This is a genomic window from Vibrio sp. SCSIO 43009, from assembly GCF_023716525.1.
Classification (GTDB): domain Bacteria; phylum Pseudomonadota; class Gammaproteobacteria; order Enterobacterales; family Vibrionaceae; genus Vibrio; species Vibrio alginolyticus.
On sequence record NZ_CP071843.1, the window covers coordinates 1727774 to 1785152 of the forward strand.

The window sequence follows — 57379 nt, forward strand, 5'->3', positions numbered from 1 at the left end:
TCTTTCTTTTCTTCAATTAGTACATTATGAGCGGTGCTCAGTAAGTTTAAACGATGCTGTGAGCTCGCATTCGCCTTGTTAAGGCACTGATAGTAATCTTCTTTTAAGCGCAGCGTTTTGGTCTGATGACGAAACTGCGCTATATCTATCTTCTGATAACGTATAAAGTCTACGGCCACTTGCTTATAAAAACCGAATTTATTCAAATACGTCGCGTGGGTACCATGTCCCATCCCGAAGACTCTTAAGTGAGTGAGCTCTGGGTAGCGTTTGGCGTGAAGGCGGTCGATTTCATTAGTTGGATCATAAATGATATAGCCTTTTGCATCGCCAAGGTCGAGGTCGTGATACTTTCCTTCCCAATCAAATTGTTGGGCAAGTTCAGTACTTGGCCTATCATCCCATGGCACCAAAACTTTGTTTTTTGTGCTGACCGGGTGAAACATCAATACTTGATCCAACTTTAATAGATTAGAAAAGGCACCAATAGCAAAACCACCGCGGCTAAGTCCATAGCCTAAACGACATTCAAAGGGCTCAAGTAAAGTCGACAGTTGCTCTAGAAAGAAAATCAAATTACGGCTGCGAAACCAGTTACTTTTCCCAAGATGCTGAAATGAAATAATATTTACTTTTTGTTTCTGGGCTAAGCGATAACCCCAAGGCGCAAAGTCTGAGTGTAAGTCCTGTACTTGTAGATTCGTACCAGCAGGGGAAAAGGTGAACAACAACGGTTTATTGCGGTCGACAAACTCATACTTAACAAATACATCATCAAGTAAGTCCTCCCCGGACATCGGTAGCCTGGTTTGCTGTTCTTCACGAGAAAGAGCCAGCCATTCATCCAACCAGTACAGTAACTTCATTAATCCTCCATCTAAATTGCGCCTAGCAATTGTGTTAAAAATCTAGTTTTTAGTGTGTGATCATCTCCCCCTGGTTACAGGGGACTCTGATATCAGTCCTCTTTTAAAACAAAGCGTGAATTTGCTTATTAAATTGGTCAATATCTAAGGTTTGATGGCGAACAAACTCCTGCGCCACCAGATTAAAAAATTCTAATTTATCTAATTGTGTGGATTGAGTGCCGTGTCCCATACCGACGACTTTTAAATGGGTAAGCTCTGGATAACGTTCAGCATGAAGACGATCAATGCGATTGGATGGGTCATAAATAATATAACCTTTGGCATTGCCCAAATCTCGATCATGGTAGCCGCTTTCCCAAGCAAACTGCTGAGCAAGCTCAGTACTCGGCCGATCATCCCAAGGCACTAACGCTTTATTTTTAGTGCTAACAGGATAAAACAACAAAAGATGTTCTAGTTTCAGCAAGTTAGCGAACGCGCCAATTGCAAAGCCACCTCGACTTTGCCCATAACCCAAACGACATTTGAAGGGATGAAGCAACTCAGATAGCTGCTCCAGAAAGAAAATCAAATTCCGACTACGGAACCAATTACTTTGTCCTAAATGTTGAAAGGCAATAATGTTTAATTGTTGTTGTATTCCGAGCTCGTAGCCCCAAGGAGAAAAATCCGGAGTTAAATCTTGTACCTGCACATCAGTACCGGAAGGAGAAAATGTAAACAACAATGGCTTGTTAAGATCGACGAGTTCATACTTCACAAACACATCATCAAGTAAATCGTAGCCAGAGATAGGTAAAGCCATCTCTTGTTCTTGTTGAGTAAGAGCTTGCCATTCATCTAACCAGTAAAGTAGCTTCATTTTTTCTCCAAGTGCATCCGCAGTATTTAGACTGGAACTCTATCAAAATGCGTTTAAGCATCCCACGTTGAGACTTAAGAAAGCTCTATTTGAAGCCCAAATGAGACGTATGGAAATGTCTTCGATTGAAGGTATTACTGCGTAAACTAAACCCAAAGTAGGTACGCAAAAACTTGGAGAAAGAGCTAGAGAAAAATCAATTAGAAGTTTCGATAACAGCGGTTAAAAAACAGCAGATACAAAAAAACCGCTGTAAGAACAGCGGTTTTTTTTTAAAAGTGGCGGAGAGATAGGGATTTGAACCCTAGATACGCTATTAACGTATGCCGGTTTTCAAGACCGGTGCTTTCAACCACTCAGCCATCTCTCCACAAATTGTCACTAAAACTTAGTCTTATACTATTGATGCTAATTTTTAGTTTTGCCTTCAGTTATCTCAATTAAAGAGAACTTGAAAGCGATGTTTAAAGCCTGGCGATGTTTCTACTCTCACATGGGGAAGCCCCACACTACCATCGACGCTATTTCGTTTCACTTCTGAGTTCGGCATGGAAATCAGGTGGGTCCAAAACGCTATGGTCGCCAAGCAAATTCTTTAATTCGGAAAGCTGTTTTTTTAATTCTCGTTCTTACACATTCAATGTTCTTTCATTGAGTCCATCAAAACCCCTTGGGTGTTGTATGGTTAAGCCTCACGGGCAATTAGTACAGGTTAGCTCAACGCCTCACAACGCTTACACACCCTGCCTATCAACGTCGTAGTCTACGACAACCCTTTAGGATACTTAAAGTATCAGGGAGAACTCATCTCAAGGCTCGCTTCCCGCTTAGATGCTTTCAGCGGTTATCGATCCCGAACTTAGCTACCGGGCAATGCGTCTGGCGACACAACCCGAACACCAGAGGTTCGTCCACTCCGGTCCTCTCGTACTAGGAGCAGCCCCTTTCAATTCTCCAACGCCCACGGCAGATAGGGACCGAACTGTCTCACGACGTTCTAAACCCAGCTCGCGTACCACTTTAAATGGCGAACAGCCATACCCTTGGGACCGACTTCAGCCCCAGGATGTGATGAGCCGACATCGAGGTGCCAAACACCGCCGTCGATATGAACTCTTGGGCGGTATCAGCCTGTTATCCCCGGAGTACCTTTTATCCGTTGAGCGATGGCCCTTCCATTCAGAACCACCGGATCACTATGACCTGCTTTCGCACCTGCTCGAATTGTCATTCTCGCAGTCAAGCGGGCTTATGCCATTGCACTAACCTCACGATGTCCAACCGTGATTAGCCCACCTTCGTGCTCCTCCGTTACGCTTTGGGAGGAGACCGCCCCAGTCAAACTACCCACCAGGCACTGTCCGCAACCCCGATAGGGGTCGACGTTAGAACATCAACACTACAAGGGTGGTATTTCAAGGACGGCTCCACGCAATCTAGCGACTGCGCTTCAAAGCCTCCCACCTATCCTACACATGTAGGGTCAATGTTCAGTGCCAAGCTGTAGTAAAGGTTCACGGGGTCTTTCCGTCTAGCCGCGGGTACACTGCATCTTCACAGCGATTTCAATTTCACTGAGTCTCGGGTGGAGACAGCGTGGCCATCATTACGCCATTCGTGCAGGTCGGAACTTACCCGACAAGGAATTTCGCTACCTTAGGACCGTTATAGTTACGGCCGCCGTTTACCGGGGCTTCGATCAAGAGCTTCGACCGAAGTCTAACCCCATCAATTAACCTTCCGGCACCGGGCAGGCGTCACACCGTATACGTCATCTTGCGATTTTGCACAGTGCTGTGTTTTTAATAAACAGTTGCAGCCACCTGGTATCTGCGACTCTCAATAGCTCCATCCGCGAGGGACTTCACCGTCGAGAGCGTACCTTCTCCCGAAGTTACGGTACCATTTTGCCTAGTTCCTTCACCCGAGTTCTCTCAAGCGCCTTGGTATTCTCTACCCGACCACCTGTGTCGGTTTGGGGTACGATTCCTTACAATCTGAAGCTTAGAGGCTTTTCCTGGAAGCATGGCATCAATGACTTCACACCCGTAGGTGCTCGACGTCGTGTCTCAGCCTTAGAAAGAGCCGGATTTACCTAACTCTTAAGCCTACGCACTTGAACCTGGACAACCGTCGCCAGGCCCACCTAGCCTTCTCCGTCCCCCCATCGCAATTGTAAGAAGTACGGGAATATTAACCCGTTTCCCATCGACTACGCCTTTCGGCCTCGCCTTAGGGGTCGACTTACCCTGCCCCGATTAACGTTGGACAGGAACCCTTGGTCTTCCGGCGAGGAGGTTTTTCACCCCCTTTATCGTTACTCATGTCAGCATTCGCACTTCTGATACGTCCAGCATGCGTTACCACACACCTTCAACCGCTTACAGAACGCTCCCCTACCCAATATACAAAAGTATATTGCCGCAGCTTCGGTTTACTACTTAGCCCCGTTACATCTTCCGCGCAGGCCGACTCGACCAGTGAGCTATTACGCTTTCTTTAAATGATGGCTGCTTCTAAGCCAACATCCTGGCTGTCTGAGCCTTCCCACATCGTTTCCCACTTAGTAGTAATTTGGGACCTTAGCTGGCGGTCTGGGTTGTTTCCCTCTCCACGACGGACGTTAGCACCCGCCGTGTGTCTCCCGGATAGTACTTACTGGTATTCGGAGTTTGCAAAGGGTTGGTAAGTCGGGATGACCCCCTAGCCTTAACAGTGCTCTACCCCCAGTAGTATTCGTCCGAGGCGCTACCTAAATAGCTTTCGGGGAGAACCAGCTATCTCCAGGTTTGATTGGCCTTTCACCCCTAGCCACAAGTCATCCGCTAATTTTTCAACATTAGTCGGTTCGGTCCTCCAGTTGATGTTACTCAACCTTCAACCTGCCCATGGCTAGATCACCTGGTTTCGGGTCTATATCCAGAGACTGAACGCCCAGTTAAGACTCGGTTTCCCTACGGCTCCCCTAGATGGTTAACCTTGCCACTGAATATAAGTCGCTGACCCATTATACAAAAGGTACGCAGTCACAGGACAAGCCTGCTCCTACTGCTTGTACGTACACGGTTTCAGGTTCTATTTCACTCCCCTCACAGGGGTTCTTTTCGCCTTTCCCTCACGGTACTGGTTCACTATCGGTCAGTCAGTAGTATTTAGCCTTGGAGGATGGTCCCCCCATATTCAGACAGGATATCACGTGTCCCGCCCTACTCGATTTCACTGAACACACGTCGTCAACTACGGGACTATCACCCTGTATCGTCGGCCTTTCCAGGCTGTTCGTCTAACGCGTGTAAAGCTTAAGGGCTAGTCCAATTTCGCTCGCCGCTACTTTCGGAATCTCGGTTGATTTCTTTTCCTCGGGGTACTTAGATGTTTCAGTTCCCCCGGTTCGCCCTGTTGAGCTATGTATTCACTCAACAGTAATACCTTATGGTATTGGGTTTCCCCATTCGGAAATCCCAGACTCAAATGGTTTTTACTACCTAATCTGGGCTTATCGCAAGTTAATACGTCCTTCATCGCCTCTGACTGCCAAGGCATCCACCGTGTACGCTTAGTCACTTAACCATACAACCCGAAGGAGTTTCGAGTTGATGTTCAAATCACCAAAGTTGTCTCTCATTATTTGAATGAGCGAGAGACATTCGATTTTGCCGGACTCATCTCTTTACCTTCATTTTTAAAAAAATGAAAACAAAAAGCCAAGAACACTTGAATGTGTTTTTTGGTGTTTATCTTTCGATAAACATTGAGAACTTTACAAACAACAATAAATTGTTGTTTTGTCAGCTTTCCAAATTGTTAAAGAGCTATGTTGCTTCACAAGGAAGTTACATTTTCTAAAGACTTTCAGAGTCAAAAAGACCAACCAGTATCAATTGCTTGTTCTGGTTTGGACGTTTTATTCCAAAAATACTTAGAGAATGGTGGGCGATACCGGGCTCGAACCAGTGACCCCCTGCTTGTAAGGCAGGTGCTCTCCCAACTGAGCTAATCGCCCACATTGTTTTGATTTCCGTGGAAGGAAATGGTGGGTCGTGCAGGATTCGAACCTGCGACCAATTGATTAAAAGTCAACTGCTCTACCAACTGAGCTAACGACCCAATGGTATCCCGTAGGGGAGTCGAACCCCTGTTACCGCCGTGAAAGGGCGGTGTCCTAGGCCTCTAGACGAACGGGACACTAAGTGAACATCTTGGGGGATGTTCTATCTCTTAAACTTCATAAACCGTATCAATCTGTGTGAACACTCATCGCAATAATCATCGTTTAAGGAGGTGATCCAGCGCCAGGTTCCCCTAGCGCTACCTTGTTACGACTTCACCCCAGTCATGAACCACAAAGTGGTAAGCGTCCCCCCGAAGGTTAAACTACCTACTTCTTTTGCAGCCCACTCCCATGGTGTGACGGGCGGTGTGTACAAGGCCCGGGAACGTATTCACCGTGGCATTCTGATCCACGATTACTAGCGATTCCGACTTCATGGAGTCGAGTTGCAGACTCCAATCCGGACTACGACGCACTTTTTGGGATTCGCTCACTTTCGCAAGTTGGCCGCCCTCTGTATGCGCCATTGTAGCACGTGTGTAGCCCTACTCGTAAGGGCCATGATGACTTGACGTCGTCCCCACCTTCCTCCGGTTTATCACCGGCAGTCTCCCTGGAGTTCCCGACATTACTCGCTGGCAAACAAGGATAAGGGTTGCGCTCGTTGCGGGACTTAACCCAACATTTCACAACACGAGCTGACGACAGCCATGCAGCACCTGTCTCAGAGTTCCCGAAGGCACCAATCCATCTCTGGAAAGTTCTCTGGATGTCAAGAGTAGGTAAGGTTCTTCGCGTTGCATCGAATTAAACCACATGCTCCACCGCTTGTGCGGGCCCCCGTCAATTCATTTGAGTTTTAATCTTGCGACCGTACTCCCCAGGCGGTCTACTTAACGCGTTAGCTCCGAAAGCCACGGCTCAAGGCCACAACCTCCAAGTAGACATCGTTTACGGCGTGGACTACCAGGGTATCTAATCCTGTTTGCTCCCCACGCTTTCGCATCTGAGTGTCAGTATCTGTCCAGGGGGCCGCCTTCGCCACCGGTATTCCTTCAGATCTCTACGCATTTCACCGCTACACCTGAAATTCTACCCCCCTCTACAGTACTCTAGTCTGCCAGTTTCAAATGCTATTCCGAGGTTGAGCCCCGGGCTTTCACATCTGACTTAACAAACCACCTGCATGCGCTTTACGCCCAGTAATTCCGATTAACGCTCGCACCCTCCGTATTACCGCGGCTGCTGGCACGGAGTTAGCCGGTGCTTCTTCTGTCGCTAACGTCAAATAATGCAGCTATTAACTACACTACCTTCCTCACGACTGAAAGTGCTTTACAACCCGAAGGCCTTCTTCACACACGCGGCATGGCTGCATCAGGCTTGCGCCCATTGTGCAATATTCCCCACTGCTGCCTCCCGTAGGAGTCTGGACCGTGTCTCAGTTCCAGTGTGGCTGATCATCCTCTCAGACCAGCTAGGGATCGTCGCCTTGGTGAGCCATTACCTCACCAACTAGCTAATCCCACCTAGGCATATCCTGACGCGAGAGGCCCGAAGGTCCCCCTCTTTGGCCCGTAGGCATCATGCGGTATTAGCCATCGTTTCCAATGGTTATCCCCCACATCAGGGCAATTTCCTAGGCATTACTCACCCGTCCGCCGCTCGACGCCGTTATCGTTCCCCGAAGGTTCAGATAACTCGTTTCCGCTCGACTTGCATGTGTTAGGCCTGCCGCCAGCGTTCAATCTGAGCCATGATCAAACTCTTCAATTTAAGATTTTGTCGGCTCAATGAATACTGAACATTACATAAGTAATGTTTGAATTGACTGTGCTGAATCTTTCGATTCAATGGTCACTTCGTTTCATTGAAACCTAATTTGATACCGCTTTCCGTTAAGAAAGAAATATCTAATTGGATTATCATCAACGAGTGCCCACACAGATTGATAGGTCTATATTGTTAAAGAGCTTGCTTCGTAAGCTTTGCTATCGAAGCGGAGGCGTATTCTAAGGAATTAATTTTCAGTGTCAAACACTTTTTTAAATTAATTTTTAGAAGTTTTCTTTCGCCTTCTTGCCAACCGCTTTTGCGTTTCCGCTTTGCCCTGACAACGGAGGCGCATTATAGGGAGATGATTTTTCTTGGCAACCCCTTTTCAGAAAAAAAATCAAAAAAAAGCGTCGAATGATTAAATCTCACTCAAACGCTTATTTTTAGCACTCAGTTGTTAACTTCAAGTAGCAAATAGGCAATCAATATGTGTCTAGCCAAGACTCTTCAAAGCCTGTGATATCGAGACTCATTGATTGCGCCGCTTCGATTTGCTCGAGAGCCTCCAATTCTTTATTTACACTGCTCATCGTCAGTGTGTTGTTGTCTAGCTCAAACACCTGACTTTGAGTCGTATAGTAGAACTTAAGGATCGTCAGCGCTTTTACATCGCCATTGTTCGCGGCTGCTTTAATGCTTTTTAGTTTACGAAAGATCTTGTTGTGCAGCTGCTTGAGTTTCCAAACGTACAGCACTTCTTCCATGTATGGTCGAGTTTTAATTTGATTCAATAAAGAGAGGGAAGTTGCAACTGCGAGAACGACACCAATCAAATTCCAATGGAAATTGCCCGTTGATTGTTCTGGTACGACTTCAGTGTTGCCAAACAAAACAATCAACAAGGTACTAAAGGCAAGAGAGGAGATGGCGAGCAACGCAACAAAACCGCCAATCACAAGGTTTACTTTCTTTTTATAAATGTCTTTATTTATCTGTTTGATTTCCATATACCACTCCTAACAGGGTTGCCTCCTATTCTAACCAGCACACCCAGCTCCACAATCGAAGCTTTGTAAGTAAGTTCACATTTGCTATTAAACTCGCATCCCTTCCCTGCTTGGGTATATACTTCCGCGCATTCACTCTTCCTATATAGAGGCTAAATTCATGCGCTCTTTTGTTTTACGAGCTCGCGCGGCGCCAACCACCAGCAAAGCACTGTTAGAAGGTGTTGGTAATGAAGCGCATACAGAGATTCTTGCTCATACCATGATGAACACGATGTTCGTTGCTCAATCACACCGTGAAGATGTGGTTGTTCACTTGGTTTTAGAAAGCACAAAAGATTTCTCACGCACCATTACTATTCGCTCCAACGACATCACCAACATTGGCGGCTTCCATGAGTCAACCTTGATTGCAGCAGTGGCTCGCGCTTTGGATGCTTCGGTTGGTATGGGTAAAGAGCAACTTCGTGAAGTCGAACCTGGTATTACCGTTCGTACAGTGAGCTTTGAACGCCTAGTACAAGAACTGGCAGAAGATCACCAACTATATATGCTGGATAAGAAAGGCGAATTTGTTCGTGATGCAGAAATTGGTGAAAATCCATGTTTCTTGCTAACTGACCATATACCGATGCCGAAAAAGTCTTTTAACAGCTTAAAGCGCCTTGGCACAGAGAAGATCAGCTTAGGTCCTAAGATGCTTTTCGCTTCTCAGTGTGTAGTATTGATCCACAATGAGTTGGACATACGCGAATTCTAGTTATTCGCGCACACGTTGCTAGATAATGAAAGAGGACTCTATTGAGTCCTCTTTTTGTTTCTATAGTAATGCTAAGTTTACTTACCACCAATGCTCAAACGAGCAAAACGAACGTCTGGCGAGAAGAAAGTTCGGCTATCGTTAATTAGCTGAGTATCACCTACTGCCTCAACTTCTTGCAGCATATTGTAGAAGTTACCCGCTACCGTGATCCCACGAACTGGTTGAATGCGCTTACCATCACGGCACAAGAAACCACTCGCGCCAAATGAGAAATCACCACTCACTGCATCCGCACCAGAATGGACACCTTGAAGTTCGACTAACTCTAGGTACTCACCCGCTTTTACTTCTGACGCACTGCTGTTACCCGTCGCAATCACTTTGTGATTCGCTGATACGTCTAGGCTCGATTTTGCACCGCGAGCGGCACTTGCTGTCGAGACTGCGCCCAAGTAACTTGCGGTCTGGCTGTTGTGTAGCAAGGTTTTCAACTCACCATTAGCAATCATGACATTATCTTGAGTAGCGAAGCCTTCACTATCAAAACTCGCGATTGCCATACCATTTGGCACGTAAGCCGTATCAGTAAAGGTAATTAAATCACTCGCAACACGTTGACCAAGCTTGTCACCCAGTGGCGTAATGCCTTTCATCGCGCTTACGCCAGAGAAAGCACTGCCGAAAGCACCGAATAAACTTGCTAGCGCATTGATGTGGAAAATAGCAGGGTAGTTACCTGTCGCAACCGGAGCGCCTTCCAGAAGATCACGAGCAAGGTTGTAGCCACCTTCTATACAGTAAGCTGGATTCAACTCATCAAAACGGCGACCAAGTGACATTCTACCCGCCATTGACTGTTTGCCGTCTTTTTCAAACAAGGTATACGCGTAACAAGTGAACGAGCGCTCGAAGTGTTGACACAATGTGCCTTGAGTATTGGCAATGATCAGTTGTGTTTCGCCATCGCTGTAACCATTGTAAGGTGCGCTAGAAGCGTGAGGCAGAGCCACTACGCCTTGCTCAAGTGCGAGAGACAGTTCAATTTTTTCATCAACCGAAGTTGTGTCTTCTTGAGCAATCTCAGCCACGTCAGTCGTGATTTGGCTGTTCACACAACTAATGGTCTGATGTTCATCTTGCTTGGAAAAACGAGCGCTTTGCAGTGCATTAGTCAGCATCAAATCTAAGCTTGGTTGTTCTAACGACTCAGAGTAGCTTGTCGCAACGCGCGCATCTTTCACAACACGAACACCCAGAACTTGGCTTGAGCTTACTTTGTACTCATCCAGCTTTCCTTGGTACGCTTTCAAAGAAAAGCTACTGTTGCGGTTTACAATGACGTCCGCTTCTGCACCTTGGCGTTTTGCTTCTGATAGGACGTAATCAACCGCATTGAGAAGTTGTTGTTCTTGGCTCATTAGTTACCGCCTCCTACCAGAATGTTATCGACTTTCAGCGTTGGCTGACCGACTGTTGTTGGTACTGAACCACTTACTGAACCACACATGCCCGGCGCAAGCGCCATGTCTCTGCCGACCATGCTGATTTCTTTCAACACTTTTGGACCCGTGCTGATCAGCGTTGCTGTTTTCAGAGGTTTGGTGATTTTGCCATTTTCAATGAGGTAAGCTTCACGAACAGCAAAGTTAAACTCACCCGTACCCGGTTGAACCGAACCACCACCCATCTTCTTCGCATAGATACCACGCTCGATGCCTGCCAGCATGTCATCAAGTGAATGCTCGCCTTCTTCGATAAAGGTGTTACGCATACGCGAGGTTGGTGCAAACTTGTAGTTTTGACGACGACCAGACCCCGTAGGTTCGTAACCTGTCTTCATGCCACCCATTTTATCGACCATAAAGCTGGTTAGCTTACCGTCTTTGATCAACTGAGTGCGCTGAGTCTTCATACCTTCATCATCAACGTGAATCGAGCCCCATTCGTTGGTCATGGTGCCATCATCGACTGCGTTCACCGCGGTGTGAGCAACCATTTCGCCCATCTTGTCGTGGAATACTGAAGCTTTCTTCGCAACTGAAGTGGTTTCTAGCAAGTGACCACACGCTTCGTGGAAGATTACGCCGCCAAAGCCGTTACCAATTACCACTGGCATTTCACCCGATGGACAAGCATCCGCGCCAAGTTTTACCAACGCTTGTTGCGCGATAGTTTGACCTAGCTCTTTGGCATCAAGCTGTTCACTGAATTCCCAACCAGCAAGAGCGCCAGGACCTTCCATACCAGAAGACTGCTCATTACCTTTTTGAGCGACGGTATTACCAGCAACTCGGATGTAATGACGAGTATCGTCAACGTGTAGACCTTCTGAGTTGAAGATAGACACTTGTTGTTCACGCTGAAGCACGCTGCCAATAAACTGGCTGATATGCTCACTCTCAGCACGTGCGGCTTGGTCAACTTTCAATAGAAACGCGATTTTTGAATCTAGGTTAGCATCCTTACTTAGTGGCATGCGGCAACCATGTTGGATTGGGTAGCGGTTCAAATTCAAAGAACCCGCTGACGCGATTTGCTCACGCTTGTCTTTTGCAGCAAGCAGCGAGGTTACGCGCTTTAGTTCGGCTTCATCTGTGCTGTTGGTGTAACCGTAAAGCACCTTATGACCGAAAAAAAGACGAATACCGATACCAAAATCGATACCCGAGTTAACCTTATCCACTTCACCAGATGCGATCTGGACAGTGTTGGTTTGGTGATGTTCAACGAATAGTTCAGCGAAATCAGCCCCCAAAAAGAGCGCATGATCGATCACTGACTTCGCTGTTACAGAATTAAGCATGAAGTCTCCTTGCTCGATGATCGTCTTAGCCATCCTAATTAACTGTGAAAAAGTTCAACAAAGTTAAATTGGCAACACGTTAAATTTTAACAGTTTTTTAACCTTGTTTTGTGCTAATCCTTGCTTAACGAGACCACGATTATTTATTAAATATTCCAGGTTCTGCTCATTCACCAGAGCGTTGCACTAGTAAATTCCACCCAGCAAACCATTTAGGTGCTTACTTTATCACTCACCTCGCATAATTGAATACTCATTATAATTACGCTCAAAAAACGTATCCCTTCCGCAATGGTCCTGCTATCATCCGAACGAAATAGTCGGGGGGCCACACGACAAGTGTTGGCTGAGATCGAAATTCGAGACCCGTTGAACCTGATTCAGTTAGCACTGACGTAGGGAACTATGCACACTTTGCCTTTCGTCGCCCCTCTTAGGTAAGCGATAGCGATCGAAAAATCGATCTATCTGCAACGGTCAAAGTCAGTTCCTATACGTCTTGTAGTAGGAGCGACCATGACGCAGCAATCACAACCTCATTCACATCACACGCCAGCCTTGCCTACCCCTATCGTATTGACCATCGCGGGCTCAGACAGTGGTGGCGGTGCAGGTATTCAAGCCGACATCAAAGCGATGTCCGCAACCGGCAGTTTTGCTTGCTCGGTAATCACGGCGATTACTTCGCAAAATACCCAAGGCGTTTCTGCGATTTTCCCCATTCCTCTCGACCATGTAGAGAGCCAACTTGATGCAGTATTTACCGACCTCAACATCGTTGCAGTCAAAGTGGGCATGCTGGCCGATTCCAACATCATCAAAGTCGTTGCAGACAAAATTAAGCAATACCAGCCAAGACACCTCGTGATTGACCCTGTAATGGTGGCCACTAGCGGTGATCTATTACTGGAACAGTCGGCAATCAGCACTTTAAAAGAAGAATTGATTCCGCTCGCAGACATCATTACCCCTAACCTACCCGAAGGCGCAGCATTGACGGGTAAGCCAATGCCTCAATCAGAATCTGAAATGAACGATATGATTACCGACCTTCGTGCGCTTGGCGCCAAAGCTATTCTGCTCAAAGGCGGTCACCTTGAAGAAAATGAAAACAGCAACGATCTGCTTATCATGCAAGACAGTGCCGAGTTAATCAGCGCTAAACGCTTTCCAACCAAAAACACTCATGGCACAGGCTGCACGCTGTCTTCTGCTATCGCGTCTTATCTTGGCCAAGGCAACAACCTACACAAAGCGGTGCACCTGGGTAAGCAGTACATCAGCCAAGCTATCGCACACGCTGATGAATTGGATGTAGGTAAAGGCCATGGCCCTGTGAACCACTTTTTTGCGGGTCATACTTATGTTCGCTAACGCGATTGGCATTCAGCTTTCCGATGCTAGTCTGCGATACAAAGATAGCCAAACACCGACTTTAGCAGGAATGAACATGACCATTCCCGTCGGTAAATGGACGGTATTACTCGGACGAAGTGGCTGCGGGAAAACCACAATATTGCGTTACTTAGCTGGCCTGCTGGATGACCAAGTTGACTGGCATGGCGAACTCATCACAACGGATGGCGCTGCACTGCATGACCGTATCGCTTACATGGCTCAGCAGGATTTATTGCTACCGTGGTTGAATGTGTTAGACAACGTCTGCCTCAGTTCTCGATTTTCTCAAGAGCAAGCACCAGAGAAAAATAGACAACGTGCACTGATTTTACTAAGCCAAGTGGGACTCGCCGATTACGCGGATGCTAAGCCAGCTCAGCTCTCTGGCGGCATGAGACAACGTGTTGCCCTTGCTCGCACTCTGATGCAAGACAAGCCTCTGGTTCTGATGGATGAGCCTTTCTCTGCACTGGACGCGGTTACTCGTCATAAGTTGCAAACCTTGTCTGCCGAATTGCTGAAAGATAAGACGGTTGTTCTGATTACCCACGACCCACAAGAAGCGGTGCGATTAGCTCACCAACTCTATGTGTTGCAAGGCACACCTGCGCAAGCTCAGCACTTGGTCGTTCCAGACTCCAAGCCGCCCCGAGTTCTCGATGGAGAGTGCGCCGCGCTTCAACAAGCGATTTTGGATCAATTGGAGAAAGACTATGAGTGATATGACTCAGTACAACTCCGTTTCGGCACGTATTAGTAAAAAAGAACGCGTGACCCATCCGGCTCTGCGCTTAGTTATCAGCACAGCGGTGATCTTGGGATTGTGGCAGTTGGTCGTGGTGATATTCGACATGCCAAGCTTCATCTTACCTTCACCAATTGAAGTGCTGGATAGATTGGTCACTCGTTACGATGTCCTGCTCAAACATACTTGGGTTACCGCGCAAGAGATCTTATTTGGCTTGGCGCTTGGATTATCGATGGGTTTGCTGTTCGCATTGCAAATGCTGATGTTCGAGCCGTTGAAGCGTTGGTTATTGCCTATTCTGATTGCTAGCCAAGCGATCCCTGTATTCGCTATCGCGCCAGTGCTCATGCTTTGGCTGGGTTACGGCATTGCATCGAAAGTAGTCATGGCGGCGATCATCATCTTTTTCCCCGTCACGACATGTTGCTATGACGGCTTGCGCAATACGCCAACAGGTTACCTCGACCTTGCCAAGACCATGGGCGCGTCTAAATGGCAGCTACTTCGTCATATTCAATTGCCAGCCGCACTACCAACTTTAGCCTCAGGTATTCGTGTTGCCGTCGTTATTGCGCCAATTGGAGCAGTGGTCGGTGAGTGGGTAGGTTCAAGTGAAGGCTTGGGTTATCTGATGCTCCAAGCCAACGCTCGCATGATCATTGATGAGATGTTTGCAGCGCTGTTTATCCTCGCTGTGCTGTCTATCTCACTCTACTTCATCACCGATAAATTATTGAAAAAAGCCATCCCTTGGGAAAGCAAATAATTACAGAAAATAACCAAAGAAAATTGGGAAAGAAAAGGAAGAACCCCGTGAATAAAAACAAACTTATGAGCGCTGCTGCTCTACTCGCTTCAGTGGTATCAACCAACGTGCTTGCCGCTGAAAAAGAGATGACACTGATGTTGGATTGGTTCGTCAATCCAAACCATGGTCCTATCGTGATTGCCAAAGAACGTGGTTACTTCAAAGAGCAAGGCTTGAAGGTCAACATTCAAGAGCCGGCAGATCCAAGTACACCACCTAAGTTGGTCGCGGCGGGTAAAGTCGACATGGCGATCTCTTACCAACCAAGCCTGACCATCGATGTCGCGGCTGGTTTGCCACTAATCCGCTCTGCGACTTTGATTGCTACGCCACTCAACACGTTGATGGTGTTGGACAACGGTAAGAATGAAAACCTTGGCGACTTGAAAGGCAAGAAGATCGGTATTGCGATCGCAGGCAACGAAGAAGCGACAATCGGCACCATGCTAGCGCAAGAAAACGTGAAGTTTTCTGACGTACAAATCATCAACGTAGGTTGGGCGCTGTCTTCGTCTCTTGCGTCTGGCAAGGTGGATGCGATTTGGGGCGGTCTACGTAACTTCGAAACCAACCAACTGGCACTAGAAGGTTATAAAGCTAAGGCCTTCTTCCCTGAAGAACACGGCGTGCCAGCGTATGACGAGTTAGTCTTCGTAGCCAATGCAAAAAACTACGACAAAGAAGCCATCAAGGCATTCAACAAAGCACTAGAGCAAGCGACCACTTACATCGTTAACCATCCAAAAGAGTCGTGGAAAGAGTTCGTGGCTTATTCACCAGACACGCTCAACAACGAGCTTAACCAACGCGCTTGGAACGACACGCTAACTCGTTTCGCTCTTCGTCCATCCGCAGTAGATCTGAAACGCTACGATGATTATGCGCAGTTCATGTATTCACAAAACATCATCGAAACACTGCCAAAAGCGAAAGATTACGTACCGAGCTTTGACTAATTCTACTGACCTTAGGATCTAAGCCTAGGGTCTTTTGATAACGAGATACTCATAATGAAATACCAAGATTTGATCGACGCTTGCCGCCAAGATTGGCAAGAATACACTGAGCATGCTTTCGTGCAGCAATTGGCGCAAGGCACTCTGGCTCAGCCTTGTTTTCTGCATTACCTAAAGCAGGATTTTCTTTTCCTAAAGCAGTACGCACGAGCTTACGCATTAGCGATCTACAAAGCACGTACTTTGGATGACATGCGCCGTGCCCTACCAAGCGTACACGCATTGCTCGATTCTGAAATCGCCCACCACGTGACTTACTGTGAGCAATGGGGACTGACAGAATCCGACTTAGAAAACGAGCCAGAAGATTTCGGCACTGTGGCTTACACCCGTTACGTATTAGATGCTGGCATGACGGGCGATCTTGTTGATCTATACGCGGCACTAGCACCATGCTCTATCGGTTATGCCGTAATCGGTAAGATGCTGATTGAAGACGAAAGCACTGTGCTCGAAGGTAACCCATACGCAAGTTGGATCAACCTCTACGGTGGTGAGGAATTCCAATCTGGTGTCGCAAAAGGTGCAGAACACTTTAATCAGTTATTGGCGGAAATCGATATCAATAGTCAGCGTGGTCAAAACCTGATTCAGGTATTCAAAACTGCAACGCGTATGGAAGTGGCATTCTGGCAACAAGGTCTAAACGCTCAGCAAGATTAATCGGAGAGTCTCATGTTAATTGAACAAATCACCCAAGCATTAACCGCAGTACGCCAGCAAAAGCCATTAGTCGTCAACATCACTAACTACGTGGTGATGAACAACACGGCAAACGCGCTATTGGCTATCGGCGCTTCTCCAATCATGGCGCACTCCAAACAAGAGATGACAGAGATAATGTCGTTCGCTGGCGCATTGGTTATCAACATCGGTACCCTAGACAGCGTTTGGACACCACGTATGAGCTATGCCGTAGAGCAAGCCAATGCCAACGGTAAAATCGTTGTACTCGACCCTGTCGGTTGCGGAGCAAGCTCACTACGTACCGAGACATCACGTGAGATCGCACGCCTTGCCGACAAGTTGATCATTCGTGGTAACGCCTCAGAAATCATCGGTCTCGCTGGCGAACAAGCACAAAGCAAAGGGGTCGATGCGTTAGACAGCAGCGACGCAGCACTTGGCGCAGCGAACTTCTTAGTTTCAGAGTATGGTGCAAGTGTGGTGATTTCTGGCGAGACTGATTACATCATCACGAAAGAGCAAACTGTGCAGCTAAACAACGGTCACGAGATGATGCCATACGTAACCGGAATGGGCTGCACACTAACGGCACTGACGGGTGCTTTCGCTGCTGTTGGTGATCACTCCGGACTTGCTGCCGCGGCGGTACTGGGCGTTGTGGGTGAAATTGCGGCTGAGCAAGCACGAGGGCCAGGCAGTCTGCAAATGAACCTGTTGGATGAGCTTTACCAACTGGATGAAGAAACACTGGCAAAACGCCTAAAACTCCAAGTGAGTTAAGCTTTCTCTAACAAATACCGGCCTCTCATTCCCTGTAGATGAGAGGCCCAAAGGAAACAAAATGAACGCCTATCGTTTATATTTGGTCACCGATGACCAACAAGATTTAGCCACACTAAAGCGTGTTGTGAGAAAAGCCGTGGAAGGTGGCGTGACCATGGTACAAGTCCGCGAAAAACACGGCGATGTGCGTGCGTTTATCGAACGTGCTCAAGCCGTGAAAGACATCCTTAAAGATACCAATGTGCCTTTGATCATCAATGACCGCGTTGATGTTGCACTGGCAGTTGATGCCGATGGGGTTCACCTCGGGCAATCAGACATGCCCGCAACTATCGCTCGTGAGTTGATTGGACCAAACAAAATCCTCGGCTTATCCATCGAAAATGAAGAGCAGCTTGCAGAAGCGGACTCTCTTCCGATTGATTACATCGGCTTGAGCGCAATCTTCGCGACGCCGACCAAAACCAACACCAAGAAGTTCTGGGGTATTGATGGCTTGAAGATGGCGTTAGAGACGACTTCACTGCCGATTGTTGCCATTGGCGGCATTAACGAAAGTAACATTCCGCAACTCAGCGCCACTGGTGTTCATGGCTTAGCTTTGGTTTCAGCGATTTGCCACGCAGAAGATCCAAAAGCCGCATCGGAATATTTATTAGGGTTGATGAGCTAACCTTGCTCACGCCTGAACAAAGCGCTTATGGATGAGCGCGTTTGCCTTTCAGTACTTTCAACAACCTCTCCTTTCACAACGAAGAGCTGCAATGTCACTTTCACGCTCGAATTGACAGAGCGTTGATAAGTTTTTCACGCCAGATAACGTAAGATAAGCCCCTTATTTTCACGTGGTTGAATAACCCTCAATAAAAACAAAACGCTCTCAATGAAAACCAAAAAATATGGATTGATGATGCTCGCCTTGTTTGTTCTTGGCATCATCCCAATGTCGCTATTTGGCTCTTATCACGATCTCACCTCACAGGTGCCAGAAAGTCTGGGTATTACTTTTACTTTGCTCACTGATTCTGCTGGCAGCAAAGGCTTTTTAATTACCTTAACACTGCTACTGCTTTCTTTATTTCACTTTAAACCAAATCGCACTGAGTGGATGCAAAAACTCTCAATGTTAGGGCTGTTACTTGTGATTGGCTTTGCCAGCAAAACGGGGCTAAAACTGATGACAGAAAGCCCGCGTCCCTACACGGAATTGCTCGCAGCAGAACAATTGATTGAAACACCAGAAACGTTTTATCAGTTGGATACAAAGCAGCAAGCCAACGTAATTAACCAGATTTCTGAACACGTCAGTGATTGGCGAACGCGCCATTGGCAAGGCGAGAAAGACTATTCTTTCCCATCCGGCCATACGATTTTCGTTTCGATTTGTTTGGCTTTCTTTGGTGGTTTGTTCTTACAGAACAAGTGCTATATCTCTGCACTGTCATTGTGGATGTGGGGAATGAGCGTCGCATATAGCCGCTTATGGCTGGGCATGCATCGCCCTGAAGATTTAATAGGCTCAGTCTTGTTTGTCGCGATTGTATTTACTTTACTCCCGACATTTCAGATTAAGAAACAGATGCCGTTTGTTTCTCTTGCTTCGCGCTAATGTGAACGATTACTAGATAAAAAAAGAAGCCAGCGATTCGCTGGCTTCTTGCTTTAAAGCGCTACTTTTTTCTAGCCATTTCTTGGTGGTTCAAACGCTGTTAGTTCTAATTCTGGGCCAGTGTATTTTTCAATACGAACCAGTGCCGAGTTCGCCGCACAGCCGTTTGCAAGTCGAGAGGTCGGAATATCCAACGTTAACACGTTACAACCGCCGTTTTTACAAATGCCGGTTTTCGGATCCAGATCCGGCCAGCCGCCTTCATGAATACACACTGAACCTTGCTTGATTCGGTCAGTCACTTCTGCACCAACCAATACTTGGCCACGGTTGTTAAACGCACGAACTAGATCGCCCGTTTTAATACCACGCGCTTTCGCATCTTCAGGGTGAATCCAAATAGGTTCACGGTTTGCAATTGCGTACTCTTCGCGAATCTTCGCGTAGTTGAATTGGCTGTGTAGACGATGCGCTGCGTGAGCGGTCATTAGCTGCAACTCGCCATCTTTCGCAGTACCCGTGTACTCGGTTGGTGCCATCCACGTTGGATGTGGAGGACAGTCTTCCAACTGATAACCTTCAATGGTTTTCGAGAAGATTTCGATCTTACCACTTGGTGTACCGAGTGGATTCATGATCGGGTCTTCACGGAAATCTGCGTAACGAACAAACTGTGCGTTCTTCTCGTTCCACTTCATCTCGATCAGTTGGTTATCTTCCCAGAACTTGCTGAAGTTCGGCATTGCTACGCGAGAGCCACGGCCACCTTGTTGCGCCGCCTTGTAGAAGCCGTACAGCCATTCCATTTCGGTTTTGCCTTCGGTGTATACGTCACGGCCACCCGGAGCTAGCATCTCTGCCATGTCCGCGAATACATCGAAGTCATTACGCGCTTCACCTTGCGGCTCAACCACTTGCTTCATTGGCACCAAGTGTTGGTTACTGTAGTCACCCGTCATCGTTAAGTCGTTACGCTCGAACGATGTGGTGATTGGCAGAACGATGTCCGCGTGCTTCGCAGCCGCCGTCCAGTAAGGCTCTGAAATTACGATCAGCTCAGGCTTTTGCCACGCTTTAATCAAACGGTTGGTGTCTTGGTGGTGAGTAAAGTTCGCACCACCTGCCCACCAAATCATCTTGATATCCGGAAACGTCAGTTCATGACCGTTATGATGGTAGGATTGACCTGGGTTTTCCAACGCCTCGACAATACGCGCTACAGGGAAGCTTTGCACCGCGCCAGACACCGCCCAGTCGTTCCCCGCAGAAGAGCCGCCACCCAGCGATGCCGAAATCGCAGGAAGTACGCCAGCATCACGAGCAGGGTTACCACCGTTTGAGTAGTGGTAAGAGAAACCAAAACCACCGCCCGGTAAACCGATTTGACCCAACATCGTTGCCAGTGTAACCAGCATCCAGTGACGCTGCTCACCGTATTGTTGGCGCTGCATGCCCCAACCCGCCATCAGCATGGTGCGGTTTTTACTGAAGATGTCAGCCAGTAGCTCAAGTTGCTTCGCAGGTACGCCACAGATTTGTGATGCCCATTCTGCTGATTTTTCTACGCCGTCTTCTTCGCCCATCAGGTACGCTTCAAACTTGTCGTAACCTGCGGTGTATTTATCGAGGAAGGCTTTATCGTGCTTACCTTGTTTCACTAAGGTGTGTGCGATGCCCATCATCATTGCCACGTCGGTCATTGGGTGAGGAGCAATCCACTCCGCATTCTCACCAAAGAACTCGATGGTTTCAGAACGAATAGGGTCAATCGCAATGACCGTCTTGCCTGATTTTTTCAATTGATGGAAGAACTCAAGACCAGCACAGTCTGTTGAGCTCCACGCGATTTTTAGAGTGTTGATCGGGTTTAAGCCCCAAAGCACAACCACATCGCTGTGCTCTAATACCACTGGGTACGTAGTTTGTTGCTCGTACACTTCGATAGAGCCCACAACGTGCGGCATGATGACCTGCGCAGCCCCCGTTGAGTAGTCACCCAAGTGGCCTGAATAGCCGCCCGCCATGCTCATGTAACGTTGCAGCAAGGTTTGTGCTTTGTGCAGCACGCCACTTGAACGCCAGCCGTAAGAGCCTGCAAACACAGAAGCCGGGCCGTATTCTTTGCGAATTCGCATGTGCTGTTCGTGGATCAGCTTGTAAGCCTCATCCCAAGACACACGCACAAACTCATCACTACCGCGCACACCTTCTGGCGACGATGGGTTTGCCAAGTAGCCTTTACGTACCATTGGGTACTTCACACGCGCCTTGGTATGCACTTGGTCAGGCCCAGTAGTTTGTAGACTATTTGGTACAGTTTGTGGAAGAGCATTAGTAGTCGAAACCAACTTACCATCTTTCACTTCACATAACATTGGGCCCATGCGGCCCGCTGTCAAAATGCCCTTGCCACGCTGGTTTGAAGACGCAACAGACATAGGTGCAAATGAAGTGAATGCCATTGCACCAGCCGCCATACCAGTGCCTTTTAGAAATCCGCGACGGGTCATATTAGTCATAATCTTATCCTTCTATTTATCGTTAGTGACCAACCACATCTTTCGCGTGGTGCTGGAAGAACTTGGTTAGAACTTCTAGGTTCTCGGCTGAAATATCAGTTCGATCACCCATACTTTTCGCTACCGGTCCCCATGCATTCACTGTGAAGTGATTTGAAGGAATTTTCGCGTGACAAGTTGCACAGTAAACGTTGTCCAACTCTTCTGCGTATGACCATACTGGTTCAAGCGTGTCAACAACTGGAGAATCAATAGCGCCAGTTAGAGAAACCGCGCGCCATTCGTTGCCGTAAACATCTGCCTCAAATTCACCAGTTTCAAGCGCTTGTTGGCCTTGCTCTGTTAGCGTTGCTACGATGGCACGTTGACCTTCTCCCATGTAAAGCACTTGCTCTGCGCCTTTCATTTGGAATGCGTTCAACTTAACAGTGCGGTTGTCGCCTTCAGAGCTGATTACTTCCAACTTCGTCGTTGGGTTAATTTTACCCATCTCACCCATTGCGATTTCAGTCACAGGGTAAACGACTTTGGCACCAGGTGATGTTTTTGTGGTGAAGCTCATCAACGTTTCAAATGCCTTGCTGTCTAGCTCTGCTTCTGGTGCAAAGTGCGCCACACCTTTATGACAATCGATACACGTTTGATCGTTTGCTTTCGCGTAAGCGTGCATCTTCGCCGCATCACGTGATTGCTCAAACTCTTCCATTGCATCGAAATCATGACACGAACGACACGTCGCTGAATCATTTTCACGGAACTGAGCCCATACCGTTTCAGCCATATCTTTACGATGTGCTTCATATTTCTCTGGCGTGTCGATCTTACCTGTCACAAATTCATGGTAGATGTCTTTCGACGCGCGAATTTTGGTGATCAGGTAATCCATTGGTTCTTGAGGAATATGACAGTCAGAACATTCCGCGCGAATGCCTTTCGCATTACTGAAGTGCACTGAGCCTTGGTACTCTTTGTAAGGGGTTTCCATAGAGTGGCACGAGAGACAAAATTCAGTATCTGAGGTGTAATGCATTACTGCCGCACTCCCCCCCAAAGTTAACCAGCCCACACCAATGCCGGCAGCAACCAGCAGTGCAACATATCGTTTTTTTATTGACATAATTAGCAACACTTCCAAATAAAATGTAATTATAGGTCGCAAATTACTACTTTATGGGTAGTCCTCTCTTGATCCACATCATTTCCGTGTTGCTCTGTATGCCTCAAGTATGAAATTTTGTTATTTGCATCTCAAAGATGAATATATGGCAATAATCCATTACCCAGCCAACTATTCACCACATAAATCACTTTTATGAATGCAACTATTTGATTAAACAGATAAGAGGATGAGAGACTGAATCTCCACATTGATGCAGTAAGGACACGCATGTCAGTTTATATCGAGACGCACAGAAGCCAATTAAGACCCATCAAAGCCAGTGACTGGGAACTCTTTCAACGATTACTCTCCGAACAAGAGGTTATTGCGCTCTGTTTCGATCGTCCCAGCGAAACAGAAATAAGAGAAAAATTTGCTTCGCGATTATTACCATGGACCCCAAATTGCCAGCATTGGCTTTGCCTTGTAATACTCGATAAGCAATCTGAACAACCCATCGGCATCACTGGCTTTGCTATTGAAAACGGTAAGGCAGAGGTAGGTTACTTACTTTTGCCGGAATTTCATGGCCAACAGTTTGGAACAGAAACTCTTCAAGCGCTTCTATACTGGGCAACCTCGACACATAACATCAACCACTTTTCCGCGACGGTCACTGAAGGCAATATTGCGTCAGAACGTGTCCTGATAAAATGTGGTTTCGAACTCATTGAGGTCATTCCAGACGCATACCAAATTGGTGGCAAACCCTACGCCGATAAAATCTACTCACTACAAAAATAAGGACGTATTTTGAATAAAGTAGTCATCATTACCGGCGCAAGCCGAGGCATTGGAGCCGCAGCGGCGAAAAAGCTGGCCGAGCAAGGCTATCGCGTTTGCGTTAATTACCGCACTCAGCAAGAGGCCGCCGACCAAGTTGTGGCAGAAATACAAGCAAACGGTGGCAAAGCGATTGCCATCGCCGCAGACGTAGCCGATGAGAAGCAAGTGCTCTCCTTGTTTGATGAAACAGAACGTGAATTTGGTGCAGTGACGCACTTGGTCAACAACGTTGGCATCCTATTTACTCAATCGCCTTTGTCAGAAATCAGCTTGGAACGCTTTCAGAAAGTAATGAACACCAATGTGAATAGCTGTTTTCTCTGCTGTCGAGAAGCGGCGAAGCGATTCAGTGCAGGCGGTGCAATTGTGAATGTCTCCTCTGGAGCGTCGCGCTCAGGCGCGCCATTTGAGTATGTCGATTACGCCACATCAAAAGGCGCGATGGATACCTTAACTAAAGGACTCTCGCTAGAGTTGGCAGAGCGCAATATTCGCGTCAATGGCGTTCGACCTGGTTTCATTTACACTGATATGCATGCCGACGGCGGAGAACCAAACCGAGTAGATAGACTCAGCCCTCAAATTCCTCTTAAACGCGGTGGCACGGTAGAAGAAGTAGCAAATGCGATCGCTTGGCTATTAAGTGACGAAGCCTCTTATGTCACGGGATCATTTATCGATATTGCAGGGGGCAGATAGAATGCAAGTCCATATCCGACAAGCAACTCCCGATGATTTAGACGAAATTTTTCAGCTTAATTTTCAAATTAATTCACTGCATTTTGCGAATGCGCCAGAAGCCTTTGTTGCGCCTTCAGAAGCTGACCGTAAATTTCTTGCACAAGCACTAGAGAACAAAGAGCGACTCTTTTTGATTGCCGAACGCGAACAGCAAATTCTCGGCTTCTTAACCGCGATGATCACCCAAAACGACACCGTCAGTTTTCTGATCAAAGACCCAATTTGTCGCGTGGGAACAATTGTTGTCGATGAAGCGCAAAAGCAGCAAGGAATCGGCCGCCAACTGCTCCAAACCTGTGAGCAATGGGCGCGCGATGCCAATGCCACACAAGTTCGATTGGAAGTGATGGAATTCAATCAGCCAGCACAGCGCTTTTACGATAATCAAGGTTTTAAAACTAACTCACGCATTATGCTGAAACATTTGTAACGATAACGACAATTAAGCGCTTTTCACGACTAAACCCACCTAAATCGCATTTATCGATGCAATTTACCCCCCTGATTTTAGAAAAAGACGATATGATGTGCGGATAAGGAGATTCGAACATGATTTATCTTTTCGATTGGGGGAACACCTTGATGGTAGATTTCCCTCACGCACAAGGAAAAATGTGCGATTGGGAACACGTAGAAGCTGTTCCTCAAGCCAGAGAAACACTGGCAATACTTTCCCAAAATCATCCCATCTACATTGCGACCAGTGCATCTGATTCCAACATGGAAGAGGTTCAGCGTGCATTTGTTCGCGTCGACTTAGACCAATACTTAAATGGCTATTTTTGTTTTGCCAACCTCGGCATCGCTAAAAACCAACCTGAGTTTTATCTCGCCATCGCAAAACAGTTAGGGGTTAACGTGAGTGGAATAACCATGGTTGGCGATTTACCTCACAAAGATATTTACCCTGCGATGAAAGCGGGCGTAAACACAATTTGGTTTAACCCAACGGGCGCTGATGCACCAGCCGAAGCCATTCCTAACCAAATTCGTTGTTTATCTGAGCTTATCCCCTAACCGTTACTAACCTGCACTAATCAAGGAAGATGAATGCAAATCAGATCCATCAAGGTGAGCGATATCGCGCGCTTCACCGCGCTGTGGAATCGAGTGTACTCCGAAGGGGAATTTTTGATTTCTCCTGCACCCGATAACGCAACGCTTCGCAGAATCCTGCAACGTGTGGAAAACGAGTCCATCCCTCAGTTTGTCGCGTTTGACCGCCAAAAACTTATCGGTAGTGTTGAAATCTACCCAGCTGAGATGTGCGGTTACGAAAGAGGGCAACGCCTTCGCGTCGGTATTCTTGGTATTCACATCGACAAAAACTACCGAGGCAAAGGATTGGGGCGGAAACTATTGGCAGTCGCGATCGCACGTGGTTGGGAATTTGGTTACGACCAAATCGCACTCTACGTATACACAACCAACACACCAGCGATTGCTTTGTATGAACGGTTTGGATTTGAACATCAGGGAGAACTTGGGGAAGTGACCTTGCCAAATGGTAAAGTCTTGATGAGTCAAAAAATGATATTGTATAAAGCGCAAAGCCGTTCGAAAAGCCCAGATTTGTAGAGTCACGATAACCGTTGTTCGCAACACTTATTCGGGGTTAACACCCTTGCGTCACATGCCCTCGAACAATTGAATCGTTAGAGGCTTGATTCACGTAGTAGAAATAGCATGCTTCTTCTGCCAGTGTGTAACCTTGCGGCCAAATGTACACCACGCGATCAACACCCGATTTATCTAAGAACTGATAATCAGGAATAGCGACAAAATGAGCACTGTTTGGGTGCTGCTGACCGATGATGCAAAAATCACTGCCTTTGCACGGCACGTCAATTTTCGAATAACCTCTGGCTGGTAGATCGATTTCTAACAAAGCTCGAATACTATCGGCACTCGCTTCTGGCATGCCTTTGCGTGTTTTGACATGTCGGTCAATGTAGTGAACGTGCTCTTGGCCGTAAGCGTTATCAATCACTGATTGAGCATGAAAGAATTTGAGAGCCGTACCCAAAGAAGACTGAGAACTGTGCAGCATCGCAGCGTATGCTTGGCGATGAATATCGAGTAGTACTGGTAAAGCAGCTAATGCGATGAAAGCCAAAGTGGTAAGCACTATGGTGATTTCCATCAGCGTAAATCCCTTTGATTTCACGTTTCTTATCTCAACTAGCCCAAGACAATAGCCCCACATCCATGTGAGACCGAGCCAATATATCGCCAATTTCTTACGATTAAAGGCTTAAGGGGTAAGAAGAGACAAACACCACTCAAACTTGAGAACAGCAGCCAAAGAGCAGTGTAACAAAACGACGCTATGTGTCAGATATTAGACGGTTTTTACTCTCTAGTTACTGAGTAAAGGCACATTATTTCGCACCAGACCACGACGAACATTCGTGCACATTTTGCCAAAACGACGAATCTCATCGAACTGCGGAACAATGCCGCGCTCCATGGCTGACTCCCAATAAGTGACTTCTGAATCGACCATTTCCAACAATTTCTTCGGACAGCCAATGCACTGCCCTTCTGGTCCACATACAAACGTTTCTGGTTCATAAATTGGTAGTTCCGCTTTTACTTGCTCTATGATGCTACGCATGGCGGTCATTCGATCTGGCTTTACCTTCATCATTCTGCTCCACGGATTAAGATGAAGCAGATTGTACCCACTGGTACGAAAATGTCCCTACCCAATTTAGGTATATTCTGTTTGAATCGATTTCTTTATCGTCAGATCCGGCTTTTTAACCACCAAATACACCGCCGTAGCTGCCAGTACGAAACCAGAAATCCCCATCCAATCAAATGACTCTCCAAACGCGAGCCAAGCCTGAATCGCCGTCGTTGGCGGCACCAGGTAGAATACAGAAGCTACGCTCGATGCAGCACCGTTCTTAACCATGTACAGCAGCAGTAGAATAGCTACACAAGAGAGCACGACGACCAACCACAACACAGTCAAAATAAACTCCAGTTCCCACTGCACTTGCATGGTTTCAAACTGCATCGCAACGGGCAGAAACATGACGAGCGCGGCCAAATATTGCACCGTCGCACCACCCACCATATCCACTTGTTGGCAATGTTTTTTCTGATACAGCGTCCCTAGCGTGATACCAACCAAAGCCAATAAACACAAACCAATGGCCAACACTTTATGCTGCTCGGATTGCCACTCCATTTTGCCCATCAACACCATAGCGATACCGACAAAACCAAGAGCCAAACCCAACCATTGCGAGGGTTTAAATTCCTCACGAACAAACGCCACCAGCAAAGCCGCGGTTAAAATCGGTTGAATACCCACCAGCAACGAACTCAACCCAGCAGGCATACCCAAGGCGATAGCGAAATAAGTACCGCCCAGATAGAAACCGTGGATCAACGCACCAACCACACAGCTGTGCCAAAAATCTTTTCCTGTCGGCAACCTTCTACGCAATACCGCCACAAGAACCAAAAACAATAAGACATTGAATGCCATACGGATAGAAAGTAGTGTCGCTGGCTCGGCATATTGCAAACCAAAACGCGCACCAACGAATCCAGAAGCCCAAAGGATGACAAATACAAAAGGGATGGCTCGGATTAACATGATCGCCTCACTCACGCTTGTTTTATGTTTTGAGATACTGCTAATGTAATTAGGTACAGTGTTTTCAAAAAGTGACAGATGGAAGTGTTTTTATGGGTACAGATTTATTGGGAAGCGGTGAAGGGAATAAGTACCTCGTGGTGGAAAAACACCTCAAACAAGCCATTAATGATGGCGTTTATCAGGCGGATGATCGACTGCCCTCCATTCGCTCGTTGAGCCAAGAATTAAGCGTCAGCAAAAACACCGTGATTCGTGCGTATCAAGAGTTGGAAGCGCAAAACTTGGTGTACTCGGTTCCCAAATCGGGTTATCGAGTTAAAATCGCCTTGCCGACCTCTCGCTCAATTCCGGATCCGACTCGTGTGGATTTGCTCTCGATCTGCAAAGAAATCCTTACTTATCCTGAATACCAAGAGCGTTTGCCTACCGGTTCTGCCCACCCAAACATTGACTCCCCCGCGATCAAAAGCTTGTACGCCGAGATCGGCCGCCACAGCCGCCAGCAAACGCATGTACCGAGCCATTACCAATTACCACCCGGTGATCACCTCTTAATCAAACAACTGGCGAAAATCACACAAGATTTGGGCACGCCAGCCAAGTTGGATGAGATCATGGTGACGCACGGCGCGCAACAAGCCATTAGCCTAGCGCTGCGCGCAACGACACAAAAAGGCGATATCGTCGCGGTGGAGTCCCCTTGCTATTTTGGCAACTTATTGATGCTAGAATCACTCGGCCTCAAAGTGGTGGAAATTCCGAGTTGCCCACGCGACGGTATGTGCCCCGAAGCCTTAGCAAAAGCAATGGCGACATGGGACATAAAAGCGATAATCGTAACGCCAAACTTCACCAACCCTACTGGTGCCATGATGCCGCTAGAAAAGCGCCAGCAATTGCTCTTGGCATCTGGCAATATTCCTATTATCGAAGACGATGTGTTTGGCGGGTTAAGCTATGACAAGCCGTTGCCAAGCTTGAGATTGCTCGATGACAGGCAACGCGTAATTTACGTGAATTCGTTATCCAAAACGCTCGATTCGCGTTTGAGAATTGGTTGGATGTTGGCGGGGCGATATCGAGATCAAATTGAACAATATCTACTGTGTGAGAACATGGGCAGTTTGAACCTGATGCAATCCGCCGTGGCAACGTTTCTAACGTCAGGCAAGTATCGAACGCATACTGCGCGAATGGGTCGGGTTTATCAAAACAACATGCGACGATTTATCCAGATGCTTCATCAATACTTGGATGAATACGAACCTCTAAAAAATCGATACCAGATCAACGCCGTACAAGGCTCGTTCTTACTTTGGTTGCGACTGCCCGAAGACACGGACAGCTATGCGTTGTATCAAGCATGCAATAAGCACAGAATCAGCCTACTTCCCGGCACCGTATTTGGCACTCAAGGGCAATATCGGCATTGCGTACGCCTCAGCGTGGCAAACTTTGGTCATGAAACCGATTGGAGTCAAGCGATGCAAACACTGGCAAAATTGATAGCAAAGCATGCCTGTTAACTCGCTCTTGCTAAATGAACTTATGCCTACACACGCAAACACGTAACAACAAAAAACTCCACGCAAAGGTGGAGTTTTTCGTATCGTCATCGCCTTCAGTGCGACTTAATTTGCCACATTCTCGCGACGTTTTCGGCTAAGTTAGCAACGTTGACGTCGGCCTCTTTCATGGCCTCAGGTAAGCTCATCGCCCTTGGTACACAAGCAAACACCGCATCAATGCCGCACTCATAAACCGCCTGATAGTTGTCGCCCACACAGCCTGCTAATGCAATGACTGGTAAATTACACTGCTTGGCGACCTGAGCAACGCCCATCGGCGTTTTGCCATGTGCGGTTTGATGATCGATTCGACCCTCGCCTGTAAATACGATATCCGCATCCGCAACATGCTGAGCAAGTTTGACCGTTTCAAGCACAATCTCAATTCCCGGTTGCAAACGTGCTGGCGTGTACCCGAGCAAGGCCGCGCCCATACCACCAGCAGCACCCGCCCCTTCACGAGTCAGTACATGCTTACCCGTCGCTTGTTCCGTCAACTCGCCAAACTTGCGCAATGCGTTATCGAGCAGAGTAACGTCTGATACGGTCGCTCCCTTTTGCGGGCCAAAGATAGCCGACGCGCCTTTGTCACCACAGAGTGGGTTATCAACATCGCACGCTACCAACACTTCGCAAGTTGCTAAACGAGGGTCAAGACCAGAAATATCGATGGACGCAAGCGCCGCTAACCCGCCTCCATTTGGGGTAATTGCATGACCAGATTCATCAAGAAACGCCACCCCCAACGCGGTCAACATGCCCACGCCACCATCATTGGTAGCGCTGCCGCCCAAACCAATGATTAAACGTTGAATGCCTCTGTCTAGCGCGTGTTTGATCAGCTGTCCGGTACCAATGCTACTGGTCAGTTTTGGGTCGCGAGCGTCACTCGGCACAAGGTGTAGCCCACTGGCCTCCGCCATTTCAATAACCGCAGTTTCGCCGTCGCCGAGGATGCCATAAAACGCTTCAACATCATTCCCTAATGGCGCAGTCACTGTTGTGAAGACTTGTTCGCCTTGAGTTGCATCTATCAAAGATTGAACCGTGCCTTCGCCACCGTCTGCGACCGGAACCGTAACAAACTCAGCATCATGCCATACGCGAGCAAGCCCCGTCTTGATCGCCTCGCTCACTTGTTTGGCGGTTAAGCTTTCTTTAAATGAATCAGGTGCAATTACCACTTTCATACGTATTTCCAGAGACTTATAAGAGAACGAGGCTCAAAATGTACACCAATGCCATTGCCGTGACACCTTGAACGAGCGTAGCCATGGTTTGCGCGCGGTACGCTAAGCCCACCGACATGCGGCTAAACTGCGAAACTACCCAGAAGAAACTGTCGTTTGCATGAGAAACCGTCATCGCACCAGCACCGATCGCCATCACCGTTAATACGCGGCCCATTTCTGAATCGAGCCCCAATTGCGTAAGCATAGGCGCAACCAAAGCCGATGTGGTCACCAATGCAACCGTTGATGAACCTTGCGCCGATTTTAGCGCAGCCGCAACGATAAATGGCATGAAAATACCCACGCCCAGCGCCGATAGCGTCGTACCCAAGTATTCACCTAGCGGCGTTGCTTTTAATACCGCGCCAAATGCACCACCCGCACCGGTAATCAAAAGAATAGGCGCAGCAGCCGTAATACCTTGGCTGATTCGCTCGCCAAATTCTTCAATCTTGTTGTCTGACTTGAGTAGGCGAACAGAAAGGAACAGGCCAATCACCAATGCCGTTAGTGGCTGTCCTAAGAAAGTCAGAACATCAAACACAAAACCTTCGCCCAGCGGTAAGCTTGGGAATTTCGCGATAGAGCCAAAACAGATCAATAAGATTGGAACAAAAATAGGAGCAAATGCTTGGCTCGCCGTTGGCAATTTGCCGTAAGACGCTTTGAGTGCTTGCCAGTCATGCTGAATTCCCTCTGCGGCTTCAATGCCATCTGGTTCAACATGTTGGAATCGGTTCGCCCACAACATACCCGCTAACGCCGCAACCGCTGCAACAAACACACCCACACCAATCACTAAACCAAGGTTAGATTCCAGGCCTAAGTTACCCGCAGCGGCAATCGGGCCAGGAGTTGGCGGCACAAACGTGTGCGTCGCGTATAGGCCAGTAGCCAACGCCACACTCATCGCAACGCTTGAGGTTTTTAAACGCTTCGCGAGTGATTCTTTGAGCGAGTTCAGAATGACAAAGCCTGAATCACAAAATACCGGAACAGAAACGATGTAACCGATGATGCTCATGGTCAATGTTGGGAAACGCTCACCCAACACTTTAATAACCGTATCGGCCATGGTGATCGCCGCACCACTTTTCTCCAAAATAACACCGATGATGGTACCTAAAACGATAACCAAGCCAATGTAACCAAGGATGCCGCCAAAGCCAGAAGCAATGGTTTTGGCAATGCTATCTGCCGGTAAGCCGTAAGCAAATGCCGCAAGGAACGCCGCGATGATCAGCGCTAAAAAGGGATGTAATTTGAATTTGGTGGTCGTGAGCACAATAAATGCGATCACCCCGAGCAGGATTAATATAAGGTTCATGATAACTCCATTTATTCTTATTTTGCTGAGCGAGTCCGTGTTGGCTCACTCAACATGTAGGGACGCATGAATTATTAATCGTTTGCTTTAGAATTCCTTTAGGCGGAGTGACAAATGATGTGGTCAAAAAATGACGCGTATTGTGCAAATGCACAATGTCACGCCATTTTTGAGAGCCGAGTCGCAATATAAAGCTCCGCTAACCCCACAAAATTGGTGGTTGGCAGCCCTGTTATCTCGGTGATTTTTTCTAGCCGATAACGCAGTGTGTTCCGATGAATAAACAGCATTTTAGAGCATTCTGTCACATTGCCATTGCATTCAAACAATGCATCTAGGGTTTTCAGTAATTGCCCAGATTTGTCTTTCTCTTTCAACCGTGTCACGCCATCAATAATTTGTTCACCTTGCCAAATATCCGCCAACGGCGCTAACAGCACAGGCAAACGAAGTTCATCGAACAGGTACTTACGTTTCTCTGGGTAGAATTGCTTGCCAATGGCTAATACCTGCTTCGCGCTTTGGTATGACAACGCGACATCTTTAGGCTCATTAAACAGCTGCCCTAGCGCAATGTGAAACGTATGCGAATCGTGATCGCTTAAACGCGACATCAACTTATCAATGCGTTCACTTTCGATTTGGCTATCCCACTGCTTGGCGGAATGACACGGTTTCAGCACCACAATTTCATTCACTGAGACAATCGCAACTAGGTTGTTACGCTCTGGGTATTCAAGCAGCTCAACAATATTGCGCACACTCTTCATGCTTTTTGAGGCGGACGGCGTCGAGACTTCAATCACCGTTGCCACCCGTGGTTGAGTAACATCGATAGAAAGACGCATCGCCCAATCTTTCAGCTCTTCATCGGTCAATTTCCCATTGATCCAAGCCAGAATAAACTCTTCGCGATGACGTCTGTCCCACTGAAATTTTTCCACCAGCGCGGCTTGCTCGATTGTCAATTCAGCGGTCATTTTAACCAGTTTGGCAAAATCTCGGATTTTCTCCGGCTCGCCTGTGACACCAACAATACCGACCACGTCGCCATGTAATTTCAACAACATATTGATACCGGGTTTGACACCCTGCAACGTCAAACATTGCTGCTCATTAAGCTCTAGCGAATCGCCATGATTCAGCGCCAGTACCGCGCCATCATGCACTTGCCCAACACGTTTAGGGTCGCCACTGCCAATGATGATGCCTGCCGAGTTCATCACATTCACATTGTGACCAATGATGGACATGGTTCGATCAACAATTTGTTGTGCTAAAGCGTGGTCGAGAATCACCATTTCGAGTTTCCAAATTGACCGTTTAATCACTCAATAAATCACAAATGGCAAACTATCGCGATGCTGCGGTTCTAAATAACGGAAGCAGCTCAAAGCAATATCCAATTACCCATATTTAAAAAGTGGATTAAACCTTCATTTTTAGCAGCGGGTTATATACTTAGAACAAAGGTTACCAATGCATTCTTCACTGTGCATTGATGCCACTCGTCTACCTACAGAGGAGAGATCAACATGGAGTTACGGAATAAATCGGGGGAAGTTGCAAATATTGCTGATAACCTCACTTTGAAGGAAATCACAGAAATGGGCTACACCGTAGATTTATGCGATGAAGCATTTGCTCCTGGAGAGCATTGGAAAGCGGAAGGTAAAACGCAAGGTATGGGCGAGTATCCAGAGGAGTAAACGTCCTGACGAACCAGCGCAAAAAAGCGCTCCACAAACAGAAAAGCCGAGCGACTTAACGCTCGGTTTTTTACTTTTGAACTTCTTGAATAAACAAGCTCATCTCTTCAAGATAGTTGCCGTTTGAGCATCCCCAGTCGGTGACCTCAATCAACTCTGTAACTAACTGTCCAGACTCATCATCTTGCACTCTCTGCACAAACGCTTCAAAACGTTCCAGTTGCGCCTGACTCTTAACGCCATGCACGGCATATTCTACAAGCAAGCCGTTATAAGTCTGCCAGCGCTGGTCGCCAGCAACATCATTGCTTAAAATCACAGAACACTTTTGTTGAATGCTTTCAACCGCATCATTTCTTGGTGGCGCGACTGTAGAACATCCAACTAAAATCGTACCTACCGCCAATAACGTAACTTTTGTTTTATTTATCATATTGTTTCCAACTGTATCGCCACGATATGGAAATCTTATTACACCTGATAAGGATCATCGATAGCGCATCGCGGATTAATTACTTAATAAACTGTAAACTCCATACCAGTCTTAATACTGCAAGCTCAGAACTCCTATTAACTCACCCAAAGGTAAACAAATAGTAAAATCACCTTTACGCGATGCAAAATCGACAAATGAGATTAGCGTTCCTTTCTCGCGACCAAGCGTGCAATAATCAACTGTCTACATAACGAAACCATTTGAAGGATCAAAATGACCGCAACGGATTACCTCAACGACCTCAATCAACGTTACCTTGCGATTCACCGCACCAAAGAAGATTTCTTTTGGGAAACTTACATGGGGATCAGCGATGACCATGATGGCTCGACGCAAGCACAAACGGCATGGACAAGCTTTTTAAGCAACGCCGAGCAAATTACTGCCATCAAACAACAGCTTGAAGCCGCGGACTCAATTACCGACCCACAAGAGAAACAACAAACCATGACGGGTCTATCTGGTTGGCTGGCGATGTTTGAATCTCACGCTATCGAGGGCGAAAAAGCACAAGCGTTGAAAAATCAGCTCATTGCCTTTGAAGCTGAGCTGTTCGAGAAAAAACAGAACCACGTACAAACGTTTACCGATGAAAACGGCGAGCAAGTGGAAGGTTCACTGCCAGTATTGAGCTCAACCATTCGCACCAACAATCATGAAGAAGTTCGCCAATCGGCTCATCAAGCGTTGCTGAACCTTGAACAATGGCTACTGCAAAACGGCTTTATAGAACTGATCAAACTACGCAACCAGTTCGCTCGCTCACTGGGTTATGCGACCTTCTTTGATTACTCCGTGCAAAAAACGGAAAAGATGAGCTCTGAGCAGCTATTCGAGATTTTGGAAGATTTCGAACAACGCACGCGAGATGCGCACCTCAACAGCTTAGAAAACTTGGCGAAAGAGAAAGGCGCAAGCGCACTCACCGGCTTCAACTTTGTTTACTCGTTCGCGGGTGACGTCATGCGTGACCTTGACCCATACGTGCCGTTCTCTAAATCTCTGAGACGCTGGGTAGAATCGTTTGGTCGTCTGAATATTGATTACTCTGGCGCGACGCTAACGCTGGATTTGTTAGACCGCAAAGGTAAGTACCCGAACGGGTTCTGCCACGGCCCTATCCCTTCATTCTACAATCAAGGCGAATGGGTCGCAGCACAGGTGAACTTCACCAGCAATGCCAAACCAGACCAAGTGGGCAGCGGCTACGATGGCATAAACACGCTGTTCCACGAAGGTGGTCACGCAGCACACTTTGCGAACGTAAAAATGAACGCGCCTTGTTTTTCGCAGGAGTTTGCGCCGACGTCGATGGCTTATGCAGAAACTCAGTCGATGTTCTGTGACAGCCTGTTAACCGATGCCGATTGGCTAAAACAGTACGCACTGGATGATGAAGGGAATTCGGTTCCTAATGAGATCATTCAAGCGATGATCAACAGTCGTCAGCCATTCAAAGCTTATGAAGAACGTAGCATCTTGGTTGTGCCATATTTTGAGCGCGCGTTGTATCAATTGAGCGATGACGAGTTAACGCCAGAGCGCATCACTAAGCTCGCTCGCGATTGTGAAAAACAGATCCTTGGTTTGGAATGCAGCCCTCGCCCACTGATGGCGATTCCACATTTGCTATCCGACGAAGCAGCTTGTGCGTATCAAGGTTATCTACTCGCGCACATGGCGGTGTATCAGACCCGTGCATACTTCCTTGAGAAGTTTGGTTACCTGACGGATAACCCAGAAATTGGCCCACTGCTGGCAAAACACTACTGGCACGCAGGCAATCACTTGTCGCACAACGAAACCATTGTCAGCCTGACTGGCGAAGGCTTCAATGCCAAATACCTTGCAGACGTGTGTAACCTGTCGCCAGAACAGGCATGGGAAGTGCAGCAGAAGAAAATCGACTCACTTGCGACGCGAGAGCGAGCATCAGTCGCTTCACTGAACGCCGCGATTAAAGTCGTCGACGGCAGTAAAGAGCTGGCAAGCAACACCATCTCTGACGAACAAATGTGTGACGATTTTGAACGTTACATCGTAGAGACTTACGGTCGATAACACGCAGAAAGCCAGGAGCTCGCCTTCTGGCTTTTTATTCTTTAGCTAATGCAATAGGAAGGAAGATCCATGTACCAAGAAGTCATCAAATTTTGGTTCGAGGAGCTATCGCCCCCAAATTGGTTTGAAAACAACCCAGAACTGGACAAGCGTATTGCATCGCGATTTGCCTCGGTATTAGAACAAGCCGCTCGTTGTGAACTGTTTAATTGGCGTAACAGCGCACAAGGACGATTGGCCGAAATCATCGTCCTCGACCAGTTTTCACGTAATGTGTATCGCAACACCCCAAAAGCGTTTGCACAAGACCCACTCGCATTAGCATTGGCTCAAGAGGCAATTCGGTTAGGTCACGACAAAGAATTAGCGCCTGAGCAGCTAAGTTTTTTGTACATGCCGTTTATGCACAGCGAATCTCGCCTCATTCATGTCGAAGCTGAAAAATTGTTCCGCGCATCAGGGCTTGAAAATAACTACGATTTTGAGCTAAAACACAAAGCCATCATCGACCAGTTTGGGCGCTATCCTCATCGCAATGCGATACTGGGAAGAAAGAGCACTCCCGAAGAGTTAGCGTTTTTGCAACAACCTGGGTCAAGTTTCTAAATAACAATGAATAATGAGTTAACCATGAGAGACCACGCAGTATGCTGGCCATGCTTGCTAAAACTAGACGGCGACGATGAGCTGATCTACACGCATTCCCAGTCCGACTTAGACTCTGAATGCGAAGCCCTCATTTTTGGGCAAGATGATTACGTTATTGACTCAAATGGCAACACGTTCGAATTGAAAAACAATGGTTCGAACACCACTCTTTTACACCCAAAAGAACGAACGCTGTCCGTAGAAGAGGTTACGTCATTAATCCAATCGCATGAATTCAGCCTCGCGCAACGGTGCATTATCAAGATTCATTTCACCTCGGTGAGGCAAGCTGTTGAGGCCTTAGCTCACTAAATCAATCCCAATACGCACATCATTAAATAAAATTATCATTTTTATAATTTATGATAATTTCATGTAATCAATATCACGCCATATACTCTCCCACATCGAAACAAGACAACGTTCAAACACACATGTTGGGAGCAAACAAATGAAAATGAATCATGTCGGTATTATGGTCGGAGATATGGACAAAGCGGTTGAGTTTTACACGCAAGCGCTAGGTCTAAAAGTCGTTATGGGCAACACGAAAGTGATTGAAGAACGCGAAACGGCAATTGGCAGAATGTGTATTGCGGTCTTTGGGGAAGGCTTTAAAGGCTTCAACATTGCGCACCTTGTGACAAGTGATGGCATCGGCCTTGAGTTATTCGAAATGAAAGAGCGTCAAGAGCGCCATGAAGTGGATTTTTCTCGCATCGGTATCTTCCATTTCTGTTTGCAGACAGACGATTTTGAAGGTGCTATCAAACGCACCGAAGCACTAGGTGGCAAAGTTCGCATGGACATCATGCGTTACCACCCAGAAGACGATAATAAGCCTGCGAAAATGGTTTACCTAGAAGACCCATTCGGTAACCTATTCGAGCTTTACTCACACTCTTACGAAGAAACTTACGCTTCTGATTACGAGTAATAGCCCCATCCATATACCAAAAGGCTAGCAATACGCTAGCCTTTTTTGTTTGCTTTAAGTTGCAGTGTTTCTGCACTCGCTCTAGCAAAAAAACGTCTGGAATTTGATCATTTCTCTCACCACTTTTAAGGTCACTTTATACTTACCTCAACACAATGCAAAAAGGAGTGAAGCATGCCCACCAAAAATCCAATCGCCATCAAAGCGCTTGATCATGTTGTTTTAAGGACCTGTAACCTCGATGCTATGTTGCATTTCTATCGAGACATTTTGGGCTGCCCTGTCGAGCGCCAAGTAACGGAACTTGGTTTAACTCAACTTAGGGCAGGTAACGCATTGATTGATGTAGTGACGGTAGACAGCGAATTGGGTCAACTCGGCGGAAAGCCACCAGTTCAAAATGGTCGTAATATTGATCATTTTTGCCTGCAATTGGCGCCTTTTTCCGAGGATGAATTACTGGAATATCTGCGTTCGAACGGCATTGAAACCGAAGAGTTTGCGAAACGCTACGGCGCACAAGGATTCGGTCGCTCACTCTATATTCATGATCCGGAAGGAAATATCGTCGAGTTAAAACCTCAAGTGATTGATGAGTAAGCGAGTAAAAAAACCTTGTTATATTCTGAAAATAACAAGGTTAACTTCTAAAATAATTATTGAAGTAAGAACATATTATTAAGTCAAAATTCTAGCTGGCTCACCTGTTTCTTTTTCTCGCCACCATTGTTTATTTATCTGTTTTTTATGAACGAAAAAACTCTCCCCCGGCATTGGCGTCAGCAGCGTTATATGTTCTTTTTGACAATGGGCAAGCAAATCTAAAATCGGTTCGTCCCAGCGGTGAGTAAACAGCTCGTATGTAGCCCAATGTACTGGCAACAGTTTTTTCGCATTTAAATCGCGAAACGCTTGCACGGTATGATGAGCCTGCATGTGCCCCCAGTTTTCGACCGGATAACCTTGGCCTTTCACATCAGCAGCCACTTCCAAACAGGCAATGTCGATTGGTCCACATCGCAGTGCGATCTCGGAAAAGTGCGAATCGTAAGCTGAATCGCCACTAAAATAGAGCGTCTCTTCTTTGCCTTTGATGACCCAAGAAGCCCACAGGGTCGCGTTTTTATCGAAATAAGTACGACCCGAATTATGGTTAGCAGGCGTACAAATCAGTTCGATTCCGGCATAGTGCACGCTATCCCACCAATCGAATTCCACGATGTTGTCTGCGCAAACGCCCCACTTTATCAGATGCTTGCCAACCCCTAAGGGCACATAAAACGTCACGGATTTATCAGCGTAGAAACGTATGGTCGATGCTTCTAAATGGTCGTAATGATCGTGCGAAATCACGATAATTTCAGGAATCGGCAAACAATCTCTGGCGTAGGTATTGGGAATATTGCGTTCAAACCACGCTTTTGCGACGAACGGAGAAGCGTAATCAAATACCGGATCGGTCAGAATTCGAATGCCATCGACCTCCACCAGCATGGTGGAATGGCCCAGCCAAGTAACGCGCATCGATTCACTTCGCTGTGCAAACTGCGTAGGTTGAATTGGGAAATGTGGCAAATGTTCGTTAGGACTCAATGGCGTTCTACCACCAAGATAGCTCCAACACACCTGCCAGAATGATTGCGGGCTAGGGACATTTGGCATCTCGTTTTTAACGCGGCCGTTTTCAAATTGAGGCGAGTGGTGAACACGGTGCGCCAACTGCGCATGGTAGGTTTGAGGGGAAATCAGTGAACTTGGCTTTTGTGTCTTTTGTTCACTCGTTAGGTATGTGCGCTTAAGTATCGTCTCAGACATATCGTAGTTTTGTCTCGCTTGTGAACGCTCAACAGTAGGTTTATTAAAACGTGCGTGTATGTCTATTTCGTGACCAAAATGAGGTGTAAGATGAAGATTCAGTTTCAATCAAACGTCTTCTATTTAAGGAAGCGGTTCTCAAACCTTCTGAATACTGCGTCGGTTTGAAAGGAGAAAACTATGGTGACTTGCAGCCAATACGATTTTATTGAAATCGCCTGTATGTTTAAGCTCCCTATCGAGATCACGCTAAAAAATGGTGAAGCTCATCAGGGCAACGCGTTCGACACAGGCTACGACATGCAGCGACAAGAGTGCTTGTTTTTAGATATGGATGGTGAGCACACCGCCTTCCCGACTGAGCAATTAGTCGCAATGCGCGCGCTCAAAACCAATCCGCATTTTGACGAAGTGACGTTTGAGTAAACGCCCTTCTTTCACTGGCACTGTCCAATAAAAAACGCCTCTCAAGCTGTCACAACTTGAGAGGCGTTCTCTTACACGGTTCACCTGAACTTGTTGTTATTCACGCGACCGGATGAAAACCAGCATCGGCATCATGATCACGAACATCACTCCCACAAGCTGGAAGGTGTGCACAAACGCGACCATTTGCGATTGCTGCTGCAACATCTGTTGGTATTGGTCTAACGCAACCGGATCGGTAATAGAAAGCCCCTGATTGGCCGCCCAGTCATGCAAGTTAGGATTATAAGGATTAATACCCTCTCCCAGCGCATGCCATTGCTGCTGACTATCACGATATTGGAACGTGGTGGCGATAGAAATACCAAACGAGCTACCAATGGTACGGAACAGATTGTAAATACTCGCCGCCGCAACAGATTGCTCTTTCGGAATCGTTAAATACGCCAAGGTGGATAGCGTCGAGAAGGTTAAACCAAGCCCCATCCCCTGAATCATACTCGGCATCACAATCCAAAATGTATCGATCTGCAGTGAGTACTGCGTCATCAAATAACTACCAATCCCGATGCAGCTTAAGCCAAAGACTATTTTGATTCTGGGATCGAATTGCGGATTGAGCTTAATCACCAAAATCAACATCGCCGCTGACGCCAACCCACGCGGTGCCATTAATAAACCAGTGGTTGAGACCGGATAATCCAGCAAGCTTTCCAACAGCATTGGTTGTTGAGTCGTCAGGCCAAACATCGCCATCGACACCACGGCAATCATCAATGACGAGACCATAAGGTTTCGGTCTTTCAGCAGCCACAATGGCGCTATTGGACTTTTGGTTTTCCAACTGCGATAGATCCACATCACCAATCCCATGACTGCGAGCAATATCGCCGTCTGAATCATGCGTGAGTCGAGCCAGTCTTCTTCATTCCCTTTATCCAACACAAACTGCAACGCGCCCACACCTAACGCCATGTAACCGATGATCCACCAGTCAAAGTTAGGTTTGGATTTGTTGTCGATGTGGATATAGCGATAAATCAAAGAGGTACAGATCAAACCGAATGGCAAGTTGATGTAAAAAATCCAGCGCCAGTTAATGTTGTCGGTGATCACACCACCCACAACTGGGCCCAAAATAGGACCAAGCAAAATGCCGATGGAGAAAATTGCCATCGCTTTGCCTTTTTGCTCATACGGATAAATCTGCACTAACGTCGACTGCGCCAATGGAATCACCGACGCGCCGAAAGCGCCTTGGATAATGCGAAATAGCACCATCTCTTCAAGAGACTGTGCTTGCCCACAAAGCGCACTGGCAATCACAAAACCGACCACGGCAACCAGCATGACTTTGCGTTCACCAAAGCGCGACACCCAGAAACTGGTCATCGGAATGAAGATCGCTTCCGCCATGCTGTAACCCGTCAGCACCCAAGTAATTTGGTCTGCCGTTGCGCCCAACGCGCCCATCATGTGCGATAGCGACACGTTCGCAACGGTCATATCGATTAACACCATGATGGCAGAAAGCATCACGGCGACGGTGGCAATCCCCCGTTTGTCTGCCGTAATTTGATGGCTCATTGCACGCTACTTTGCAAATCTATGGTGACTTCTGAGCTCGCACCCACGCGAAGTTGCGGCGCATCGGCAGGTACTTCTAATGCCAAACGTACAGGGAAACGCTGTTTGATTTTAACCCAGTTACCCGTTGCGTTTTCTGGTGGCATCAAGGAGAACGATGTACCACTCGCAGGCGACAGCTGTTCTACCGTTGCTTTCCACACCACGTCTGGGTACATATCAATCACCACATCCGCATGCATACCAGGTTTGATGTGAGTAAGATCTGTTTCTTTAAAGTTCGCGCGTACCCAATAGCTGTCTTTTAAAATCACAGGGAACAACGTTTGACCCACGCTAACGACCGAGCCTACGTGCGTATTGATCTCACCGGCAATGCCATCCACTGGTGACGTAATGTCGGTGTAGCTCAAGTTCAGCTCTGCTTGCGCTAACTGTGCTGCCGCTTGTTGAACAACCGCAGCCTCTGCGCCTTCTTCACCACGGTTCGCAATGGCTTTTTCTACCGTCGCGCGCGCTTGCTCCAGGCTCGCTTGGGCATTGGCTAGTTTGTTTTTTGCCGTATCTAAATCTTGGTCCGACGCCAGTTTGCGTTTCACCAAGGAATCCGTACGTTTGTACTCTACTTGCGCTTCTGTCAGGTTAGAGCGCGCCGCATCTAAGCCCGCAACAGCTTCAGTTACCTGCTTATCGGCAACGTCATGTTGCTGGACCGCCAATTGGTATGCCGCTTTTGCTTGCTTCACTGCCAACAAATATGGGCGTGAATCTATCTTCAGCAGTAGGTCACCTTTGTTAATAGATTGGAAGTCTTTGACATCCACAGAAACCACTTGGCCTTTTACCTGAGGCGCTACCGACAAAATTTTTGCCCTAACGTAGGCATCTTCCGTGCTTGGGTGACTGTCTGAATACTGCCAAGACCAATACATCGCACCAAATGCGATAACACAGAGAGTAAAGAAAAGAGTTTTTACCAGCTTAGATCTGGAAGAAGAATGCTTTGCGATGTCGTCGCTCATTTATATTGTCCACTTGTTCAATTATGTGATCAGTGTAGGACTTTTCGATCTTCCGACAATAAAATGATCTGCAAGGTAAAGATCCAATTTTGCATGTTGCTAAGTGGAGTAAATGATGTGCAATCAGAACGAGGATAAAAAAGAGGGGCAGTCCCCGTAACCGCCCCCAAAGTCATGCCAATAATAGTAATGTGCGTGTAACTACTGGTTTTTCTTAGAACTTGTAACCGCCGCTGATCATAAATACCCAAGGGTTAATTTTGACGTCGGTTTTTTGCTTCACTCCACCTGCTTTATAAGTTGCTTCTGTCTCAATGTTTGCGTACCACGCAGCGGCGTTGAGGAACCATTGATCGTTGATCATGTAATCCACACCAATATTCGCTGCTAGACCGAATGAATCATCCAACTTAAGATCTGAAAGACCAGCGCCTTTACCCGTGCTATTGAAGCCCTCATCAAAGAACATGGTGTAGTTGAGACCTGCACCCACGTATGGACGGAACTTACTTTGTGGCTCGCCAAAGTAGTACTGCACCATAAGCGTTGGTGGAAGGTGTTTGGTTTTCGCGATATCACTACCAACCAAATCTGTCGAAATGTCGTGGCTGAATGGTGTTGCTGCTAGAAGCTCTAGGCTGATGTTGTCTGTGAACATGTAGCCAAACGTCAAACCAAGCTGCGTATTTGAATCCACTTTCAATTCTTCTTGAGAACCAAGAATCTTATCGCTGCTGTCATTTGGAACGACAGACGCCGCACCAACACGAAGAACGAAGTCACCTTGTTTATGAGCGAAAACACTTGGTGACACGAGTGCAGCAACCACTGCTAGACTGCAGATTGTTTTTTTCATTTTTATTTCCTTTCGTAGGGCTTCGTTATGTCGTACCCAAAGGGGTGCCTGCTAACTGATCTGAGATTTCAAGTAAACTCAGCGCCTTGAAGCACACGGGTATCTATATCTTTTTGAGCTGTGCGCAATCTAGCACATAGAAACCCTACTATTTTGATGGAAATCAATTTGTGAAAAATATAGGTTTTTTGTATGGAGAAACGCCATATTGATCAACAAATTATGCAAATAGGATACAATTCTGTAATGCAAACTGTGCGTGTGAGTTGCCATGCATACCCATAAATGCGAATCCTCTCGTTAAGGCTCGTAGCCAGCAAAAACTTTTTTCGCCCTCTACGTCTTCTATTTTCAAAAAACAACCCACTTAAAAAGCTCGTTTGACCCCTTAAAATCGCGATTTGAGGGGTTTGTAAAACACTGAAATACAAGAAGTTATTTTTCTGGAAAATCAGTCACTTGGAGTGCTAGTCTGCTCGCAGCTAAGGAGAAGACATGTTAAAAACCGATCTCATTTTTGAACGAGAAAACTTTTCTCATCACGATTTTCAGAATGCTACCTTTAAAAACTGCCACTTTTATATGTGCTGTTTCGACCATGCCGATCTGCGCGATGCTAAGTTCATCGACTGTCGCTTTATCGAATCCAAAGCGCTAGAAGGGTGTAGTTTTCGCTTCGCGAACTTAAAAGACGCTAGCTTTACGAACTGCATGTTGGCGATGAGCCTGTTTAACGGCGCAAATTGTATGGGCTTGGAGCTACGTAAGTGCGATCTCAAAGGGGCAAACTTCCAAGGTGCGAACTTTGCTAATCGCGTCAGTAACACCATGTTTTTCTGTTCTGCTTTTATTACTGGCTGCAACCTCACCTACTGTAACTTCGAGCGAGTGTTACTAGAAAAATGTGACCTCTTTGAAAACCGTTGGAACGGTGCGAACCTCGCAGGGGCAACTCTCAAAGGCTCGGATTTATCTCGCTGCGAATTCTCGCCAGAACAATGGGGAACCTTTAACGTTGAGCAGTGTGATCTGACTCATGTCGAACTAGACGGGCTGGATGTTCGCCGCGTTTCTCTGTTTGGTGTTAAAATTTGTGATTGGCAACAAGAGCAATTGCTTGCGCCTTTTGGACTGATCATTCTCTAAGGAAAGGCCATGAACCTGTTTAAAGACTTACCGAATAACCTCGACGAGGAAGTGTTCGAAGACCTGCTGACCCACAAAAACCTGCGTATAGAACGCATTCTCTCAACGGGGCAAACCTCTCCCGAAAGTGGCTGGTACGATCAAGAAGAACATGAATGGGTCTTGGTTCTTAAAGGAGCAGGTGAGCTGACTTTTGAATCAGGTGTCGTGCAACGACTTGAGGCAGGCGATCACGTTACGATTCCAGCTCATACCAAACACAAAGTGAGCTGGACTGACCCAACGCAAGAAACCATCTGGTTGGCGGTGTTTTATCAATAAACACAAAACGATCTTAAACCAAAAAATAGGCGCTGAGTTTGCTCGATACTACTAAGCCGTCACTGGCACTGTTTGATTTTGATGGCACCATCACCCGAGAGGATATGTTTAGCCTTTTCCTCCACTATTCTGCTTATGGCCTGCGCAAACGAGTGGGAAAGGTCGCTATCATGCCATTTTATGCGCTGTACAAACTCGGAGTGTTACCCGCTCGTGTTATGCGTCCTCTCAGCAGTTTTATTGCATTTTCAGGGAAAGAAACGCAGAAAATTGAAGCGATTGGCGCTCAGTTTGCCCACGAAGTGATCCCGCTGTACTTACGGCCAGAAGCGATGGAAAGGTTGGCGTGGCATCAGCACAGAGGCGATACCATTGTGGTGGTGTCGGCATCACTCAATGCGTATCTCAAGCCTTGGTGTGAAGCGAACGGTTACCACTTGCTGTGCAGTGAACTGATCTCAGAACAGCCAAAACTGAGTGGCTTTTACCAGCAAGGTGATTGCAGTTTAGAAAAAAAAAGTCTCGCGCGTTAGGGCCACGTTTTCGCTCGACGAATTTGCGTCTGTTTATGCCTACGGTGATACGCACGAAGACATTCCGATGCTCAAACTGGCAGACTACGCGATGCTCAACTGGAACGAGTGGAGAGCAAGCGAATAACGATATGTGCTCTGATTTTCAAGACAACCACTCGACCAAAGTGGTCGTTTTAGACTGAAAAAACAAACCCTTCTCACATGAGAAGGGTTTTATTGTTCAGAGCCAGAATAAATGGCTTAACGCCATACACCCCATTGACCCGTTGTGCCAGGTTCCTCACCAGACGTCCACCACTGGGCAGTCCATTCTTTGCCGTTGTGCGTCACCACATCACCTTGGTTGTAAACGGCTGTCTTGTCCCACAAATTGGTTGGTTCAACTGGTGGCGTGACATCCGCTTTGAGCAGTGACAACGCATAACTGAAGTCTGCACTTGGCGCTAATACTTGATTCGCATTCACGTTGTTACTGTCGAACATGTAGTGATTCATCTCTTGATGCCAAATACCCACATACCAATCGCCCGTTTGCTGCGCGTTAAATTGATCAGCAATTTCTGCCGCCCAAGTCGTCGTATTGTTTGCGCTGATTGGCAGTGAAATATCGACAATTTCATTGCCTGTCGCATTAAACGTACGGAAACGAATGGTGTCACCCGCTTCTACTGGTCCGAAACCTTGCTGAACAAAGTAGCCTAGAGATGTCAGATTATTGCCCGGTTCGGTTGGATCAACGGGGTCAGTCGGCGGCGTCGTACCTGTTCCGTTTAACGTAATGTCACTACAGTTGTAGAAACCTTCACCAGCCACATCAATGCGCTGCCAACGAGTATAAAGCACTGCATCGCCGGAACGATCAGCAGGGAAAGTCACCTGAATACGGTAGCGTTTTTCCGCATCAACATACACGTCACCTGCGGTGTCGATCAGCTCTAAATCACTCCAAGTAAGCGGTTTTGAATCATCATAAGTCGGCTTGGTGAGATAGAATTCCCAGTACGATGGGTTGTGCGGCGCCTTGCCGTAAAACACCAATTCAATCTGGTTGTTTGCATCTGGCGTAACATTGGTGCGCTGCCAGTTTGGAGAAGGAATGTTCAAACCTTTCTTAGCGGCATCGCCGGCAGAACACAGTTCGCCGTCACGGACTACGGCTTTAACATGCTCCATATCTCGGTAATTTGGTACGTTTGCTGCAATTTCACTGCGTTGCACAAACGGGTAAGCACCAGATTCTTCAAAAGCCGCTTTACACGCTTGGTTGGGGATCTCATTGGTCCAAAAACCACCGTCTAAATAACACGTATTCTGACGAGCACTTGGAAATTCTACCCAGCCGTGGGCGTTGACGTTAAATGAGCTCAATGCGGCAACAGCGCTTAAGCTCAAAAGAGGAAGTGTTACATGTGATTTCATCGTTCATCCTTAAATTTGCTGACTCGCCGCTCATGAACACAAGCGGTTTAAGCAAAACTAGCAGGATGAGATTATTTCGAAGGTGAGAATAAAGGTGGAAATTGTAAGAGTGCCATCTGCTTTCCAGCATTTGTTGTGTACTTATCTCATACTCGACTGACTCTTTCGAGTCACTTCAAATTCATGTGCCACAAAAACTGTCACTCTCGTTTGGCTATCGCTCGTCTTTTGGTGTGTCCATCACCACCATCGTTGTGATCGACTTGACGTGTTCGCACTCACCCAACACATCAGCATGGAACGCTTTATAAGCGGCGAGATCTTGCGTCTCTACGCGTATGAGATATTCGTTAGATCCCGTAATGTTGTGACATTCCACCACCTCGTTTACAAAACGCACATGCTCTTCGAAACCCAGCTGCGCCTGCTTAGAGTGCGAGGCCAAACCAATCGACACATAAGCGACAAAACCCACGCCAAGTTGCTGATTATCCAGTACTGCTCGGTAGCCTTTGATCACGCCTTTACGCTCTAAATCTTGCACTCGGCGTAAGGTTGCAGATGGAGATAAACCAACGCGTTCCGACAGCTCTACATTGGAGATTCTTCCATCTCGTTTGAGCACTTGCAATATTCTTTCGTCAAATCTATCCATGATGATGTTTTATTGCTTATTTAGTTTCTAATCATCAAATAAAAGCACAATATTGACCTCAGTTCTACTTATAGTTGTTCTCAACTTATCGAGAACTGATTCAAGGAACAATCTATGGAATATCATCAACTGGGTGCTTTGGCGTTGTTCGCTTTTGTCTCCACTTTTACGCCGGGTCCCAATAACATTATGTTGATGACCTCAGGGGCAAATGTCGGCTTTAAACGCACTATCCCACACATGTTGGGCATTACCTTCGGCTTTGGTGCCATGCTAATTTTGGTGGGTATTGGCTTGATGAGCCTGTTCCATGCCTACCCGCTAACCCACTCCATTTTGAAAGTATTGAGCTTGAGTTATTTGCTGTACTTGACGTACAAAATCGCCACCAGCGACAAAACCGAAGCAAAACACGATTTTCGCCCAATGTCTTTTTTAGGGGCTGTCGCATTCCAATGGGTGAACCCGAAGGGTTGGTCGATGGCGTTGACGGCCATTACGGTATACAGCAGTGGCGGTGCATGGCTCGAACTGACTTTTATCGCCGGTATCTTCTGTTTAGCTAACTTGCCATCGGTGACATTTTGGACGGCGGCAGGTATGCAATTGCAGCGTTGGTTGACCACCGATAAACGCGTTAAGGGGTTCAACTACAGTATGGCTGCGCTGTTGCTTTTGTCTACGATTCCAATGATATAAGTCCATTTATGGTTAAAAAACGACTCACTTTACGTGGTTAGAGAAAGGATAGAGGTAATATTTTTCTTGAGGCTTTGGCGTTAATTCACAGTGTAAATTTGTTTAAAGACGCTACCCTCTTGTTAGGGAACTTGATAATCTTTAAATGAGAAAGAGAATAATTATCGAGTAAAGTAACAATGAAAAAGAAGCCTCAACCTAAAACGCTTGTTGTCACAGACACAGAAACCATCACTCCAAACATGCAGCGCATTACCTTGCAAGGTGAGGCGCTGAGCCACTTTCCTCGTGACTGCGAAGGCAGTTACATCAAATTACTGTTTAACGATATGGGCGGCGCGGATCTGAGCATCCTGTCAGAAGACGACCGACCAATCATGCGCACCTACACTATTCGACGCTTTCATCCAGAAACCAGTTCAATCGAAGTGGATTTCGTCCGACACGTAACGCAAGATCTGCAATGCGGATTTGCAGCGCGTTGGGCAATGGCTGCGCAAAAAGGCGACACGATCAGCATTGTTGGGCCAGGTAGCATCTCCAACTTAAATACTGAGGCGGATTGGTTCTTCATGGCTGCCGATATGACAGCACTTCCAGCACTTTCTGCGAAAATTCGTACGCTGCCAGAAGAGGCCAAAGGCTACGCTGTGATCAGCGTGATGTCTCCAGCCGACATTCAACCCCTAAACACGCCAGCCGGTATGGAGTTGATTTGGCTAACCGAACAGCAAACCTTGGCTGATAGCGTTCGCGAACTCGAGTGGTTAGATGGTAACGCTTCGGTATGGTGTGCGTGTGAGTTCGATTCAATGCGTGCGCTGCGCCAATATTTCCGCAACGAAAAAGAAGTCGATCGCGAGAATATCTACATCAGCAGCTATTGGAAGCAAGGCGTATCTGAAGATGGGCACAAAGTGATTAAACGTGAAGACGCGGAATCCAACCAATAGTGATTCATGTCTTTTCGATTCCAGCTCTCATCCTAATAAAAACGCCCGGCATCACCGGGCGTTTTAGCGACTTCAGTTGTATTAAAGTTCATGAAAACTCTAATCCGCTAGTTCCTGCGCTAAAAAGTCGATTAACAACCTCACTTTGGGCGATAAATTTCGGCTTTGTGGATACAGTGCCCAAATGCCTTCACGGTCGTCTCGGTAATCGGTCAGCACCTCGACTAGCTCACCGTTATCTAGAGCTTCTTGAACGTAATAGTCCGGCAACTGCACTAAACCCAAACCACGTTTTGCGGCGCCCATTAGCGCAAAACCACTATTGCATTTAATTCTCCCCGATACGCGCAAAGACTTATCGCGTTTATTTTCCTTAAAATGCCAATAATCGACCGAACCAACTAGGCACTGATGTCGAGCCAGTTCGGATAATGTGTGAGGCTCGCCAAATCGCTCCAAATACATAGGGCTAGCACACACGTAATTTTGACGCGACGAAAGACGCTTTGCGATCATGCTGGAATCTTGCAGGCGGCCAAGACGAATCGCCACGTCTACCCCTTGCTCTATCAAATCCAGTTTTTGATTGGTCAGAACTAAATCGAGGTCCACACGCGGGTACTTCTCCAAAAACTGATGCAAGAGCGGCGCGAGGTTCATTTCCCCATAGGTCACAGGCGCTGTCACACGCAGCAAACCTCGCGGTTCGGTCTGCATTTGCGTTACGGCAAGCTCGGCCAGTTCTAGCCCTTCGACCAAATGTTTGCACTGCTGATAATAAAGCTGTCCAGCTTCAGACAGAGAAACTTTTCTCGTCGTGCGATGCAGTAACTTAACCGCAAGACGCTCTTCAAGTGCCGATACGCGGCGACTGATTTGTGCCACTGACGTTTTCAGTTTAGCCGCGGCAGCTGTAAAGCTGTTAGTTTCCGCTACGGCAACAAACTCGCTGACTCCTTCCCAATTCGCCATGCTGTATTCCTGTCGACCTCTTCTAGACAAATAGTGATTACATTGTTCTCGTCGCGCTACGCTTTGAAAACGGGAAAACTTTACGCGTCAGGTAACGGACGAAGTTCGTCGTATTGCGCATCAAGCTCAATGCCAAAATATTCTTTCAACGCATCCAGGTAGGTTTGACCTGGCTCTAGCTCTATTTCTGTTAGCTCTTCATGATTGGTGCATCTGAGTGTGTAGTTAAGCAGCGTCACCAACCCACTTTCTGTCGCTCTAGCAGCGACTCTTGCGCTAGTAAAACGCGAATTAGGCGAAGTCGAGGTAAAGAAGTTGCTACATGCAATGTCACCAGCACACACGAACTCTAGGTCAAAGCTGTATAGATTGTTCCACACGTCTGTTCCATCGGTTGAAAGCACTTGGAGGAAATAACCAAACTGAGCATCTTTGACAAAACGGAAGGTTTGTAAATCCGTCTGAATCACTTGGTCAAGGATAAATGGCAATGGCGCTCGAGGGGTATTGGAGCCAAAACCCACATCGACAATCCATGTTTGTTCCTCTAACGTCACTAACGTGATTTGATGACTACGACCTGTTGGTGTACCAGACACATGTACACGCCCTAACAAACTTCGCGCTTCAAACCCAAGAGTGTTGAGCACATCAAGCATTAAACCATTTAATTCAAAGCAGTAACCACCGCGAGAGTGGTACACGGTTTTTTGAATAATATCTTCAATCTCAACAGAGACGCCTCGCTGCAATGCGATGTCAAAATTCTCAAACGGCAGGCAACGATGCTGCGCCACGTGAACTCTGTGCAATGACTCCAAATCGGCGGGCAATTCACTAGGCAAGCCTAGCTTGGTTAAATAGGCACTCAGATCCGTCTTATTCATAATCACTCTTACCTAGCTGATGGTTTGACTGTTTTCTACTTTAGCCCCTCTATCTAACTTCAGGTCAATCACCTTTTCCATTTCCCTTCCGCTTTAAGGAGGCATAGCACTCTTTTTACACGCTCACCTTATCATTATTACGCATATGTAAAAATCATTTTCAATATGGACGGATTATCATTTTTACTGAAACACCTAAAATGAGCACCAACAAAACGACGCAGCGCGGTAAGCAAACCTTAACTACGCTTATTACGTCACTCCATATACTGAAAATATAAAGGAAACATCCAATGTCGCTTGAAATCAAACCTGGTCAAACTCACATAAAATCAAAAGCAATGGTCGCTTGGGCTGCAGGTGAGCCGCTTAAGATGGAAGAAGTTGATGTACAACTTCCAAAAGCCGGCGAAGTGCTAGTACGTATCGTAGCAACTGGTGTTTGCCACACTGACGCATTCACTCTATCAGGCGATGATCCTGAAGGTATCTTCCCTTCAATCCTTGGCCACGAAGGTGGTGGTATCGTTGAAATGGTTGGCGAAGGCGTAACAAGCGTTGAAGTTGGCGACCACGTTATCCCACTTTACACTGCTGAATGTGGTGAGTGTAAGTTCTGTAAATCTGGCAAAACGAACCTATGTCAGGCCGTTCGTGAAACGCAAGGTAAAGGCCTAATGCCAGATGGCACAAGCCGATTCTCTATCAACGGCGAAACTATCTTCCACTACATGGGTTGTTCTACTTTCTCTGAGTACACGGTTCTTCCAGAAATCTCACTAGCGAAAGTAAACAAAGAAGCACCACTTGAAGAAGTTTGTCTTCTAGGTTGTGGCGTAACCACTGGTATGGGTGCGGTATTAAACACAGCTAAAGTTGAAAAAGGCGACACAGTGGCAATCTTTGGTCTCGGCGGTATCGGTCTTTCTGCAATCATCGGTGCTCGCATGGCTGGTGCCAGCCGCATCATCGGTGTAGACATCAACGAAAGCAAATTCGACCTAGCGAAACAACTTGGTGCAACTGATTGCATCAACCCACAAAAATTCGACAAGCCAATTCAAGAAGTGATTGTTGAAATGACAGACGGTGGTGTTGACTACTCATTCGAATGTATCGGTAACGTAAACGTGATGCGTCAAGCACTTGAGTGTTGTCACAAAGGTTGGGGTGAGTCAGTCATCATTGGTGTTGCTGGTGCAGGTCAAGAGATCTCAACTCGTCCGTTCCAACTAGTAACTGGTCGCGTATGGCGTGGCAGCGCTTTCGGTGGCGTTAAAGGCCGCTCTGAGCTTCCAGAAATCGTGAACCGTTACATGGCTGGTGAGTTCGGCTTACAGGAGTTCATTACCCACACAATGGGATTAGCAGACGTCAACAAAGCGTTTGATCTGATGCATGAAGGTAAGAGCATCCGAACAGTTATCCATATGGATCAATAATGCTGCCTCAGGCTCTCCTTTTGGGGAGCCTGAATTCCTTCTGCTAATTAGAGAGTTTATTCATGACCATTGAAAATGTAAGCCAAGCCAAAGTGTTTGGCGGTTGGCACAAGCAATATACACACGAATCCAATGCCCTAAACTGCACCATGCGCTTCGCGATATTCTTGCCACCTAACGCAACGAAATCAAATCCCGTACCCGCGCTATACTGGCTCTCTGGTTTAACGTGTACCGATGAGAACTTTATGCAGAAAGCGGGCGCATTTCGTATGGCGGCCGAGCTTGGCATTGCGATCATTGCACCAGACACAAGTCCGAGAGGCGAAGGTATCGCTGACGACGAAAGCTATGACCTAGGAAAAGGAGCTGGCTTTTACCTTAATGCGACGCAAGCACCTTGGTCACTGCATTACTGTATGTACGACTATGTGACTGAGGAGTTGCCTGCGATCATCGAAAGTAACTTCCCAGTCTCTGACGTGAAGTCAATTTCCGGTCACAGTATGGGCGGCCACGGAGCGCTCACCATTGGTCTGAAAAATTCAGAACAGTACCGTTCTATTTCAGCGTTCAGTCCAATCAGTAACCCAATGCAATGCCCTTGGGGACAAAAAGCCTTTACTGCTTACTTAGGCAAGGAGCTTGAAAGCTGGAAGCAATACGATGCAAGTGAACTTCTAAAACAACAACAATCACCATTACCAATTTTGGTTGATCAAGGTGATGCTGATGGCTTCTTAAATGAGCAGCTTAGACCGGAAGCGCTGATTGCTGCGGCAAAAATACACGATTCAAACCTAACCTTGAGAATGCAACCAGGCTATGACCATAGCTATTACTTCATCTCAAGCTTTATTGAAGAGCACCTCAACTTCCATGCAAAATATTTGTTTGCATAGTTAATTTAAGTAAGCTCATGAAATAAAAAATAAAGTCACCAAAACTAGGTGACTTTATTTTCTTTACGTACTAACAAATACATATCTGAATATCGATGATTTAAATATGTAAAATAATGTAACTTAAGAACAAATTCGACATCCATTTCTCGCCTTATTAAATTCTCATTTCCGACACAGTATCTTTATTAAAAATGACACAAAGTTGCACTAAAAACCAATTAAATACCGCGAAATCATTACGAAACTCTACCATCATCCCAATACTCTGAGCTTTTAATTAAGAAGCAACTTAATAACCTTGACGTGACGTAAACCGACAGTTATTTTTGAAACATAACGTATTATAAAATCTCATCCGGTTGGCTCTATAATTATAAATAAATTACCGCTAGCACCTTTGTCCTAGCTAAGAAAAAAGAATAAAACTCAAAAGGGCATATGATGAAAAAGAGATAGTCGCGCTAGGTCTGTTTTTTGTTGCGCCATTCTTGTCTGCAAATACGATCGTATTTAGTAGTAGCCAGCAGCCTAGTGTCATACTGGAACTGGAAGAGATCCAAGCTTTACCTACCACTAGCTACACGATGACATTGCCTTGGCTTCCTGCTTCGTCAGAGTTTTTAGGCGTTAAACTCAGCACGCTTCTTACACACGTCTACGGAAAGGTACCAGAGCAGGTTGATATCAGCAGCTTAAACGACTATCACTCGACATTGTCCCGACAAGATATTCTTCGATATCAACCAATACTGGCTTATCAACAAGATCAGAATTACATAAAAGTCAGGAATAAAGGCCCTTTCTGGGTGATATATCCACTCAATCTCTATCCAGAGCTAAACTACAATAAATATCATGCGCAAATGGTATGGCAAGTAAATGAAATAAAAGAAAAATAATAAGAATGAAGTTATCAGAACCCTATTCTAAGAAACAAAGAATATTGCAATATTCTACCACCAGCAAAATGCTGCTGGTGGTGTTTGCCGTTTCTTTGCTTCTCGCGAATGTCGTGCTTTTACAGCAAACACGTTCACTCTCACAAAATTTTAATAACGAACAAAAACAAGCGACTTGGTTTTTATTCCAACTCTCCAAAGAACTATCAGAACTTGTCGGCGAGGCCAGACGGTTAGATGAAAACGTATTGAATATTGATGGTGCAGAGCTTCAATACGAGTTAGCGTGGAGTCGCTTTGACTTATTGACCAGTAGCACGAAAGCCAATAAGTTCTTTTCTCGGAACAACATGCACCTTTACTTCATTAATCTTTTTGAAGAATTCAAAGAGCTAGAAAAACAACTAGTAGAAGCTAGAACAGGTGATAGCCAAGCTGCTGCTGCATTTTATCGTTCAACTCAAACACTATATTTAGGCTTAATAGACTTCGTTAATCAAAACTTCCGCCTAAGCAGTAAAGCTTATGAAGCACAAAAAGGTCAAACCCAGCGCTTAATGCAAGCACAATATATGTTGTTTGCGACGTTCGTTTTGTCGATTATCTCTCTAACTTATTTCTTTTATCGTGAATCCCATTTTCATAGAAAATTGGCGCTCAGCGACCCTTTGACGAACCTAGGGAACCGCAATGCACTATTCATAACCCTAAACAAATTTACTCAAGAAAAAAGGCCCTTTTCTCTCTGGATTCTAGATTTAAATGGTTTTAAAGAAGTCAACGACACACACGGACACCAAGTTGGCGACACTGTACTGCGGGAAATCGCTAGGCGGCTTAATTCTATGGCACTCAATGATTTTACTGTTTATCGCATGGGAGGAGATGAGTTCGCGGTTATCCTTGAAGGTGAACATCTCAATGAAGAGAACGTACGTGAGCAGATAAATACCGTCTTTGATGCACAAATATTAAACTCCGATAAAGTCTCAACACTTTCAACAAGCATGGGCTTAGCGCAATACCCTAAAGACAGTGACAATGTTGACTTTCTTATCAGCATAGCGGATAAGCGCATGTACAAAATGAAATTTCAACGTTAAACGGTATATATGATGAGAAAGTTCATGCAAGTACTGCTTCTACTGGCAGTCATTGCGGCAGGTGTGCTGGCTTGGGTATTTATTCCATCGCACGAAACCATCGGGCAAAAAACGGTTGAGCAGGCACTCAACGACGACTACAGCCTCGTTGGACATCGAATCTACTCAACCGATCCGGATGCTGGCAACCGATTCGGCTACTTCGTATTGGCAACGGGCCAGAGCATTGAAGAGCAAGAGCCGTTTTTGGTCACTTCGGATCAGTTTATTCGCATGGAGCAAACGGGTGATAATACCTTGTCTGTGACCATCAATGGTCGTATTTACCATTATCATAACGACTTGTGGGTGCCAAAATCAGACGGGAAATTGCAACACTTTTTAGTCAGCGCAACCGCCAAGTACGTACGCTAAAACGGGAACATTACTACCCCCTCCCACCACACACAAAAAAAACAAAGCCCCGCAGTGTATGCGGGGCTTTTTACGTGAAGAAGAAAATAACATCGAAAAAATGAGCGTTACTTCGCTAACACTTTCTCTTTAATCACTTTGAGTACCCCAGCCTCTTGGTTGCTTGGCGCAGAATAACGAGCAATTTTCTTAATCTCTTCGTGCGCGTTGGCAACCGCGTACGAATGCTCACTGACTTGCAGCATTTCGAGGTCATTGAGGTAATCACCAAACGTCATTGTTTCTGCCGGAGTAAAATTCATCGTCTCTTGAAGGTGCTGAATGGCCGCGCCTTTAGACGCCTCGGCATTCATCACATCCAGCCAAATTTTTGCGCTCACTACGACTTTATGCGTTGCGCCAAACTTCGCGTTCATGGTCGGGAACAGGAGCTCTTCCGAACCGTCAAAGTGACAAATTGCTACCTTAATAAACTCGTCTTCGACCTCAAGCAAATCCGGCACATATTCACAGCGGTGGTAGTACTTTTGAAATTCTTCCAGCGATTGCTGATCATGCGTTTCGATGTACGCCGAGCGCTTGCCACACAATACGATGTTCGCTCCGTCAATTTCACGAGCCGCTTTCACAATCTCCGCCACTTCCGCTTTAGGAATGGTGCAACTGTAGAGCTCTTTGTCTTGGTACATCACCAAGGTGCCGTTTTCAGCCACATACAACAGTCTGTCTTTGATTGGCGCGAACGTGTCTCGCAGACTGTAATACTGACGACCAGACGCAGCGGAGAACAAAATACCTTGCTCTTCCAGTTGCAAAAACAGATCGAAAAACTCCGGATCCAAACGACCGTATTGGTCAAGCAATGTGCCATCCATATCGGAAGCAATAAATTTGATGCGAACTTGTGACATTAACTAAAACTCTAAATGACGCTGCGAAAATATATCCATGTAAGGTACAGGATCTTGTATGAATCTCAAGTCAGGATGACGACGCCTTTCGCTATTACCAAGGATGCTGTTTAAAGTAATCTTCACTGTGATCGATGAAAGCTCTCACCGCAGGAGACAAGTGTTTACGTGATGAATACAGCGCGTAAATGTTGAGACCATTTGGCTTCCAATCCGGCAACACCGACTCAAGCTGACCCGATTTGAGATAGATATTGCTCAAGTAAGTTGGCAACATCGAAATACCCATGCCTTGTAAAGCGCCATGCAATAACGCCGTGGCCTCATTGCTGGTTAGGCGACACTCAATTCCCACCGATTCGAACTGGTCGCCCTGAGACAAATGCCACACGTGACGCTCAAAGTTTTTGTATCCCAAACAGTCGTGTGAAG

General features: G+C 46.6%; 55 protein-coding genes, 4 tRNA genes, 3 rRNA genes, 1 pseudogene and 1 riboswitch (2 of these 64 cut by a window edge). Of the genes and pseudogenes, 32 read left to right on the forward strand and 31 right to left on the reverse strand.

Translation table 11 applies throughout. The annotated features are described in order from the left end of the window. From J4N43_RS23245 to J4N43_RS23290, 10 genes are all read right to left on the reverse strand, one after another. A protein-coding gene (locus J4N43_RS23245; protein WP_005374275.1) for a hypothetical protein crosses the window boundary here: on the reverse strand, window positions 1–866 show its 5' portion. Its footprint begins 166 nt before the window's first position; only the first 866 of its 1032 coding nucleotides appear in the window; the start codon lies at window positions 864–866; its stop codon lies beyond the left edge, outside the window. A 103-nt stretch (window positions 867–969) separates the two neighbouring features. Next, window positions 970–1731, reverse strand: a complete 762-nt coding sequence (locus J4N43_RS23250; protein ID WP_053350829.1) for a hypothetical protein — start codon at window positions 1729–1731, stop codon at window positions 970–972. A 279-nt stretch (window positions 1732–2010) separates the two neighbouring features. Beyond that, window positions 2011–2101, reverse strand: a tRNA-Ser gene (locus J4N43_RS23255). A gap of 99 nt (window positions 2102–2200) precedes the next feature. Next, window positions 2201–2318 (reverse strand): 5S ribosomal RNA (rrf, locus tag J4N43_RS23260). Between the two features lie 94 nt (window positions 2319–2412). After that, window positions 2413–5301 (reverse strand): 23S ribosomal RNA (locus tag J4N43_RS23265). Window positions 5302–5658: 357 nt separating this feature from the next. After that, window positions 5659–5734, reverse strand: a tRNA-Val gene (locus J4N43_RS23270). Window positions 5735–5762: 28 nt separating this feature from the next. Further along, window positions 5763–5838: transfer RNA gene (locus J4N43_RS23275), tRNA-Lys, on the reverse strand. A gap of 2 nt (window positions 5839–5840) precedes the next feature. Further along, window positions 5841–5916: transfer RNA gene (locus J4N43_RS23280), tRNA-Glu, on the reverse strand. An 89-nt stretch (window positions 5917–6005) separates the two neighbouring features. Then, window positions 6006–7558 (reverse strand): 16S ribosomal RNA (locus J4N43_RS23285). The 16S, 23S and 5S rRNA genes sit together here with 4 tRNA genes alongside, the layout of an rRNA operon. Before the next feature lie 482 nt (window positions 7559–8040). Beyond that, the gene (locus J4N43_RS23290) at window positions 8041–8565 is read right to left on the reverse strand and encodes a DUF3087 domain-containing protein (RefSeq protein ID WP_017820996.1); all 525 of its coding nucleotides are present in this window, start codon (window positions 8563–8565) and stop codon (window positions 8041–8043) included. 160 nt (window positions 8566–8725) lie between these two features. On the opposite strand from J4N43_RS23290, the gene trmY reads away from it, so the two are divergent. After that, a complete protein-coding gene (gene trmY / locus J4N43_RS23295) occupies window positions 8726–9325 on the forward strand; it encodes a tRNA (pseudouridine(54)-N(1))-methyltransferase TrmY (protein ID WP_017634347.1) in 600 nt (199 codons plus the stop codon). 77 nt (window positions 9326–9402) lie between these two features. On the opposite strand, the gene J4N43_RS23300 is transcribed toward trmY, so the two are convergent. Next, complete coding sequence (locus J4N43_RS23300) at window positions 9403–10746, reverse strand: TldD/PmbA family protein (RefSeq protein ID WP_053350095.1); 1344 nt, start codon at window positions 10744–10746, stop codon at window positions 9403–9405. Further along, window positions 10746–12131 carry a TldD/PmbA family protein gene (locus J4N43_RS23305; RefSeq protein WP_025768780.1) on the reverse strand — a complete coding sequence of 462 codons (1386 nt, stop codon included), beginning with the start codon at window positions 12129–12131 and terminating at the stop codon, window positions 10746–10748. The genes J4N43_RS23300 and J4N43_RS23305 overlap by 1 nt, the downstream gene beginning before the upstream one ends. A gap of 311 nt (window positions 12132–12442) precedes the next feature. Continuing rightward, window positions 12443–12550: riboswitch (TPP riboswitch) on the forward strand. A 97-nt stretch (window positions 12551–12647) separates the two neighbouring features. Between J4N43_RS23305 and thiD the strand changes: the two genes are divergently transcribed. From thiD to J4N43_RS23345, 8 genes are all read left to right on the forward strand, one after another. Continuing rightward, window positions 12648–13505 carry a bifunctional hydroxymethylpyrimidine kinase/phosphomethylpyrimidine kinase gene (thiD, locus tag J4N43_RS23310; RefSeq protein WP_158159447.1) on the forward strand — a complete coding sequence of 286 codons (858 nt, stop codon included), beginning with the start codon at window positions 12648–12650 and terminating at the stop codon, window positions 13503–13505. Beyond that, a complete protein-coding gene (locus J4N43_RS23315; protein WP_064354467.1) occupies window positions 13495–14250 on the forward strand; it encodes an ABC transporter ATP-binding protein in 756 nt (251 codons plus the stop codon). Before thiD ends, J4N43_RS23315 begins: the two co-directional genes overlap by 11 nt. Continuing rightward, window positions 14243–15043, forward strand: a complete 801-nt coding sequence (locus J4N43_RS23320; RefSeq protein ID WP_158159446.1) for an ABC transporter permease — start codon at window positions 14243–14245, stop codon at window positions 15041–15043. The genes J4N43_RS23315 and J4N43_RS23320 overlap by 8 nt, the downstream gene beginning before the upstream one ends. Before the next feature lie 47 nt (window positions 15044–15090). Then, complete coding sequence (locus tag J4N43_RS23325; protein WP_005374293.1) at window positions 15091–16041, forward strand: ABC transporter substrate-binding protein; 951 nt, start codon at window positions 15091–15093, stop codon at window positions 16039–16041. A 54-nt stretch (window positions 16042–16095) separates the two neighbouring features. Further along, on the forward strand, window positions 16096–16764 hold the full coding sequence (tenA, locus tag J4N43_RS23330; RefSeq protein ID WP_053304011.1) for a thiaminase II: 669 nt from the start codon (window positions 16096–16098) through the stop codon (window positions 16762–16764). 12 nt (window positions 16765–16776) lie between these two features. After that, window positions 16777–17568, forward strand: a complete 792-nt coding sequence (gene thiM / locus J4N43_RS23335; protein ID WP_158159445.1) for a hydroxyethylthiazole kinase — start codon at window positions 16777–16779, stop codon at window positions 17566–17568. A 61-nt stretch (window positions 17569–17629) separates the two neighbouring features. Beyond that, the gene (gene thiE / locus J4N43_RS23340) at window positions 17630–18244 is read left to right on the forward strand and encodes a thiamine phosphate synthase (protein WP_005374296.1); all 615 of its coding nucleotides are present in this window, start codon (window positions 17630–17632) and stop codon (window positions 18242–18244) included. 210 nt (window positions 18245–18454) lie between these two features. Further along, a complete protein-coding gene (locus J4N43_RS23345) occupies window positions 18455–19180 on the forward strand; it encodes a phosphatase PAP2 family protein (protein ID WP_053308057.1) in 726 nt (241 codons plus the stop codon). A 71-nt stretch (window positions 19181–19251) separates the two neighbouring features. Here J4N43_RS23345 and J4N43_RS23350 read toward each other — a convergent pair whose 3' ends face one another. Both J4N43_RS23350 and J4N43_RS23355 read right to left on the reverse strand, forming a co-directional pair. Continuing rightward, window positions 19252–21699 (reverse strand): trimethylamine-N-oxide reductase 2, encoded by a 2448-nt coding sequence (locus J4N43_RS23350; RefSeq protein WP_053308056.1) that lies wholly within the window; start codon window positions 21697–21699, stop codon window positions 19252–19254. Between the two features lie 22 nt (window positions 21700–21721). Continuing rightward, entirely contained in the window at window positions 21722–22816 is a 1095-nt protein-coding gene (locus tag J4N43_RS23355; protein ID WP_158159444.1) for a NapC/NirT family cytochrome c, read from the reverse strand. A 270-nt stretch (window positions 22817–23086) separates the two neighbouring features. On the opposite strand from J4N43_RS23355, the gene J4N43_RS23360 reads away from it, so the two are divergent. The 5 genes from J4N43_RS23360 to J4N43_RS23380 all read left to right on the forward strand — a co-directional run bounded on the left by J4N43_RS23360 (window position 23087) and on the right by J4N43_RS23380 (window position 25963). After that, complete coding sequence (locus tag J4N43_RS23360; RefSeq protein ID WP_017634358.1) at window positions 23087–23602, forward strand: GNAT family N-acetyltransferase; 516 nt, start codon at window positions 23087–23089, stop codon at window positions 23600–23602. A 9-nt stretch (window positions 23603–23611) separates the two neighbouring features. Next, window positions 23612–24343, forward strand: coding sequence for a glucose 1-dehydrogenase (locus J4N43_RS23365; protein ID WP_005383319.1), 732 nt, complete (start codon window positions 23612–23614; stop codon window positions 24341–24343). A 1-nt stretch (window position 24344) separates the two neighbouring features. Continuing rightward, window positions 24345–24815 carry a GNAT family N-acetyltransferase gene (locus J4N43_RS23370; RefSeq protein ID WP_062730850.1) on the forward strand — a complete coding sequence of 157 codons (471 nt, stop codon included), beginning with the start codon at window positions 24345–24347 and terminating at the stop codon, window positions 24813–24815. 119 nt (window positions 24816–24934) lie between these two features. Further along, window positions 24935–25402 carry an HAD family hydrolase gene (locus tag J4N43_RS23375; RefSeq protein WP_005374312.1) on the forward strand — a complete coding sequence of 156 codons (468 nt, stop codon included), beginning with the start codon at window positions 24935–24937 and terminating at the stop codon, window positions 25400–25402. Window positions 25403–25435: 33 nt separating this feature from the next. Next, complete coding sequence (locus J4N43_RS23380; protein ID WP_047102510.1) at window positions 25436–25963, forward strand: GNAT family N-acetyltransferase; 528 nt, start codon at window positions 25436–25438, stop codon at window positions 25961–25963. Window positions 25964–26000: 37 nt separating this feature from the next. Here the strand turns inward: J4N43_RS23380 and J4N43_RS23385 are convergent, their stop codons facing one another. From J4N43_RS23385 to J4N43_RS23395, 3 genes are all read right to left on the reverse strand, one after another. Continuing rightward, window positions 26001–26528: a hypothetical protein gene (locus tag J4N43_RS23385; protein WP_031780817.1), complete on the reverse strand. Its 528-nt coding sequence runs from the start codon at window positions 26526–26528 to the stop codon at window positions 26001–26003. A 216-nt stretch (window positions 26529–26744) separates the two neighbouring features. Then, on the reverse strand, window positions 26745–27032 hold the full coding sequence (locus tag J4N43_RS23390; protein WP_005374318.1) for a hypothetical protein: 288 nt from the start codon (window positions 27030–27032) through the stop codon (window positions 26745–26747). 66 nt (window positions 27033–27098) lie between these two features. Next, complete coding sequence (locus J4N43_RS23395) at window positions 27099–27998, reverse strand: DMT family transporter (protein WP_017634359.1); 900 nt, start codon at window positions 27996–27998, stop codon at window positions 27099–27101. Window positions 27999–28090: 92 nt separating this feature from the next. On the opposite strand from J4N43_RS23395, the gene J4N43_RS23400 reads away from it, so the two are divergent. Continuing rightward, the gene (locus J4N43_RS23400) at window positions 28091–29527 is read left to right on the forward strand and encodes an aminotransferase-like domain-containing protein (protein ID WP_199266781.1); all 1437 of its coding nucleotides are present in this window, start codon (window positions 28091–28093) and stop codon (window positions 29525–29527) included. 95 nt (window positions 29528–29622) lie between these two features. Here J4N43_RS23400 and J4N43_RS23405 read toward each other — a convergent pair whose 3' ends face one another. From J4N43_RS23405 to J4N43_RS23415, 3 genes are all read right to left on the reverse strand, one after another. Then, window positions 29623–30759, reverse strand: coding sequence for a glycerate kinase (locus tag J4N43_RS23405; RefSeq protein ID WP_042522351.1), 1137 nt, complete (start codon window positions 30757–30759; stop codon window positions 29623–29625). A gap of 16 nt (window positions 30760–30775) precedes the next feature. After that, the gene (locus tag J4N43_RS23410) at window positions 30776–32128 is read right to left on the reverse strand and encodes a GntP family permease (RefSeq protein ID WP_020838395.1); all 1353 of its coding nucleotides are present in this window, start codon (window positions 32126–32128) and stop codon (window positions 30776–30778) included. 158 nt (window positions 32129–32286) lie between these two features. Beyond that, a complete protein-coding gene (locus J4N43_RS23415; RefSeq protein WP_158159441.1) occupies window positions 32287–33429 on the reverse strand; it encodes a sugar diacid recognition domain-containing protein in 1143 nt (380 codons plus the stop codon). Window positions 33430–33663: 234 nt separating this feature from the next. Between J4N43_RS23415 and J4N43_RS23420 the strand changes: the two genes are divergently transcribed. Next, window positions 33664–33837 (forward strand): hypothetical protein, encoded by a 174-nt coding sequence (locus tag J4N43_RS23420; protein WP_005374332.1) that lies wholly within the window; start codon window positions 33664–33666, stop codon window positions 33835–33837. A gap of 70 nt (window positions 33838–33907) precedes the next feature. Here J4N43_RS23420 and J4N43_RS23425 read toward each other — a convergent pair whose 3' ends face one another. After that, on the reverse strand, window positions 33908–34270 hold the full coding sequence (locus J4N43_RS23425) for a hypothetical protein (protein WP_017634365.1): 363 nt from the start codon (window positions 34268–34270) through the stop codon (window positions 33908–33910). Between the two features lie 276 nt (window positions 34271–34546). Between J4N43_RS23425 and J4N43_RS23430 the strand changes: the two genes are divergently transcribed. From J4N43_RS23430 to J4N43_RS23450, 5 genes are all read left to right on the forward strand, one after another. Continuing rightward, window positions 34547–36394: a M3 family metallopeptidase gene (locus J4N43_RS23430; protein ID WP_151515198.1), complete on the forward strand. Its 1848-nt coding sequence runs from the start codon at window positions 34547–34549 to the stop codon at window positions 36392–36394. A gap of 69 nt (window positions 36395–36463) precedes the next feature. Further along, window positions 36464–37000 (forward strand): DUF924 family protein, encoded by a 537-nt coding sequence (locus J4N43_RS23435; RefSeq protein WP_252094179.1) that lies wholly within the window; start codon window positions 36464–36466, stop codon window positions 36998–37000. 24 nt (window positions 37001–37024) lie between these two features. Then, window positions 37025–37354: a DUF4144 domain-containing protein gene (locus tag J4N43_RS23440; protein ID WP_033907198.1), complete on the forward strand. Its 330-nt coding sequence runs from the start codon at window positions 37025–37027 to the stop codon at window positions 37352–37354. A 139-nt stretch (window positions 37355–37493) separates the two neighbouring features. Further along, window positions 37494–37979, forward strand: coding sequence for a VOC family protein (locus J4N43_RS23445; RefSeq protein ID WP_025768760.1), 486 nt, complete (start codon window positions 37494–37496; stop codon window positions 37977–37979). 174 nt (window positions 37980–38153) lie between these two features. Then, complete coding sequence (locus J4N43_RS23450) at window positions 38154–38579, forward strand: VOC family protein (RefSeq protein ID WP_054578555.1); 426 nt, start codon at window positions 38154–38156, stop codon at window positions 38577–38579. Between the two features lie 78 nt (window positions 38580–38657). On the opposite strand, the gene J4N43_RS23455 is transcribed toward J4N43_RS23450, so the two are convergent. Beyond that, window positions 38658–39794, reverse strand: coding sequence for an MBL fold metallo-hydrolase (locus J4N43_RS23455; protein WP_252094206.1), 1137 nt, complete (start codon window positions 39792–39794; stop codon window positions 38658–38660). Window positions 39795–39974: 180 nt separating this feature from the next. On the opposite strand from J4N43_RS23455, the gene J4N43_RS23460 reads away from it, so the two are divergent. Then, window positions 39975–40220 (forward strand): Rho-binding antiterminator, encoded by a 246-nt coding sequence (locus tag J4N43_RS23460; protein WP_054578556.1) that lies wholly within the window; start codon window positions 39975–39977, stop codon window positions 40218–40220. Window positions 40221–40316: 96 nt separating this feature from the next. Here the strand turns inward: J4N43_RS23460 and J4N43_RS23465 are convergent, their stop codons facing one another. From J4N43_RS23465 to ompW, 3 genes are all read right to left on the reverse strand, one after another. Continuing rightward, window positions 40317–41807 carry an MDR family MFS transporter gene (locus J4N43_RS23465; RefSeq protein WP_017634371.1) on the reverse strand — a complete coding sequence of 497 codons (1491 nt, stop codon included), beginning with the start codon at window positions 41805–41807 and terminating at the stop codon, window positions 40317–40319. Continuing rightward, complete coding sequence (locus J4N43_RS23470) at window positions 41804–42829, reverse strand: HlyD family secretion protein (RefSeq protein ID WP_053303998.1); 1026 nt, start codon at window positions 42827–42829, stop codon at window positions 41804–41806. Before J4N43_RS23470 ends, J4N43_RS23465 begins: the two co-directional genes overlap by 4 nt. A 214-nt stretch (window positions 42830–43043) precedes the next feature. After that, the gene (gene ompW / locus J4N43_RS23475; protein WP_252094180.1) at window positions 43044–43685 is read right to left on the reverse strand and encodes an outer membrane protein OmpW; all 642 of its coding nucleotides are present in this window, start codon (window positions 43683–43685) and stop codon (window positions 43044–43046) included. Window positions 43686–44180: 495 nt separating this feature from the next. Between ompW and J4N43_RS23480 the strand changes: the two genes are divergently transcribed. The 3 genes and pseudogenes from J4N43_RS23480 (at window position 44181) to J4N43_RS23490 (ending at window position 45812) form a co-directional block, all read left to right on the forward strand. Further along, complete coding sequence (locus tag J4N43_RS23480; protein ID WP_005374358.1) at window positions 44181–44831, forward strand: Qnr family pentapeptide repeat protein; 651 nt, start codon at window positions 44181–44183, stop codon at window positions 44829–44831. Between the two features lie 9 nt (window positions 44832–44840). Beyond that, a complete protein-coding gene (locus J4N43_RS23485) occupies window positions 44841–45152 on the forward strand; it encodes a cupin domain-containing protein (protein ID WP_005374359.1) in 312 nt (103 codons plus the stop codon). Between the two features lie 38 nt (window positions 45153–45190). Beyond that, window positions 45191–45812, forward strand: a pseudogene (locus J4N43_RS23490) (HAD-IB family hydrolase). A gap of 116 nt (window positions 45813–45928) precedes the next feature. Here the strand turns inward: J4N43_RS23490 and J4N43_RS23495 are convergent. Beyond that, entirely contained in the window at window positions 45929–47107 is a 1179-nt protein-coding gene (locus J4N43_RS23495) for a lytic polysaccharide monooxygenase (RefSeq protein WP_054578559.1), read from the reverse strand. Window positions 47108–47321: 214 nt separating this feature from the next. Next, window positions 47322–47762 carry an Lrp/AsnC family transcriptional regulator gene (locus J4N43_RS23500; protein ID WP_005374369.1) on the reverse strand — a complete coding sequence of 147 codons (441 nt, stop codon included), beginning with the start codon at window positions 47760–47762 and terminating at the stop codon, window positions 47322–47324. A 114-nt stretch (window positions 47763–47876) separates the two neighbouring features. Between J4N43_RS23500 and J4N43_RS23505 the strand changes: the two genes are divergently transcribed. After that, entirely contained in the window at window positions 47877–48461 is a 585-nt protein-coding gene (locus J4N43_RS23505) for a LysE family translocator (RefSeq protein WP_054578560.1), read from the forward strand. A 179-nt stretch (window positions 48462–48640) separates the two neighbouring features. Further along, window positions 48641–49414, forward strand: coding sequence for a siderophore-interacting protein (locus J4N43_RS23510; RefSeq protein WP_053303996.1), 774 nt, complete (start codon window positions 48641–48643; stop codon window positions 49412–49414). Between the two features lie 99 nt (window positions 49415–49513). On the opposite strand, the gene J4N43_RS23515 is transcribed toward J4N43_RS23510, so the two are convergent. Continuing rightward, window positions 49514–50386, reverse strand: coding sequence for a LysR family transcriptional regulator (locus J4N43_RS23515; RefSeq protein WP_017633836.1), 873 nt, complete (start codon window positions 50384–50386; stop codon window positions 49514–49516). An 80-nt stretch (window positions 50387–50466) separates the two neighbouring features. Next, on the reverse strand, window positions 50467–51273 hold the full coding sequence (locus J4N43_RS23520) for an arylamine N-acetyltransferase family protein (RefSeq protein ID WP_017821026.1): 807 nt from the start codon (window positions 51271–51273) through the stop codon (window positions 50467–50469). Window positions 51274–51566: 293 nt separating this feature from the next. Between J4N43_RS23520 and J4N43_RS23525 the strand changes: the two genes are divergently transcribed. The 5 genes from J4N43_RS23525 (at window position 51567) to J4N43_RS23545 (ending at window position 56036) form a co-directional block, all read left to right on the forward strand. After that, window positions 51567–52715, forward strand: a complete 1149-nt coding sequence (locus J4N43_RS23525) for an S-(hydroxymethyl)glutathione dehydrogenase/class III alcohol dehydrogenase (RefSeq protein WP_017821027.1) — start codon at window positions 51567–51569, stop codon at window positions 52713–52715. Between the two features lie 62 nt (window positions 52716–52777). After that, window positions 52778–53617, forward strand: a complete 840-nt coding sequence (gene fghA, locus J4N43_RS23530; RefSeq protein WP_005374382.1) for an S-formylglutathione hydrolase — start codon at window positions 52778–52780, stop codon at window positions 53615–53617. Window positions 53618–54039: 422 nt separating this feature from the next. After that, complete coding sequence (locus tag J4N43_RS23535) at window positions 54040–54519, forward strand: putative pterin-binding protein (RefSeq protein ID WP_353505861.1); 480 nt, start codon at window positions 54040–54042, stop codon at window positions 54517–54519. 5 nt (window positions 54520–54524) lie between these two features. Further along, entirely contained in the window at window positions 54525–55622 is a 1098-nt protein-coding gene (locus J4N43_RS23540) for a GGDEF domain-containing protein (RefSeq protein WP_005383270.1), read from the forward strand. A gap of 24 nt (window positions 55623–55646) precedes the next feature. Then, window positions 55647–56036 carry a hypothetical protein gene (locus tag J4N43_RS23545; protein ID WP_242013632.1) on the forward strand — a complete coding sequence of 130 codons (390 nt, stop codon included), beginning with the start codon at window positions 55647–55649 and terminating at the stop codon, window positions 56034–56036. A 107-nt stretch (window positions 56037–56143) separates the two neighbouring features. Here the strand turns inward: J4N43_RS23545 and J4N43_RS23550 are convergent, their stop codons facing one another. Beyond that, window positions 56144–56947 (reverse strand): Cof-type HAD-IIB family hydrolase, encoded by an 804-nt coding sequence (locus tag J4N43_RS23550; RefSeq protein ID WP_005374389.1) that lies wholly within the window; start codon window positions 56945–56947, stop codon window positions 56144–56146. 94 nt (window positions 56948–57041) lie between these two features. Continuing rightward, on the reverse strand, window positions 57042–57379 hold the end of the coding sequence (locus J4N43_RS23555; RefSeq protein WP_005374391.1) for a LysR family transcriptional regulator. It continues 550 nt past the right edge of the window; only the last 338 of its 888 coding nucleotides appear in the window; its start codon lies beyond the right edge, outside the window; its stop codon occupies window positions 57042–57044.

Excerpts from the sequence above, each read along its gene's own strand:
- J4N43_RS23250 (WP_053350829.1), bottom strand. The coding sequence starts at position 1,731 with ATGAAGCTACTTTACTGGTTAGATGAATGGCAAGCTCTTACTCAACAA.
- J4N43_RS23290 (WP_017820996.1), bottom strand. The coding sequence starts at position 8,565 with ATGGAAATCAAACAGATAAATAAAGACATTTATAAAAAGAAAGTAAAC.
- trmY (WP_017634347.1), top strand. The coding sequence starts at position 8,726 with ATGCGCTCTTTTGTTTTACGAGCTCGCGCGGCGCCAACCACCAGCAAA.
- J4N43_RS23300 (WP_053350095.1), bottom strand. The coding sequence starts at position 10,746 with ATGAGCCAAGAACAACAACTTCTCAATGCGGTTGATTACGTCCTATCA.
- J4N43_RS23305 (WP_025768780.1), bottom strand. The coding sequence starts at position 12,131 with ATGCTTAATTCTGTAACAGCGAAGTCAGTGATCGATCATGCGCTCTTT.
- thiD (WP_158159447.1), top strand. The coding sequence starts at position 12,648 with ATGACGCAGCAATCACAACCTCATTCACATCACACGCCAGCCTTGCCT.
- J4N43_RS23315 (WP_064354467.1), top strand. The coding sequence starts at position 13,495 with ATGTTCGCTAACGCGATTGGCATTCAGCTTTCCGATGCTAGTCTGCGA.
- J4N43_RS23320 (WP_158159446.1), top strand. The coding sequence starts at position 14,243 with ATGAGTGATATGACTCAGTACAACTCCGTTTCGGCACGTATTAGTAAA.
- tenA (WP_053304011.1), top strand. The coding sequence starts at position 16,096 with ATGAAATACCAAGATTTGATCGACGCTTGCCGCCAAGATTGGCAAGAA.
- thiM (WP_158159445.1), top strand. The coding sequence starts at position 16,777 with ATGTTAATTGAACAAATCACCCAAGCATTAACCGCAGTACGCCAGCAA.
- thiE (WP_005374296.1), top strand. The coding sequence starts at position 17,630 with ATGAACGCCTATCGTTTATATTTGGTCACCGATGACCAACAAGATTTA.
- J4N43_RS23345 (WP_053308057.1), top strand. The coding sequence starts at position 18,455 with ATGAAAACCAAAAAATATGGATTGATGATGCTCGCCTTGTTTGTTCTT.
- J4N43_RS23350 (WP_053308056.1), bottom strand. The coding sequence starts at position 21,699 with ATGACTAATATGACCCGTCGCGGATTTCTAAAAGGCACTGGTATGGCG.
- J4N43_RS23355 (WP_158159444.1), bottom strand. The coding sequence starts at position 22,816 with ATGTCAATAAAAAAACGATATGTTGCACTGCTGGTTGCTGCCGGCATT.
- J4N43_RS23360 (WP_017634358.1), top strand. The coding sequence starts at position 23,087 with ATGTCAGTTTATATCGAGACGCACAGAAGCCAATTAAGACCCATCAAA.
- J4N43_RS23370 (WP_062730850.1), top strand. The coding sequence starts at position 24,345 with ATGCAAGTCCATATCCGACAAGCAACTCCCGATGATTTAGACGAAATT.
- J4N43_RS23375 (WP_005374312.1), top strand. The coding sequence starts at position 24,935 with ATGATTTATCTTTTCGATTGGGGGAACACCTTGATGGTAGATTTCCCT.
- J4N43_RS23380 (WP_047102510.1), top strand. The coding sequence starts at position 25,436 with ATGCAAATCAGATCCATCAAGGTGAGCGATATCGCGCGCTTCACCGCG.
- J4N43_RS23385 (WP_031780817.1), bottom strand. The coding sequence starts at position 26,528 with ATGGAAATCACCATAGTGCTTACCACTTTGGCTTTCATCGCATTAGCT.
- J4N43_RS23390 (WP_005374318.1), bottom strand. The coding sequence starts at position 27,032 with ATGAAGGTAAAGCCAGATCGAATGACCGCCATGCGTAGCATCATAGAG.
- J4N43_RS23395 (WP_017634359.1), bottom strand. The coding sequence starts at position 27,998 with ATGTTAATCCGAGCCATCCCTTTTGTATTTGTCATCCTTTGGGCTTCT.
- J4N43_RS23400 (WP_199266781.1), top strand. The coding sequence starts at position 28,091 with ATGGGTACAGATTTATTGGGAAGCGGTGAAGGGAATAAGTACCTCGTG.
- J4N43_RS23405 (WP_042522351.1), bottom strand. The coding sequence starts at position 30,759 with ATGAAAGTGGTAATTGCACCTGATTCATTTAAAGAAAGCTTAACCGCC.
- J4N43_RS23410 (WP_020838395.1), bottom strand. The coding sequence starts at position 32,128 with ATGAACCTTATATTAATCCTGCTCGGGGTGATCGCATTTATTGTGCTC.
- J4N43_RS23415 (WP_158159441.1), bottom strand. The coding sequence starts at position 33,429 with ATGGTGATTCTCGACCACGCTTTAGCACAACAAATTGTTGATCGAACC.
- J4N43_RS23420 (WP_005374332.1), top strand. The coding sequence starts at position 33,664 with ATGGAGTTACGGAATAAATCGGGGGAAGTTGCAAATATTGCTGATAAC.
- J4N43_RS23425 (WP_017634365.1), bottom strand. The coding sequence starts at position 34,270 with ATGATAAATAAAACAAAAGTTACGTTATTGGCGGTAGGTACGATTTTA.
- J4N43_RS23430 (WP_151515198.1), top strand. The coding sequence starts at position 34,547 with ATGACCGCAACGGATTACCTCAACGACCTCAATCAACGTTACCTTGCG.
- J4N43_RS23435 (WP_252094179.1), top strand. The coding sequence starts at position 36,464 with ATGTACCAAGAAGTCATCAAATTTTGGTTCGAGGAGCTATCGCCCCCA.
- J4N43_RS23440 (WP_033907198.1), top strand. The coding sequence starts at position 37,025 with ATGAGAGACCACGCAGTATGCTGGCCATGCTTGCTAAAACTAGACGGC.
- J4N43_RS23445 (WP_025768760.1), top strand. The coding sequence starts at position 37,494 with ATGAAAATGAATCATGTCGGTATTATGGTCGGAGATATGGACAAAGCG.
- J4N43_RS23450 (WP_054578555.1), top strand. The coding sequence starts at position 38,154 with ATGCCCACCAAAAATCCAATCGCCATCAAAGCGCTTGATCATGTTGTT.
- J4N43_RS23455 (WP_252094206.1), bottom strand. The coding sequence starts at position 39,794 with ATGTCTGAGACGATACTTAAGCGCACATACCTAACGAGTGAACAAAAG.
- J4N43_RS23460 (WP_054578556.1), top strand. The coding sequence starts at position 39,975 with ATGGTGACTTGCAGCCAATACGATTTTATTGAAATCGCCTGTATGTTT.
- J4N43_RS23465 (WP_017634371.1), bottom strand. The coding sequence starts at position 41,807 with ATGAGCCATCAAATTACGGCAGACAAACGGGGGATTGCCACCGTCGCC.
- J4N43_RS23470 (WP_053303998.1), bottom strand. The coding sequence starts at position 42,829 with ATGAGCGACGACATCGCAAAGCATTCTTCTTCCAGATCTAAGCTGGTA.
- ompW (WP_252094180.1), bottom strand. The coding sequence starts at position 43,685 with ATGAAAAAAACAATCTGCAGTCTAGCAGTGGTTGCTGCACTCGTGTCA.
- J4N43_RS23480 (WP_005374358.1), top strand. The coding sequence starts at position 44,181 with ATGTTAAAAACCGATCTCATTTTTGAACGAGAAAACTTTTCTCATCAC.
- J4N43_RS23485 (WP_005374359.1), top strand. The coding sequence starts at position 44,841 with ATGAACCTGTTTAAAGACTTACCGAATAACCTCGACGAGGAAGTGTTC.
- J4N43_RS23495 (WP_054578559.1), bottom strand. The coding sequence starts at position 47,107 with ATGAAATCACATGTAACACTTCCTCTTTTGAGCTTAAGCGCTGTTGCC.
- J4N43_RS23500 (WP_005374369.1), bottom strand. The coding sequence starts at position 47,762 with ATGGATAGATTTGACGAAAGAATATTGCAAGTGCTCAAACGAGATGGA.
- J4N43_RS23505 (WP_054578560.1), top strand. The coding sequence starts at position 47,877 with ATGGAATATCATCAACTGGGTGCTTTGGCGTTGTTCGCTTTTGTCTCC.
- J4N43_RS23510 (WP_053303996.1), top strand. The coding sequence starts at position 48,641 with ATGAAAAAGAAGCCTCAACCTAAAACGCTTGTTGTCACAGACACAGAA.
- J4N43_RS23515 (WP_017633836.1), bottom strand. The coding sequence starts at position 50,386 with ATGGCGAATTGGGAAGGAGTCAGCGAGTTTGTTGCCGTAGCGGAAACT.
- J4N43_RS23520 (WP_017821026.1), bottom strand. The coding sequence starts at position 51,273 with ATGAATAAGACGGATCTGAGTGCCTATTTAACCAAGCTAGGCTTGCCT.
- J4N43_RS23525 (WP_017821027.1), top strand. The coding sequence starts at position 51,567 with ATGTCGCTTGAAATCAAACCTGGTCAAACTCACATAAAATCAAAAGCA.
- fghA (WP_005374382.1), top strand. The coding sequence starts at position 52,778 with ATGACCATTGAAAATGTAAGCCAAGCCAAAGTGTTTGGCGGTTGGCAC.
- J4N43_RS23540 (WP_005383270.1), top strand. The coding sequence starts at position 54,525 with ATGAAGTTATCAGAACCCTATTCTAAGAAACAAAGAATATTGCAATAT.
- J4N43_RS23545 (WP_242013632.1), top strand. The coding sequence starts at position 55,647 with ATGCAAGTACTGCTTCTACTGGCAGTCATTGCGGCAGGTGTGCTGGCT.
- J4N43_RS23550 (WP_005374389.1), bottom strand. The coding sequence starts at position 56,947 with ATGTCACAAGTTCGCATCAAATTTATTGCTTCCGATATGGATGGCACA.